Annotated in this window: 45 protein-coding genes and 1 pseudogene (2 of these 46 only partly in view); 22 read left to right on the top strand and 24 right to left on the bottom strand. The window is 70.1% G+C overall.

What is annotated here, in order from left to right:
- The 3 genes in view from metH to IB242_RS09490 are tightly spaced (at most 11 nt apart) and all read right to left on the bottom strand, a layout consistent with a single transcriptional unit that may run on beyond the window.
- Nucleotides 1–1647, bottom strand: the 5' portion of a protein-coding gene (metH, locus tag IB242_RS09480) for a methionine synthase (RefSeq protein WP_192278497.1). The gene continues 1038 nt to the left of window position 1, outside the view; only the first 1647 of its 2685 coding nucleotides appear in the window; its start codon is at nucleotides 1645–1647; its stop codon lies off the left edge, out of view.
- An 11-nt stretch (nucleotides 1648–1658) separates the two neighbouring features.
- Nucleotides 1659–2759 (bottom strand): homocysteine S-methyltransferase family protein, encoded by a 1101-nt coding sequence (locus IB242_RS09485; RefSeq protein WP_192278499.1) that lies wholly within the window; start codon nucleotides 2757–2759, stop codon nucleotides 1659–1661.
- A complete protein-coding gene (locus IB242_RS09490) occupies nucleotides 2756–3685 on the bottom strand; it encodes a metalloregulator ArsR/SmtB family transcription factor (RefSeq protein WP_192278501.1) in 930 nt (309 codons plus the stop codon). Before IB242_RS09490 ends, IB242_RS09485 begins: the two co-directional genes overlap by 4 nt.
- A 117-nt stretch (nucleotides 3686–3802) precedes the next feature.
- On the opposite strand from IB242_RS09490, the gene IB242_RS09495 reads away from it, so the two are divergent.
- Nucleotides 3803–4951, top strand: a complete 1149-nt coding sequence (locus IB242_RS09495) for an acyl-CoA dehydrogenase family protein (RefSeq protein ID WP_192278503.1) — start codon at nucleotides 3803–3805, stop codon at nucleotides 4949–4951.
- A 232-nt stretch (nucleotides 4952–5183) separates the two neighbouring features.
- Here IB242_RS09495 and IB242_RS20455 read toward each other — a convergent pair whose 3' ends face one another.
- Complete coding sequence (locus tag IB242_RS20455) at nucleotides 5184–5546, bottom strand: hypothetical protein (protein WP_225540371.1); 363 nt, start codon at nucleotides 5544–5546, stop codon at nucleotides 5184–5186.
- A gap of 22 nt (nucleotides 5547–5568) precedes the next feature.
- On the opposite strand from IB242_RS20455, the gene IB242_RS20660 reads away from it, so the two are divergent.
- Entirely contained in the window at nucleotides 5569–5700 is a 132-nt protein-coding gene (locus IB242_RS20660; RefSeq protein ID WP_255523460.1) for a hypothetical protein, read from the top strand.
- Nucleotides 5701–5735: 35 nt separating this feature from the next.
- On the opposite strand, the gene IB242_RS09505 is transcribed toward IB242_RS20660, so the two are convergent.
- Nucleotides 5736–6176 carry a DUF3293 domain-containing protein gene (locus tag IB242_RS09505; RefSeq protein WP_192278505.1) on the bottom strand — a complete coding sequence of 147 codons (441 nt, stop codon included), beginning with the start codon at nucleotides 6174–6176 and terminating at the stop codon, nucleotides 5736–5738.
- 66 nt (nucleotides 6177–6242) lie between these two features.
- On the opposite strand from IB242_RS09505, the gene IB242_RS09510 reads away from it, so the two are divergent.
- The 5 genes from IB242_RS09510 to IB242_RS09530 all read left to right on the top strand — a co-directional run bounded on the left by IB242_RS09510 (nucleotide 6243) and on the right by IB242_RS09530 (nucleotide 10027).
- Nucleotides 6243–7397, top strand: coding sequence for a pyridoxal phosphate-dependent aminotransferase (locus IB242_RS09510; RefSeq protein WP_192278507.1), 1155 nt, complete (start codon nucleotides 6243–6245; stop codon nucleotides 7395–7397).
- A 28-nt stretch (nucleotides 7398–7425) separates the two neighbouring features.
- A complete protein-coding gene (locus IB242_RS09515) occupies nucleotides 7426–7740 on the top strand; it encodes a hypothetical protein (RefSeq protein WP_192278509.1) in 315 nt (104 codons plus the stop codon).
- 32 nt (nucleotides 7741–7772) lie between these two features.
- On the top strand, nucleotides 7773–8570 hold the full coding sequence (locus IB242_RS09520) for an amidohydrolase (RefSeq protein ID WP_192278511.1): 798 nt from the start codon (nucleotides 7773–7775) through the stop codon (nucleotides 8568–8570).
- Nucleotides 8571–8893: 323 nt separating this feature from the next.
- Complete coding sequence (trxC, locus tag IB242_RS09525; protein ID WP_192278514.1) at nucleotides 8894–9331, top strand: thioredoxin TrxC; 438 nt, start codon at nucleotides 8894–8896, stop codon at nucleotides 9329–9331.
- A gap of 261 nt (nucleotides 9332–9592) precedes the next feature.
- Complete coding sequence (locus IB242_RS09530) at nucleotides 9593–10027, top strand: hypothetical protein (RefSeq protein WP_192278515.1); 435 nt, start codon at nucleotides 9593–9595, stop codon at nucleotides 10025–10027.
- A 19-nt stretch (nucleotides 10028–10046) separates the two neighbouring features.
- Here IB242_RS09530 and IB242_RS09535 read toward each other — a convergent pair whose 3' ends face one another.
- The 4 genes and pseudogenes from IB242_RS09535 to IB242_RS09550 form a co-directional block, all read right to left on the bottom strand.
- A complete protein-coding gene (locus IB242_RS09535; protein ID WP_192278517.1) occupies nucleotides 10047–11144 on the bottom strand; it encodes an NAD(P)/FAD-dependent oxidoreductase in 1098 nt (365 codons plus the stop codon).
- Between the two features lie 32 nt (nucleotides 11145–11176).
- Nucleotides 11177–12790: a pseudouridine synthase gene (locus IB242_RS09540; protein WP_192278519.1), complete on the bottom strand. Its 1614-nt coding sequence runs from the start codon at nucleotides 12788–12790 to the stop codon at nucleotides 11177–11179.
- A gap of 2 nt (nucleotides 12791–12792) precedes the next feature.
- A pseudogene (gene scpB / locus IB242_RS09545) lies at nucleotides 12793–13632 on the bottom strand (SMC-Scp complex subunit ScpB); the annotation flags it as partial.
- A 34-nt stretch (nucleotides 13633–13666) separates the two neighbouring features.
- Nucleotides 13667–14584 (bottom strand): ScpA family protein, encoded by a 918-nt coding sequence (locus IB242_RS09550; protein WP_192278523.1) that lies wholly within the window; start codon nucleotides 14582–14584, stop codon nucleotides 13667–13669.
- Nucleotides 14585–14975: 391 nt separating this feature from the next.
- Between IB242_RS09550 and IB242_RS09555 the strand changes: the two genes are divergently transcribed.
- The 10 genes from IB242_RS09555 to IB242_RS09600 all read left to right on the top strand — a co-directional run bounded on the left by IB242_RS09555 (nucleotide 14976) and on the right by IB242_RS09600 (nucleotide 29027).
- Nucleotides 14976–15278: a YciI family protein gene (locus tag IB242_RS09555; protein WP_192278525.1), complete on the top strand. Its 303-nt coding sequence runs from the start codon at nucleotides 14976–14978 to the stop codon at nucleotides 15276–15278.
- A 206-nt stretch (nucleotides 15279–15484) separates the two neighbouring features.
- Nucleotides 15485–16543, top strand: coding sequence for a LacI family DNA-binding transcriptional regulator (locus IB242_RS09560; protein WP_192278527.1), 1059 nt, complete (start codon nucleotides 15485–15487; stop codon nucleotides 16541–16543).
- 35 nt (nucleotides 16544–16578) lie between these two features.
- Nucleotides 16579–19614, top strand: a complete 3036-nt coding sequence (locus IB242_RS09565; protein ID WP_192278529.1) for a TonB-dependent receptor — start codon at nucleotides 16579–16581, stop codon at nucleotides 19612–19614.
- Nucleotides 19615–19690: 76 nt separating this feature from the next.
- Nucleotides 19691–21319, top strand: coding sequence for a glucoamylase family protein (locus IB242_RS09570; RefSeq protein ID WP_192278531.1), 1629 nt, complete (start codon nucleotides 19691–19693; stop codon nucleotides 21317–21319).
- A gap of 41 nt (nucleotides 21320–21360) precedes the next feature.
- Complete coding sequence (locus IB242_RS09575; RefSeq protein ID WP_225540467.1) at nucleotides 21361–22641, top strand: sugar ABC transporter substrate-binding protein; 1281 nt, start codon at nucleotides 21361–21363, stop codon at nucleotides 22639–22641.
- On the top strand, nucleotides 22638–23516 hold the full coding sequence (locus IB242_RS09580) for a sugar ABC transporter permease (RefSeq protein WP_192278535.1): 879 nt from the start codon (nucleotides 22638–22640) through the stop codon (nucleotides 23514–23516). Before IB242_RS09575 ends, IB242_RS09580 begins: the two co-directional genes overlap by 4 nt.
- A gap of 46 nt (nucleotides 23517–23562) precedes the next feature.
- On the top strand, nucleotides 23563–24399 hold the full coding sequence (locus IB242_RS09585) for a carbohydrate ABC transporter permease (RefSeq protein ID WP_192278537.1): 837 nt from the start codon (nucleotides 23563–23565) through the stop codon (nucleotides 24397–24399).
- A 209-nt stretch (nucleotides 24400–24608) separates the two neighbouring features.
- Nucleotides 24609–27857 carry a discoidin domain-containing protein gene (locus tag IB242_RS09590; protein ID WP_225540373.1) on the top strand — a complete coding sequence of 1083 codons (3249 nt, stop codon included), beginning with the start codon at nucleotides 24609–24611 and terminating at the stop codon, nucleotides 27855–27857.
- Between the two features lie 137 nt (nucleotides 27858–27994).
- The gene (locus IB242_RS09595) at nucleotides 27995–28441 is read left to right on the top strand and encodes a hypothetical protein (protein WP_192278539.1); all 447 of its coding nucleotides are present in this window, start codon (nucleotides 27995–27997) and stop codon (nucleotides 28439–28441) included.
- Between the two features lie 67 nt (nucleotides 28442–28508).
- Nucleotides 28509–29027, top strand: a complete 519-nt coding sequence (locus IB242_RS09600; RefSeq protein WP_192278541.1) for a GNAT family N-acetyltransferase — start codon at nucleotides 28509–28511, stop codon at nucleotides 29025–29027.
- Between the two features lie 253 nt (nucleotides 29028–29280).
- Here the strand turns inward: IB242_RS09600 and IB242_RS09605 are convergent, their stop codons facing one another.
- The 3 genes from IB242_RS09605 to IB242_RS09615 all read right to left on the bottom strand — a co-directional run bounded on the left by IB242_RS09605 (nucleotide 29281) and on the right by IB242_RS09615 (nucleotide 35427).
- On the bottom strand, nucleotides 29281–31287 hold the full coding sequence (locus tag IB242_RS09605) for a M13 family metallopeptidase (protein WP_192278543.1): 2007 nt from the start codon (nucleotides 31285–31287) through the stop codon (nucleotides 29281–29283).
- Nucleotides 31288–31472: 185 nt separating this feature from the next.
- Complete coding sequence (locus tag IB242_RS09610; RefSeq protein WP_343237116.1) at nucleotides 31473–33572, bottom strand: M13-type metalloendopeptidase; 2100 nt, start codon at nucleotides 33570–33572, stop codon at nucleotides 31473–31475.
- Nucleotides 33573–33978: 406 nt separating this feature from the next.
- Nucleotides 33979–35427 (bottom strand): CHASE2 domain-containing protein, encoded by a 1449-nt coding sequence (locus IB242_RS09615; RefSeq protein ID WP_192278547.1) that lies wholly within the window; start codon nucleotides 35425–35427, stop codon nucleotides 33979–33981.
- A gap of 123 nt (nucleotides 35428–35550) precedes the next feature.
- On the opposite strand from IB242_RS09615, the gene IB242_RS09620 reads away from it, so the two are divergent.
- Complete coding sequence (locus IB242_RS09620; protein ID WP_192278549.1) at nucleotides 35551–37149, top strand: NAD(P)/FAD-dependent oxidoreductase; 1599 nt, start codon at nucleotides 35551–35553, stop codon at nucleotides 37147–37149.
- 1104 nt (nucleotides 37150–38253) lie between these two features.
- Here IB242_RS09620 and IB242_RS09625 read toward each other — a convergent pair.
- The 5 genes from IB242_RS09625 to IB242_RS09645 form a co-directional block, all read right to left on the bottom strand.
- Nucleotides 38254–41847 carry a M1 family aminopeptidase gene (locus tag IB242_RS09625; protein WP_192278550.1) on the bottom strand — a complete coding sequence of 1198 codons (3594 nt, stop codon included), beginning with the start codon at nucleotides 41845–41847 and terminating at the stop codon, nucleotides 38254–38256.
- Nucleotides 41848–41849: 2 nt separating this feature from the next.
- Nucleotides 41850–42752 carry an ABC transporter ATP-binding protein gene (locus IB242_RS09630; RefSeq protein WP_192279257.1) on the bottom strand — a complete coding sequence of 301 codons (903 nt, stop codon included), beginning with the start codon at nucleotides 42750–42752 and terminating at the stop codon, nucleotides 41850–41852.
- Nucleotides 42753–43011: 259 nt separating this feature from the next.
- A complete protein-coding gene (locus tag IB242_RS09635) occupies nucleotides 43012–44835 on the bottom strand; it encodes a DUF885 family protein (protein WP_192278552.1) in 1824 nt (607 codons plus the stop codon).
- 93 nt (nucleotides 44836–44928) lie between these two features.
- The gene (locus tag IB242_RS09640; RefSeq protein WP_192278554.1) at nucleotides 44929–45711 is read right to left on the bottom strand and encodes a queuosine precursor transporter; all 783 of its coding nucleotides are present in this window, start codon (nucleotides 45709–45711) and stop codon (nucleotides 44929–44931) included.
- Entirely contained in the window at nucleotides 45708–46382 is a 675-nt protein-coding gene (locus IB242_RS09645; protein ID WP_192278556.1) for a DUF502 domain-containing protein, read from the bottom strand. The genes IB242_RS09640 and IB242_RS09645 overlap by 4 nt, the downstream gene beginning before the upstream one ends.
- Nucleotides 46383–46462: 80 nt before the next feature.
- On the opposite strand from IB242_RS09645, the gene IB242_RS09650 reads away from it, so the two are divergent.
- Nucleotides 46463–47824, top strand: coding sequence for a hypothetical protein (locus tag IB242_RS09650; RefSeq protein WP_192278558.1), 1362 nt, complete (start codon nucleotides 46463–46465; stop codon nucleotides 47822–47824).
- Here the strand turns inward: IB242_RS09650 and IB242_RS09655 are convergent.
- From IB242_RS09655 to IB242_RS09670, 4 genes are all read right to left on the bottom strand, one after another.
- Complete coding sequence (locus IB242_RS09655; protein ID WP_192278560.1) at nucleotides 47800–48279, bottom strand: DUF4442 domain-containing protein; 480 nt, start codon at nucleotides 48277–48279, stop codon at nucleotides 47800–47802. The two genes, IB242_RS09650 and IB242_RS09655, sit on opposite strands and share 25 nt — an antisense overlap.
- A gap of 89 nt (nucleotides 48280–48368) precedes the next feature.
- Nucleotides 48369–48899: a methylated-DNA--[protein]-cysteine S-methyltransferase gene (locus IB242_RS09660; RefSeq protein ID WP_192278562.1), complete on the bottom strand. Its 531-nt coding sequence runs from the start codon at nucleotides 48897–48899 to the stop codon at nucleotides 48369–48371.
- On the bottom strand, nucleotides 48896–50527 hold the full coding sequence (locus IB242_RS09665) for a DNA-3-methyladenine glycosylase 2 (protein ID WP_192278564.1): 1632 nt from the start codon (nucleotides 50525–50527) through the stop codon (nucleotides 48896–48898). Before IB242_RS09665 ends, IB242_RS09660 begins: the two co-directional genes overlap by 4 nt.
- A gap of 77 nt (nucleotides 50528–50604) precedes the next feature.
- Nucleotides 50605–51852: an ectonucleotide pyrophosphatase/phosphodiesterase gene (locus tag IB242_RS09670; RefSeq protein WP_192278566.1), complete on the bottom strand. Its 1248-nt coding sequence runs from the start codon at nucleotides 51850–51852 to the stop codon at nucleotides 50605–50607.
- Between the two features lie 207 nt (nucleotides 51853–52059).
- Here IB242_RS09670 and IB242_RS09675 point away from each other — a divergent pair, with 207 nt between their 5' ends.
- Nucleotides 52060–52575, top strand: coding sequence for a hypothetical protein (locus IB242_RS09675; protein WP_192278568.1), 516 nt, complete (start codon nucleotides 52060–52062; stop codon nucleotides 52573–52575).
- 24 nt (nucleotides 52576–52599) lie between these two features.
- Here IB242_RS09675 and hutC read toward each other — a convergent pair whose 3' ends face one another.
- Nucleotides 52600–53355, bottom strand: coding sequence for a histidine utilization repressor (gene hutC, locus IB242_RS09680; RefSeq protein WP_192278570.1), 756 nt, complete (start codon nucleotides 53353–53355; stop codon nucleotides 52600–52602).
- A gap of 123 nt (nucleotides 53356–53478) precedes the next feature.
- On the opposite strand from hutC, the gene hutH reads away from it, so the two are divergent.
- Both hutH and hutU read left to right on the top strand, forming a co-directional pair.
- Entirely contained in the window at nucleotides 53479–55014 is a 1536-nt protein-coding gene (hutH, locus tag IB242_RS09685; RefSeq protein ID WP_192278571.1) for a histidine ammonia-lyase, read from the top strand.
- A 156-nt stretch (nucleotides 55015–55170) separates the two neighbouring features.
- On the top strand, nucleotides 55171–56838 hold the full coding sequence (hutU, locus tag IB242_RS09690; protein ID WP_192278573.1) for a urocanate hydratase: 1668 nt from the start codon (nucleotides 55171–55173) through the stop codon (nucleotides 56836–56838).
- A 45-nt stretch (nucleotides 56839–56883) separates the two neighbouring features.
- Here hutU and IB242_RS09695 read toward each other — a convergent pair whose 3' ends face one another.
- Both IB242_RS09695 and IB242_RS09700 read right to left on the bottom strand, forming a co-directional pair.
- Complete coding sequence (locus IB242_RS09695) at nucleotides 56884–57444, bottom strand: PH domain-containing protein (protein ID WP_192278575.1); 561 nt, start codon at nucleotides 57442–57444, stop codon at nucleotides 56884–56886.
- Nucleotides 57445–57515: 71 nt separating this feature from the next.
- On the bottom strand, nucleotides 57516–57671 hold the 3' portion of the coding sequence (locus tag IB242_RS09700; protein ID WP_192278577.1) for a ThuA domain-containing protein. The gene runs 594 nt beyond the window's last position; 156 of the gene's 750 nt are visible here — the last part of the coding sequence; its start codon lies beyond the right edge, outside the window; it ends in the stop codon at nucleotides 57516–57518.

Here is a 57671-nt window from a genome sequence, read left to right on the forward strand (position 1 = left end):
GACGAACGGGCCGCGCAGGTCGCGTGAGATCAGCGACTGGGCCACGCCGACCGCGCGCGAGGCGTCCTTCACCCAGACGGTGGGCGCGGTGTAGTGCGGATGGATCTTCAAGGCGGTGTGCGCGCGCGAGGTGGTGGCGCCGCCGATCAGCAGCGGCGTCTCGAAGCCCTGCCGCTGCAGTTCGCGCGCGACGTGGCTCATCTCCTCCAGCGACGGCGTGATCAGGCCGGACAGGCCGATGATGTCGGCGTTCTCGGCGCGGGCGGTGTCGAGGATCTTCTGCGCCGGCACCATCACGCCCAGGTCGATCACCTCGAAGTTGTTGCAGGCCAGGACCACGCCGACGATGTTCTTGCCGATGTCGTGCACATCGCCCTTGACCGTGGCCATCACGATCTTCCCGTTGGACTTGCCGGCATCGCCGGTCCGCGCCTTTTCCTCTTCGATGAAGGGCAGCAGGTAGGCCACGGCCTTCTTCATCACCCGCGCCGACTTCACCACCTGCGGCAGGAACATCTTGCCGGCGCCGAACAGGTCGCCGACCACGTTCATGCCGTCCATCAGCGGGCCTTCGATCACATCCAGCGGGCGGCTGGCCTGCTGGCGCGCTTCCTCGGTATCGCCTTCGACGTACTGGTCGATGCCGTGCACCAGCGCATGCGCCAGCCGCTCGCGCACCGGCTTGCCACGCCAGGCCAGGTCCTCGACCTTCTTCTCGCCCTTCTTTCCCTTGAACTTCTCGGCGATCTCCAGCAGCCGCTCGGTCGAATCGGAACGCCGGTTGAGGATCACGTCCTCGACCCGCTCGCGCAGCTCGGGATCCAGGTCGTCGTAGACCGGCAGGCCGCCGGCGTTGACGATGCCCATGTCCATGCCGGCGGCGATCGCGTGGTACAGGAACACCGAGTGGATCGCCGCACGCACCGGCTCGTTGCCGCGGAACGAGAAGCTGACGTTGGAGACGCCGCCGGACACGTGGCAGTGCGGCAGCGTGTTTTTGATGATCCGGGTGGCCTCGATGAAATCGACCGCGTAGTTGTCGTGTTCCTCGATGCCGGTGGCGACCGCGAAGATGTTCGGGTCGAAGATGATGTCCTCGGGCGGGAAGCCGACCTGTTCGGTCAGGATCCGGTAGGCGCGGGTGCAGATCTCGACCTTGCGCGCGCAGGTGTCGGCCTGGCCGACCTCGTCGAAGGCCATCACCACCGCCGCGGCACCGTAGCGCAGCACCTTGCGGGCGTGCTCGACGAACAGCGCCTCGCCTTCTTTCAGCGAGATCGAGTTGACCACGCCCTTGCCCTGCAGGCACTGCAGGCCGGCCTCGATCACCGTCCACTTCGACGAGTCGACCATCACCGGGATGCGGGCGATGTCGGGCTCGGAGGCGATCAGGTTGAGGAAGCGCACCATCGCCTTCTCGGAGTCGATCAGGCCCTCGTCCATGTTGACGTCGAGGATCTGCGCACCGCTGTCGACCTGCTGGCGCGCGACTTCCACCGCCTCGGCGTAGCGCTCTTCCTTGATCAGCTTGCGGAACTGCGCGCTGCCGGTGACGTTGGTGCGCTCGCCGACGTTGACGAACAGCAGGTCGGGCGTGATGACCAGCGGTTCGAGGCCGGACAGGCGTGTATGGCGTGGTGCGGACATCGAGGACGGGCTCAGGCAGCGATGGCGGTGGAGGACGGTGCAAGGCCCGGAGGCAGGGCGCGCGGCGGCAGCTGCGCGACCGCGTCGGCGATCGCGCGGATATGCGGTGGTGTGGTGCCGCAGCAGCCGCCGACGATGTTGAGCAGGCCGGACTGCGCGAACTCCTGCAGCACCCCGGCCATCTCCTCGGGCGTTTCGTCGTAGCCGCCGAAGGCGTTGGGCAGGCCGGCGTTCGGATGCGCCGACACGTAGCAGCCTGCCACGCGCGCCAGCGTCTCGACGTGCTCGCGCAGATCCTTCGCGCCCAGCGCGCAGTTCAGCCCGATCGCCAGCGGCCGCGCATGCATCAGCGAGGTGTAGAACGCCTCGGCGGTCTGTCCGGACAGGGTGCGGCCGGAGGCATCGGTGATCGTGCCGGAGATCATGATCGGCAGGCGCGCACCGCGTGCGTCGAAGCATTCCTCGACCGCGAACAGCGCGGCCTTGGCGTTGAGCGTGTCGAAGATGGTCTCGACCATGATCACGTCGGCGCCGCCGTCGATCAGGCCTTCGGTGGCCTCGCGATAGGTCAGGCGCAGTTCGTCGAAGCTGGTGTTGCGGTAGCCGGGGTCGTTGACGTCCGGGCTGATCGAGGCGGTGCGGCTGGTCGGGCCGAGCACGCCGATGACGAAGCGCGGCTTGTCCGGCGTCAGCGCCTCGGCGCGGTCGCAGCAGGCACGGGCGATGCGCGCACCCTCACGATTGAGCTCGTAGACCAGATGCTCGAGGTGGTAGTCGGCCTGGCTGACCGAGGTGGCATTGAAGGTGTTGGTCTCGACCAGATCGGCACCGGCGTCCAGATAGCCGTCGTGGACCGCGGCGATGATCTCCGGACGGGTCAGCAGCAGCAGGTCGTTGTTGCCCTTCAGGTCGTGGTCGCAGCCGGGGCCGTGTGCGTGCGCATGGGTGACGTCGCAGCCGTCGGCGAAACGCTGGCCGCGGTAGTCGGGCTCCTCCAGTCCGTACTGCTGGATCATCGTGCCCATCGCGCCGTCGAGGATCAGGATCCGCGCGGCGAGCGCGTCCAGCAGCGCCTGCGCGCGCTGCGGATGCAGCCAGGGCAGGGCGCTCACGCCTTGCTCCCCAGCAGCGAGACCACCTCGAAATGCGGCGGGCGCCGCTCGCGGGTCACCGTCTCCAGGCTCTGCACCTCCAGCCCGGCCTTCTCGACGAACTTCTTCAGGTCCTTCGCGGAGAATCCGAGATTGACGTGGCCATAGGTCTCGACCACGGCGCGGTGTTCGTGCCGGCCCAGGCTGGTGACCAGCAGGCGGCCACCGGGGCGCAGCACGCGCGCGGCCTCGGCGACGGCTTGGGCCGGCTTGGCGGCGTAGGTGAGCGCATGCATCAGCACGACCAGATCGAAGCTGGCATCGCCGAACGGCAGCGCGTGCATGTCGCCCTCGCGCACTTCCACGTTCGCCAGGCGGCGCAGGCGTTCGCTGGCCGCGGCGACCACGCGCGCGCTGGTGTCCACGCAGACGTAGCGGTGCGAGTGCGGGGCCAGCAGTTCGGCCAGCACGCCGTCGCCGGAGGCGATGTCGAGCACGTCGCCGGTGTGCAGCAGCGGCAGCGCGCTGCGGGCCAGCGCTTCCCAGGTGCGGCCGGGGGAGTAGTGGCGTTCCATGTCGCCGGCCACGCTGTCGGCCCAGTTCTGGTCGGCGGCGCGTGCGGCCAGTACGGCGGGCAGGCGTTCGGCGTCCTGGCGCAGCAGCGGGTCGTCGCTGCCGGTGCTCAGCGCCTGCCACAATGCGCGCTGGGCCGGGTCCAGCGCGGCCTCGTCGAAGCGGTAGTAGGCCGACACGCCGGCGCGGCGGTCGCGCACCAGTCCGGCTTCCTTCAGCTTGGCAAGGTGGGTGGACACGCGCGGCTGGGCCAGGCGGGTGATGGCCGAGAGCTCGGCCACGGTCAGCTCCTCGAGCTCCAGCAGCGCCAGCAGGCGCACGCGGGTGGCGTCGGCGAAGACCTTGAGCCGGGTCGACCAGTCTTCCAGATCCATAAATATCTTCCTATCGCGATATAGAGATATTCTGGCGGGGCGTGACGGGCGGGTCAACCGCATACGCATGCGAATGGTGGGTACAATCCGGTCAAACACTGACCGGAGGGGTCATCCGTGGATTTCAGCTTCACCGAAGAGCAGTTGATGTTGCAGGACGTCGCGCGACGCATCGCGCAGGACGTGATCGCACCGAGCGCCGAGCACCATGACCGGACCGGCGAGTTCCCGCTGGAGAACATCCGCCTGCTGGGCGAGAACGGGCTGATGGGCATCGAGGTGCCGGACGAGTACGGCGGCGCGGGCATGGACCCGGTCGCCTATGCACTGGCGATGATCGAGATCGCCGCCGGCGACGCGGCCCATTCGACGATCATGTCGGTCAACAATTCGCTGTTCTGCGCCGGCATCCTCAAGCATGGCAGCGAGGAACAGAAGCAGGCCTACGTGCGGGCGATCGCGGAAGGCCGCGAGATCGGCGCCTTCGCCCTGACCGAGCCGCAGTCCGGTTCCGACGCCACCGCGATGCGCTGCCGCGCCGTGAAGCAGGCCGATGGCAGCTTCGTCATCAACGGCAAGAAGAGCTGGATCACGTCCGGCCCGGTGGCCCGTTACATCGTGCTGTTCGCGGTGACGGAGCCGGACAAGGGCGCGCGCGGCATCACCGCCTTCGTCATCGACACCACCCGCGACGGCTTCCACCGCGGCAAGACCGAGCCCAAGCTCGGCATCCGCGCCTCGGCCACCTGCGAGATCGAGTTCCAGGACTACGTGGCCCAGGCCGCCGACGTGCTCGGCAACGAGGGCGAGGGTTTCAAGATCGCGATGGGCGTGCTGGATTCGGGCCGGATCGGCATCGCCTCGCAGGCGATCGGCATCGCCCGGGCCGCCTACGAGGCGACGCTGGCGTACGTGAAGGAGCGCAAGGCCTTCGGTGCGGCCATCGGCACCTTCCAGATGACCCAGGCCAAGATCGCCGACATGAAGTGCCGGCTGGACGCGTCGCTGCTGCTGACGCTGCGCGCGGCCTGGCTGAAGTCGCAGGGCAGGCCGTTCTCGGCCGAGGCGGCGATCGCCAAGCTGACCGCCTCGGAGGCGGCGATGTGGATCACCCACCAGGCGGTGCAGATCCATGGCGGCATGGGCTATTCGAAGGAAATGCCGCTGGAGCGCTACTTCCGCGATGCCAAGATCACCGAGATCTACGAAGGCACTTCGGAGATCCAGCGGCTGGTCATCGCCCGCGCCGAAACCGGGCTGCGCTGACGCTGCACGCGCTCCAGTCCGCCGCTGTCGCGGCGATGCTGGAGCGCTTCCGGCGGCGCAGGTCGAAAGCCCGCGATTGGCCCGGAGATCGATGGCGCGATGTGCGCGTGGCGCCGTGCTCGCGTGAGATCGCCGCAGATGGGCTCGATGCCCATGCCGCATGTCGTGCTCCCCGGCCTGCACCGCATCGGGCGGCCGATGCGGATCACCGCTTCTCCGTGCGTACGGCATCTCACCGGCTGGCAAGCGGCTCCAGCGGGGCATGCGTCGACGCGACCAATGACGTGTGCCGACGAATGTAGACGAGGATGCGCGCATGACGATCCGACCGTTCGAGACAGGCGACCTCCCCGGCGTGCTCGCCGTGTACGCCGCCTCCAAGCTCGACGAACTCCGCAACGAGGGCCGCGTGCCCGCGCTGGTTGCGCTCGACCATGACGCCGAGCGGTTCGCGACGTTCCAGCGCTCGACGGTGTTCGTCTGCGGCGACACCTCGCTGCAGGGCTACGGTGCGTGCCACGGGCGCGAGATCACCGGCCTGTTCGTGCATCCGGAGGCGCGTGGGCAGGGCCTGGGCGGCCGGCTGCTCGCGCATCCCCCGGATCGACCGCCTGAGCGTGGTTGCCTCGAACGCGGCGGCGCAGACGCTGTATCGCCGGTTCGGTTTCGAGGTGGTCGATACCTGGATGGGGCGCTATCACGACCAGCCGGTCCGGGTCGCGACGATGGCGCGTTCCATCGCCGGCTGAACCCAGGAGGATGCAGCGGGCTCACCCCGGCACCGTCATGCCGACCGGGACAGATCCGGCATCCGCAGCAGCACCGGGCCCGCCGGCGACCGGTACAGCAGCCCGGCCTGGCCGAAGCGGCGGGCGAGGGCATCGGCGTCATGCATGTCGATGCCCACGATCAGCCAGCCAGGCTCCGGCCAGCTGCCATCGACGGCATCGGCCAGGCTCGGCAGCCGTCGGCAGCCACCCGCATCGATCGCCGAGCGCAGCGCGGTGTCGGCCAGCCGGTTGCGCGAAGCATCCACCGGGACCGAGCCCGGATTGAATGCGGTCAGCAGCGCGCATGGCGCGCCGGCGACATCGCGGTCCAGCACGGCCGGCAGCGGCGCGTCGATCGCCAGCGGCACCCATGCGCCGTCGAGCAGCACCCGGTAGCGCGCGGCCCGCCAGGCCTGCATCAGCGCTTGCGGATCGGGAATGCCGGTAGCGGTCATGCCGCATGATCGCGCGACACCGGCATTGCGTACACTTCGCCGTTCACGCCGCTGCACGGATTCCCGATGTACCAGACCCCGCCGACCAAGCTGCCCCGCGTGGGCACCACCATCTTCACCGTGATGTCGCAGCTGGCGGCCGAACACGGCGCGGTCAACCTGGGCCAGGGCTTCCCCGATTTCGCGGTGCCGCAGCGGCTGGTCGACGAACTGGACAGGGCGATGCGCGCGGGCCACAACCAGTACGCGGCGATGACCGGCGTCGCGCCGCTGCGCGAGGCCATCGCGTCCAAGGCGCTGCGCTGCTACGGCCGCACCGTCGATCCGGACACCGAGGTCACCGTCACCAGCGGCGCAACCGAGGCGCTGTTCAACGCGATCCACGCGGTGGTGCGCCCCGGCGAGGAGGTGATCGTGCTCGACCCGGCCTACGACAGCTACGACCCGGCGATCGAACTGGCCGGCGCGCGCGCGGTGCACGTGCCGCTGGATCCGCAGACCTTCGCCGTGGACTGGGAGCGGGTCCGCGCCGCGGTATCGCCGCGCACCCGCGCGCTGATCGTCAACACCCCGCACAACCCATCCGGTGCGATGTTCGATGAGGCCGACATGCGCGCGCTGTCGGCGCTGCTGGACGGCACCGACATCACCCTGATCTCCGACGAGGTCTACGAGCACATCGTGTTCGACGGGCGCCGCCACGAGTCGGTGCTGCGCTGGCCGGAATTGGCCGCGCGCGCGTTCGTGATCTCCAGCTTCGGCAAGACCTACCACTGCACCGGCTGGAAGATCGGCTACGCGATCGCGCCACCGGCGCTGAGCGCCGAGTTCCGCAAGGTGCACCAGTACAACGTGTTCTGCACCTTCGCGCCGGCCCAGCATGCGTTCGCCGCGATGATCCGCGACGAGCCCGAACACGACGAGCAGCTGGGCGCGTTCTACCAGGCCAAGCGCGACCGCTTCCGCGAGCAGCTGCTGGGCACGCGGTTGAAGCCGCTGCCGGTGCCGGGCGGCTACTTCCAGCTGGTCGACTACTCGGCCGTCAGCGACCTGCCGGACCATGAGTTCGTGCGCTGGCTGACGATCGAGCATGGCGTCACCGCGATTCCGCTGTCGCCGTTCTACGAAGCACCGCCGGCCGGCCAGCGCCTGGCCCGGCTGTGCTTCGCCAAGAACGAGGCGACGCTGGACGCGGCGATCGAGCGGTTGCGCAGGCTCTGAATCAAACCGCGTGCATGGAGGCACGGACATGGCGGATGGAATCTTCGGGGTGCTCGATCTTCTGGTGCTGGTGGCCGCAGGCCTGGGGCTGGTGTGGGCGTCGGCGCGGCTGGTCGTGCTGGCGTTCGCGCCGCAGCTGCGCGGACGACGGCCGTTCCGGATCCGGCAAGGCTATTCAGTGCGTGGCGGCGTGTGGGAGTCGGTGTTCTGGCTAGCTTGGAGCGTCGGCATGCTGGGCAATGGGCTGGGACCCAGGTCCGGCTGGTTCACGCTGCTGACATTGGCGGCGCTGGTCGGCATCCTGGTGCTGGCGTTCTCGCGCCGAAGCACCCGGGCCGGTTAGCCTTCGCATCCCGAACCCACGAAGTCCCACGCATGCAGGACCTCCGCATTTCGCTCGTCCAGGGCGACACCCGCTGGCACGACCCGGCCGCCAATCGCGATTACTACGGTGCGCTGCTGGCACCGCTTGCCGGCACGACCGATCTGGTGATCCTGCCGGAGACCTTCACCAGTGGCTTCTCCAACGACGCGATCGACCGCGCCGAAGGCATGGACGGCCCGACCGTGGCGTGGATCCAGCAGCAGGCCGCACGGCTCGGCGCCGCGGTCACAGGCAGTGCGCAGCTGCGCACGGACGAGGGTGTGTTCAATCGTATGTTGTGGGCCACGCCCGATGGCGGCCTGCAGTGGTACGACAAGCGCCACCTGTTCCGTTATGCCGGCGAGCACAAGCGCTATGCCGCCGGGCGCGAGCGGCTGACCGTGGAGTGGAAGGGCTGGCGGATCAATCCGCAGGTCTGCTACGACCTGCGCTTCCCGGTGTTCTGCCGCAACCGCTACGACGTGGAACGGCCGGGCGCGATGGATTTCGACCTGCAGCTGTTCGTCGCCAACTGGCCGTCGGCACGCGCCTACCCGTGGAAGACGCTGCTGCGCGCGCGCGCGATCGAGAACCTGTGCTACGTGGCCGCGGTCAACCGCGTCGGCGTCGACGGCAACGAGCTGCATTACAGCGGCGACAGCGCGGTGATCGATTTCCTCGGCCAGCCACAGGTCGAGATCCGCGAGCGCGAGCAGGTGGTGACCACGACGATCTCGGCCGCGGCGCTGGCCGCGCACCGCGAGCGCTTCCCGGCGATGCTGGACGCGGACGCGTTCGAGCTGCGCTGAGCGCGACACCTGTCGCCACGCATCGCGCATGCCGCCGCAACGGCATGCCCGGAATGATCCGCCCGCCACCGATGCAGCAGGGTTTCCCGCACATCGGGACCGAATCCGGCACGCGCTGTTTCTGCCGCCATCGCCGGCGCATGCAGTCGGTGGACAGTTGTCGGTGGATCCGGCGTCCGGTCATCCAGGCAAGGTCTGGCGCAGGTGCCGGATGGCGCGCGCGGCAGGATATCGGGCAGGTTCCGTCGCGTTTCCCCGGACGGGGGATGTTCCCGTCACGCCGGCTGCGCGATGCTGCCGCTCCTGAGAAGCAGGTCCCCCCGATGAGCACCGATCCGATCCAGCTTGCCTGTCCACAGTGCCACGCACTGAACCGCGTGCCTGCGGCCCGGATCGCCGATGGACCGGTCTGCGGCCGCTGCCGCCAGCCGCTGTTTCCGGGCGCGCCGTTCGCGCTGACCGCGCCGGGCTTCGACGCGCACGCATTGCGCTCGGACTGGCCGCTGCTGGTCGACTTCTGGGCGCCCTGGTGCGGACCGTGCCGGGCGATGGCGCCGGCCTATGCGCAGGCCGCGCCGTTGCTCGAGCCACGCATGCGGCTGGCCAAGGTCGACACCGAGGCCGAGCCGGGGCTGGGCACGCGCCTGGGCATCCGCAGCATCCCGACGCTGGTGCTGTTCCGGAATGGGCGTGAACTGGCCCGGCAGTCGGGGGCGATGCCGTTGCAGGCGCTGTTGCAGTGGGCACGCCAGCACGTGTGACGTTGGCGCACGGTCGTGCGCGGCGATCCTCACGCACCAGACCGTGGGTCTCCTGGCAGGGCAGGGCTGCCATGCTGCCGGATCATGGGCGGTGCCCTGTTGATCGGTTCGCGACGTCGCTTGAAGCGGCAGACGACAAGGGACTCAGGAATCTGAACGGATGCCCGGCGGCCGCTCTGCGCGGCGCCTGAATCCACGGAGGCGTGACGAAACCCGCTGCTATGCTCGGCCGCGTTTCCCACACCGGATCGGAGCGTTTCCATGTCGAACAAGAAGCATGCACTGCTCGCTGCGCTGGTCCTGCTTGCCGCCGCGCCGCTGGCGCAGGCGCGCGAAGTGGACTGCAAGCTCAGCTTCAACCTGTCCGGCTGGTCGGCGTTCTACAAGACCGCATCGGGCACCGGCACGATCACCTGCGACAACGGCAGCAGCCTGCCGGTGAAGATCAGCGCCAAGGGCGGCGGCATCACCTTCGGCAAGTCCACCATCGAGAACGGCACCGGCGAGTTCTCCGGGGTGAAGAGCATCAACGAGACCCTGGGCACCTACGCCGCAGCCGAGGCGCATGCGGGCGCGGTCAAGTCGAGCAAGGCGCAGGTGGTGACCAAGGGCGAGGTGTCGCTGGCACTGGCCGGTACCGGTCGCGGCTGGGACCTGGGTGTCGGCTTCGGCAATTTCGTGATCGAACCGCGCTGAGCCGGTGGGCCGCCCGGGCTCAGTGCCCGGGCGTGCCGCGTCGATGGAAATAGACCTGCTCGGCGGCCCAGCGCAATGGCGCGGAGTGCAGCAGCAGGTCGAACGGCCAGTCCATCTGGAAATGGTCGAACGCCCAGCGCAGCAGGCGCTTGCGCCGGAAGCGCGGTGCGGCCGCGTCGGCCACCGCCTCCGGCGAGGGTCCCACGCCCCGCGCATGCGCGGCCGCGGCCTCGCCGATCGCCCAGCCATGCGCCCAGGCCGAATGGATCCCGCCGGCGGTGACCGGAGACACGATGCCGGCCGCGTCGCCGGTCAGCATCACACCGGCCCGCGCCAGCGGCGAGACCGGGCCGCCGCAGGGGATCAGGCCGGCACGGATCGCATCGGGCCTGCGCCCGACCGGCAGCCCGACCTTCGGTGCGATGCGTTCGAGGAAGCCGGCGATGTCCGGCAGCCGCGCACGCGAGGCGTCGTGCCGCAGTGCCAGCCCGGCCTGCACGCCGGCAGGATTCTGCGCGACCCAGCCGATGTAGCCCGGCGCGAAACGACGGCTGACGAAGCAGTGCAACGCATCGGGTTCGGGCAGGGATGCGCCGGCGTACTCGTATTCGACCCCGTAGAGGAAGTCGCGCACCGGTGCGAGCCCGGTGCGCTCGGCGACGCGTGAGCGGGCACCGTCGGCGCCGACCAGCCAGCGGACGCGGCCGATGCCGGGCACCTGCCAGCCGTCGCCGTCGCGCTGCGCCGTGGTGAACGACGTGCCCAGCCGCAGTTCCGCGCCATGGGCCGGGATCTGCCCGGCCAGCCAGCGCATCAGCACCGGTGTGTCGGTGGTCAGGAAGTAGTAGCCCGGCGCCGCCAGCGCGATGTCGCGCAGCGACGGCGCGTACAGGCGGACCCGTTCGACGCGTTGCAGGCACTCGGCCGGTGCCTGGCCGAGCAGCGTGTGCTCGGCGGCCTCGCGCACGATGATGCCGGTGGTGTGCAGCCGCGCACCCGGATCGTCCTTGCGCTCGACCACGCAGACGCGCAGCCCGGCCGAGGCGGCGGCGATCGCGCAGGCGGCGCCACCGAAGCTGGCACCGACGACCAGCAGGTCATGATCGAAACTCGACATCGATTCGGCGGTGTCCCGGACGCGTCGTGCGATCAGCCCTGGCCGCGCGGGCCACGGTTGCCGCCGCGCGGGGCGCCACCGGGGCGACCGCCGGGACGGGGGCCGCCACCAGGCCGGCCACCACCCGGGCGCCCGGCGCCCGGACCGCCGCCACCAGGACGGCCTGCACCGTGGCCTCCGCCCGGACGGCCAGCGCCAGGGCCGCCGCCGGGACGCCCACCGCCCGGACCGCCGCCACCGGGGCGACCGCCGCCGGCAGGACGCGGGCCGCGGCCACGCTCGTTGCCCGGGAACGCGCCCGGGGTGGCATGGTCGGACGGGAAATGCGGCGCATTGCCGGGATGGCCGTACGGCCGCGGCTTGCGCTGCTGGCCCTGGCCGCCGCCGCCGGGGCCGCCTGCACCAGCGCCTGCACCGGACTTGCCGTAGTACGGCTTCTTCGGACCGGCGTTGCGGTGGCCGCTGGGGCCGGTGCCGACGCCGTCCGGCACGTACCACGTGCGGAACGCGGCGGGATTGCCTTCGGGCAGCGGCTTCAGGCCCTTGTCCTTGCGCTGCTTGAACGGCTTCTGCGACTGCTTGGCCGCCATCTCGCCGCTGACGGTCAGGCCGCCGTGCGGCTTCTTGTTGCCGCCGCGACCGCCGCGGCGGTCCTCGCGGACGTGATCGAAGCGGCGCAGCTCGCGGCCTTCGTCGGCGGTGTTGTTGCCGTTGACGTAGGCCTGGCCACGGCCGCCATCGCGCCCGATGTGCACGGTGGCCTTGGCTGCGCGGCGCTGGCCGATCACCGGCTGCAGGGTCAGCGCCGAGGCGACGCCTTCCTCCAGCGCCAGCTCCTTGCGCAGTGCGGCCACCTGGGTGGCGGCCGCTTCCTGCGACTGGCCGCGCAGCAGTTCGCGCGGCAGCGCGATCTTGCCGTAGCGCACGCGCTTGAGGCGGCTGACCTGGCAGCCCTGCGATTCCCACAGGCGGCGCACCTCGCGGTTGCGGCCCTCCTTGACCACGACCTTGAACCAGTCGTGCGAATCGGTGCCTCCGATGCGTTCGATCTGGTCGAACTTGGCCGGGCCGTCCTCCAGCGCGACGCCGCGGGCAAGGCGGTCGACGATGGCGTCGGCGACCTTCTCCTCGCCTTCCGGTGCACGCACGCGGCAGACGTATTCGCGCTCGACCTCGTAGGACGGGTGCATCATCGCGTTCGCCAGCTCGCCGTCGGTGGTGAGCAGCAGCAGGCCGGTGGTGTTGATGTCCAGGCGGCCGATCGCGATCCAGCGTGCGCCCTTGAGCGGCGGCAGCGCCTCGAAGATGGTCGGGCGGCCTTCGGGATCCTCGCGGGTGGTGACCTCGCCCTCGGGCTTGTTGTAGATCAGCACGCGTGCGGGTTCGGTCAGGGCCGAGGCCACGAAGGCCTTGCCGTCGAGCTCGACGCGGTCGCCGCTGCGGACGCTCTGGCCGATCTGGGCGGTCTCGCCGTTGACCTTGACCAGGCCGTCGGCGATGCGCTGTTCCAGCGCACGGCGCGAGCCGAGTCCGGCCTGGGCCAGGACCTTGTGCAGGCGCTCCTCGAGCTTGGCGGTGGCGGCGGCGTCTTCGCCGCGCTTCAGCGACAGTTTGCCGAGGGGCTTGCGTGGGGTTGAATCAGTCATCAGTGGGTGCTCCGGCCGTCGGTGTCTTCCGGGGCCTGGGTGTCGTGGGTCGCGTCGGACGCATCGGCGTCCGCGGTGGTTTCGGGTGCATTCGCGCCGGCATCCGCCTGCGCGTGGGTGGTGCCGGAAGCGGCCTCGGCCGCCTCCGCGGGAACGGCATCCGGCGTGTCCTGCCCGTCGCCGGGGTCGGCGTCCGCACCGGGTGCGTCGGCGCCGGCATCGCCGGAAGCGTCCGGCCCGGCCGCGTCGCCGGCGGCGATGCCGGCCGCGGCGGGCGCCGCATCCGGATCCAGCGGCAGCTGCGGCTCCAGCTCGCCGATGTCCTTGAGTTCGGACAATGGCGGCAGTTCGTCCAGGCGCTTGAGGCCGAAGTAGTCGAGGAAGGTGCGGGTGGTGCCGAACAGCGCCGGCCGGCCCGGCACGTCGCGGTGGCCGACCACGCGGATCCATTCGCGTTCTTCCAGTGCCTGGATGATGTTGCTGCTGACCGCCACGCCGCGGACCTGCTCGATCTCGCCGCGGGTGATCGGCTGGCGGTAGGCGATCAGCGCCAGGGTTTCCAGCGTGGCGCGGGTGTAGCGGGTCTTGCGCTCCGTCCACAGGCGGGCGACCCACGCGTGGACGTCGGCCTTGACCTGGAAGCGGAAGCCGGAGGCGACCTCGACCAGTTCCACGCCACGGTCGGCGCAGCCTTCGCGCAGCAGGTCGAGCGCGCGCTCGACGCTGCCCGGCGGCGCCGGCTCGTCCTCCGGGAACAGCCCGTGCAGCTGGGCCAGCGCCAGCGGCTGGTTGGCCGCGAGCAGGGCGGCCTCGACGATGCGGGTGATCAGCGCTTGGTCCATTGCAGCGGCGTTGATTCTCGGGAAAGGAAGGGCATCAGCGGACGGCGGCTTCGCCGTCGTCGTCGTGTTCGTCGAACTCGCTGTGGAACTGCAGCGGCTCGTTGGTGTTGCCGATCGCCAGCGACTTGACGTAGATCGGCGCCAGCGGTGCGTCCTGGACGATGTCCAGCAGCTGTTCCTTGGCCAGTTCCAGCAGCGACAGGAAGGTGACCAGGACGCCGAGCTTGCCTTCCTCGGCGGTGAACAGCGATTCGAAACGGTGGAACCGGCCATCGTTCAACCGCGACAGCACCTCGCCCATCCGCTGCCGCACGCTCAGCGCCTCGCGCTTGATCGCGTGGCCGGTGAACAGCTCGGCGCGCTTGAGCACGTCGTGCAGCGCCATCAGCATCTCGCGCAGGTCCACCGGCGGCGGCAGCCGGATCGCCTGGCGGTCCGGGACGTGCGCCTGCACCGGCGTGGTGTCGCGGTCCTGCCGGGGCAGGGCGTCGATGTCCTCGGCGGCCTGCTTGAAACGCTCGTACTCCTGCAGCCGGCGGACCAGCTCGGCGCGCGGATCGGCCTCGTCGCCGTCCTCGCTGACCGGCCGCGGCAGCAGCATCCGCGACTTGATCTCGGCCAGCATCGCGGCCATCACCAGGTACTCGGCCGCCAGCTCGAACCGCAGTTCCTGCATCACGTTGATGTAGTCCACGTACTGCCTGGTGATCTCGGCGACGGGGATGTCCAGGATGTCCAGGTTCTGCCGGCGGATCAGGTACAGCAGCAGGTCCAGCGGCCCTTCGAAGGCGTCGAGGATGACTTCCAGCGCATCCGGCGGGATGTAGAGGTCCTGCGGGATCTGCAGCACCGGCTGCCCATGCACCACCGCCAGCGGCATTTCGTGCTGGTGCGGAACCGAGGACGTCGCCTGCGTTGTCGGGATCGCGTCTTGCGCGGTTTCGGAACTCATCTACTCGGAAGCCATGCCCGGGAGGGGCGCGCGCAGCTGCCAGACTGCCGCCACCTGCGGAGACGGACGCCCACGGAAGTCGTCGGGCGTACGCCGCATCTACATGCACATCAAAACAGGCCCGGAGCACCGCAGGGGGAGGCGGTGGCCGACAGCCGGGGGAGGTCGTCTGCTGCGGAGAGCGGGTCAGCGGATCGGTCGTCGGGAGATGGGCGTTCCCCGCTTCGGGAAGAGGCCGTGGCGCCGACGGGCCGCTGCTTCCGGCCGCATGTGGTGCCAAGCGTAAGGCCTGCGCCGGCGGCTGTCCAGCGGGCAGGCGCAGGCCGGTGGGCATCGGTCAAGCCGGCGCGGAACAGAATGCCCGCGGACCGACCGGACGGGAAGCAGGCGCATGCGCTGGTACGTGATAGAGGGATACGACGGGGACGATGTGCTGGAGCGCCGGCTGGCCGTGCGCGCGCGCCACCTGGCGCGGCTGCAGGCGCTGCACGATGCCGGTCGCCTGCTGGTGGCGGGGCCGTGTCCGGCGATCGACGCCGACGATCCGGGGCCGGCGGGATACAGCGGCAGCGTCGTGATCGCCCGCTTTCGCTCGCTCGACGAGGCGCGGGCCTGGGCGGCTGCGGATCCCTATGTGGCGGCGGGCGTGTATGCCCGTGTCGAGGTGCGCCCGTTCCGGGTCGTGCTGGCCTGAGCCGGGAGTGCGGCAAGGCGCGTTGCCCCGCTTGTCCAGCGGCTGGCAACAGCGCGACAATCCGCCTATTCAGTGTTGCGGCGCGGCAATTTGCGTGCGCCGCAGGTCACTGATCGGAAAGGGGATTCCTGCCTGGAAGTGGTGGGTTCGCCATGGCGCTTGAAAACGGTTACATTGCGGCCGCCGAGCCGGGAAGAGGACGCAGGATGGGACGTCAGGCGGTCACGATCCGCGATGTCGCGCGTGAAGCGCGGGTCTCCGTTGCTACCGTGTCGCGTGCGCTCAATGGCCACAGCAATGTCGCCGAGCCGGTGCGCCAGCAGGTGCTCGAGGTCGCCCGCCGTCTGCGCTACAGCCCGCACGCCGCCGCCCGCAGCCTGTCCAGCCGCAGCACCCAGACCATCGGCGTGGTCCTGCCGGACCTGCATGGCGAGTTCTTCTCCGAACTGATCCGCGGCATCGACGCGGTGGCCCGGTCCCGCGGGCGCCACCTGCTGCTGTCCAGCTATCACGGTGACCCGGAAGAGCAGGGCGCGGCGCTGCGCGCGATGCGTGGCCGGGTCGATGGGCTGCTGGTGATGTCGCCCTATGCCGACCAGCCGGGTTTTCTCGCCGACAACCTGCCCGACACCCTGCCGGCGGTGCTGATCAACACCCGCCAGCCCGAGCAGGTCTGGCCCTCGCTGGGCATCGACAACCACGCCGGCGCGCTGGCGATGACCGGCCACCTGCTGGGTCTGGGCCATCGCCGCATCGCCTTCATCGGCGGCCCCGACGGCAACCACGACGCCGACGAGCGGCTGCGGGGGTTCCGCGAGGCGATCGCCGCGCAGCCGGGCGCGCTGGGCATCGAGTATCCGGGCCGGTTCGACGAAGCTTCGGGCCACGAGGCCGGGGCGCGGATCCTCGAAGGCGGCGCGCTGCCGGACGCGGTGTTCGCCGCCAACGACATGATGGCGCTCGGCTGCCTGTACGCATTCGCCCAGGCCGGAGTGCGCGTGCCCGAGCAGATCGCGCTGGCCGGCTTCGACGACATCCCGCTGGCGCGCTTCGTTCACCCGTCTTTGACAACGATGCAGGTGAGTATCGCCGCACTCGGCGGAAAAGCCTTGATGCGCCTGCTCTCGCAGATGGATTCGGACGAATCCCTCGTTCCTGGACACCAGATGCTGGTGCCTGAACTGGTCGTGCGCCAGTCCAGCGTCAGTCGTCGTGCATCGCATCCGCCGGCCCATTCCGAACGGCTGGACGAACAAGCCTCATGACCAAGCAGCACCATCTCCTGGGAGGGAGCACCGCGATGAACCCGAACCACCAAGCGCCGCACCGCAAGCTGCTGACCGTCGCGCTCGCCAGTTGTCTGGCGCTGGGCGTCACCCCGGCGTTCGCGCAGAGCACCAGCGCGACCATCCGTGGCCAGGTGATGGCCGATTCGGCGCCGGCCAGCGACGCCACCATCACCGTGACCAACACCGCAACCGGCCTGAGCCGCACCGCGCGCTCCTCGGCCGGTGGCGGATACTCGGTCGGCGGCCTGCCGCCGGGCCGCTACCGCATCCAGGTCGAGTCCGGCGGGCAGACCAACGTGCAGGAGCTGACGGTGCAGGTCGGCCAGACCGCGACCCTCAATCTCGGCGTCGGCGGCGTGGCCGAAACCGCCAGCGCGGGCGACGCGACCACGCTCGACGCGGTCGAGGTCACCGCGACCGCGGCGGTGGAAACCAAGACCTCGGAAGTGGCCACCTACGTGACCCAGCGCCAGATCGAGGCGCTGCCGCAGGCCTCGCGCAACTTCCTGGCCTTCGCCGACACCGTGCCGGGCATGGTCTTCGAGACCCGCTCCAACAACACCACCCAGCTCAAGAGCGGCGCGCAGAGCGCCAACGGCGTCAACGTCTTCATCGACGGCGTCGGCCAGAAGAGCTACACCCTGGCCGGCGGCATCAGCGGCCAGACCCAGAGCCAGGGCAATCCGTTCCCGCAGCTGGCGATCGGCGAATACAAGGTCATCACCTCCAACTACAAGGCCGAGTACGACCAGATCAGCAGCGCGGCGGTCACCGCGGTGACCAAGTCGGGCACCAACGAGTTCAGCGGCGATTTCTTCTGGGACAAGACCGGCACGCCGGACTGGCGCGAGTCCACGCCGATCGAGGAAGCCCAGGGCTTCAAGAATCCCTCGGGCGAAACCCAGTACGGCGCTGCGCTGGGCGGCCCGATCATCAAGGACAAGCTGTTCTTCTTCGTCACCTACGAGGCCAAGGAGTTCGACCGGCCGCGCACCGTGCGCGCCGACAACCAGCTCAACGCCGGCGACCTGACCCCGGAACTGGCGCAGTACCTCAACACGGTCACCGTGCCGTTCAACCAGGACCTGTGGTTCGGCAAGCTGACCTGGCAGGCCGGCGAGAACCACCTGATCGAGCTGTCGACCAAGCAGCGCGAGGAAAGCGAGATCACCGACATCGGCAACGGCCCCAACAGCGAGTCGTTCGGCAAGACCAACAACAACGAGAGCTCGCGTTACGACCTGCGCTGGCAGTTCAGTTCGGCCGACTGGCTGAACGACATGCACCTGACCTACGAGGACGACACCTTCAACCCGCGCGCGATCAACCTGGTCAACGGCCAGCAGATCGTCGGCTGGAGCCAGGGCCCGACCGCGACCCGTCGCGGCGTGTTCCTCAACCTGGGCGGCGGCGCCGACTACCAGGACAAGGGCCAGAAGGGCTGGGGCTTCCAGAACGACCTGACCTTCACCGGCTGGGACCGCCACACGATCAAGGTGGGCGTGAAGTACAAGGACGTCGAGCTCAACGCGTTCGAGCAGCAGCCCTACAACCCGCAGTTCCGTTACGACTACTACGCGAACCTGCTGGCCGGCAATTCCGCGCTGGCCTCGATGATTCCGTACGAGGTCCAGTTCGCCCCCGACTATTCGGGAAGCCGCAACATCTCCTCGGACAACAAGCAGTTCGGCATCTACATCCAGGACGACTGGGATGTCACCGACAAGCTGCAGCTGAACATCGGCCTGCGCTGGGACTACGAGACCTCCTCGAGCTGGGAGGACTTCGTGACCCCGCAGGGCGTGGTCGACGCGCTGCGCGGCTGGGCCAACGTCAACAACCCGGGCGTGGACTACGACTACAACGACTACATCAGCACCGGCAGCAACCGCAAGCCGTTCAAGGACGCCTGGCAGCCGCGCCTGGGCTTCTCCTACGACCTGTTCGGCGACCAGCGCCACGTGATCTTCGGCGGTGCCGGCCGTGCCTACGACCGCAACGTGTTCGACTACCTGGCGCTGGAGCGCTCGAAGGGCGCGTTCCCGAGCTTCACCTACCAGTTCAACTCGCCGAACCATGCCTGCACCGTCGGCACCGGCAACTGCATCGCCTGGGATCCGGCGTACTACGACCGGCAGAACCTGTATGCGCTGATCTCCGGCCCCAGCCGCTCCGGCGCCGAGGTCGACCTGATCAACAACGAGCTCAAGGTGCCGTACTCGGACCAGCTGAGCCTGGGCATGCGCAACATCGTCACCGTCGGCGGCCACGACTGGAACACCTCGGCCGCTGTGGCCTACATCGAGAGCCACGACGGCATCCTGTTCACGCTGGGCAACCGCAATCCGGACGGCAGCTACCACGCGCCGGGTGCGACCTTCGGCAGTGCGCCGTGGGGGCAGCCGCTGCCCGGTTACGGCTCGCTGATCCTGGCCGACAACGCGGTGGAGACGCGCATCACCCAGCTGCTGCTGTCGGTGGACAAGCCGTTCACCGAGGAATCGCCGTGGGGCTTCACCATGGCCTACACCTACAGCGACGCCAAGGAGAACCGCGGCAACGCCGCCAACAGCGACGAGCACTACTCGTTCGACTACCCGAACCTGGACAACGTCCAGTTCGTGCGTTCGGTCGGCATCTCCAAGCACCGCTTCGTGGCCACCGGCATCGCCGAGTACTGGGGCCTGCAGTTCTCGGCCAAGCTGACCGTCGCCTCGCCGCCGGGCAAGGACGCGCTGAACTGCTACTTCGTGGACGGCTGCGCCAACGGCTACTTCGAGACGCTGTACTTCAGCCCCTCGCGCCAGCGCCAGCTCGACCTGGCGGTGCAGAAGGAATGGGATACCGGCACCGACCTGAAGCTGCGCATCCGCGGCGACGTGTTCAACGTCACCAACGACCGCAGCTACGTCAACTTCAACACCAACCGTGGTGACGTGCAGAACGGCACGCTGGTGCCGAACCCGGCCTTCGGCGAGCGGTCCAACCAGGAAATCCTGGCCAACCTGCCCAGGACCTTCAAGCTGTCCTTCGGTCTGCACTGGTAACGACGCAAGGCCCCGGCCGGATCCTCCGGCCGGGGTGGCATGAAACGATCCTGGTATCGGGGAGGAGACACACGGCATGGGTGGAAAGGTCCGACTGCTTCTGGCGACGACGGCGATGGCGCTGCTGCTTGCGTCCTGTGGACGCGAGCCCCCGCAACCGCCGGCAGAGTCGTTGCCGCCTCCACCGCCCAAGCCCGACGTGATCCTGATCGAGCCGGTGCTGCCCGAGCGCCCGCCGCGCCCGGAACTGCCGCCGCTGTTCCGCGACATCGAGAAGCGCACGTTCCAGTTCTTCTGGGACACCACCAACGAGGTCAACGGGCTGACCCCGGACCGTTATCCGTCGCGTCCGTTCGCCAGCATCGCCTCGGTGGGCTACGCGCTGACGGCCTATCCGATCGGCATCGAGAACGGCTGGGTCAGCCGCACCCAGGCAGTGGACCGTACGCTGACCACGCTGCGCTTCTTCCGCGACATTCCCTCGGGCCCGCAGGCCACCGGCAAGGGCGCCTACAAGGGCTTCTACTACCATTTCATCGACATGCAGAACGGCCATCGCTACGACAGCTGGGTGGAGCTGTCGAGCGTGGACACCGCGCTGCTGATGATGGGCGTGCTGTTCGCCCAGGCGTATTACGACGGCGACGACCCGCGCGAGAAGGAGATCCGCCAGCTGGCCGACGTGCTGTACAAGCGCGTGGACTGGAACTGGCTGCAGATCCGCGACCCGCTGGTGTCGATGGGCTGGTTCCCCGAGAGCGGTTTCATCGTCCACGACTGGATGGGCTACAACGAGGCCATGCTGCTTTACATCCTGGCGCTGGGCTCGCCGACCCATCCGGTCAGCCCGGACGCCTGGACGGTGTGGGCACGCACCTACAACCACGACTGGGGCGTGTACTACGGGCAGGAATACCTGAGCTTCGGCCCGCTGTTCGGCCACCAGTACAGCCATGTCTGGATCGATTTCCGCGACATCCAGGACCAGTACATGCGCGAGCGCGGCATCGACTACTTCCTCAACAGCCGGCGCGCGGCACTGGCGCAGCGCGAGTACGCGATCGCCAACCCGATGAAGTGGAAGGAGTACGGCGAGAACGTGTGGGGCCTGACCGCCGGCGACGGCCCGCAGAACACGCGCCAGATCTACGAGGGCGAGGAACGCGAGTTCCGCCATTACTCCTCGCGCGGCGCGGGCCTGCGCGAGAACTTCGACGACGGCACCATCGCCCCGACCGCGGCGATCTCCTCGATCGTGTTCGCGCCGGAGGTGGTGATCCCGGCCACCGAGGAGATGCACCGCCGCTTCGGCGACTACCTGTACTCGAGCTACGGCTTCCTGGATTCGTTCAATCCCAGCTTCGACTACGACATCCCGCTCAAGACCGGCCGGCGCGTGCCGGGACGGGGCTGGGTGGCCAGCGACTACATCGGCATCGACCAGGGCCCGATCCTGACGATGATCGCCAACTACCGGAACGAGTTCGTCTGGGAAGTGATGAAGAAGAGCCCGTACGTGCGGCTCGGTCTGGAGCGTGCGGGTTTCCGGGGCGGCTGGCTGACTCCCGAGGACGAGGCCGGCGAGCCGTACCAGGCCAACCCGAACGCCGCCGCCGCCCGCGCGCTGGGCATGGCCGAGTCGCGCGCGGCGGCCGCCGAGGCGCAGAAGCAGCAGGCGACCAGCGAGCGGTCGCAGGGCCAGTGAAGCAGCGCTGGCGGCGTGGCCTGTCCTGCATCGGCGCCGGCCTGCTCGCGCTGGTGCTGGGCGGCTGCGCGCGCGACGAGGGCGACACCGAGGTCGTGCGCTTCTGGGCGATGGGGCGCGAAGCCGAGGTGGTGGCCGAGCTGATCCCCGAGTTCGAGCGCGCCAATCCCGGCATCCGTGTCGACATCCAGCAGATTCCCTGGACGGCCGCGCACGAGAAGCTGCTGACCGCCTTCGCCGCCGACGCGCTGCCGGATGTCTGCCAGTTGGGCAATACCTGGATCCCCGAGTTCGCCGCGCTGGACACGCTGGAGCCGCTGCAGCCCTACGTCGACGCCTCCACGGTGGTCGAGGCCGACGACTACTTCCCGGGCATCTGGGACACCAGCGTGATCGACGGCCAGCTGCTGGGCGTGCCGTGGTACGTCGACACGCGCCTTCTGTACTACCGCAAGGACCTGCTGCGCCAAGCCGGCTTCGACACGCCGCCTGCCACCTGGGCCGAGTGGGAGCGGGCGATGGCCGCGATCAAGGCGCAGGGCGGGCCGCGCCGCTACGCCATCCTGATGCCGCTCAACGAGTTCGAGCAGCAGCTGTCGTTCGCGCTGCAGCAGGACGATCCGCTGCTGCGCGACGACGACGGCTACGGCAACTTCGAGAGCGAAGGCTTCCGCCGTGCGCTGGGCTTCTACGCCAACATGTTCGAGCAGGGCTGGGCGCCGAAGATGTCCGAGACCCAGATTTCCAACGTCTGGGACGAATTCTTCAACGGCTTCTACGCGTTCTACCTGTCCGGGCCCTGGAACATCCGCGAATTCCGCAAGCGGCAGCCGCCCGAGCTTGCCGATCAATGGGGCACGATGCCGCTGCCCGGCCCGGATGGTCCCGGTGCCGGCATCGCCGGCGGCACCAGCCTGGTGCTGTTCCGCGGCTCGCAGCGCAAGGACGCGGCCTGGAAGCTGGTCGAGTTCCTGTCACAGCCGGACATCCAGCAGCGCTTCCACGGCATGATCGGCAACCTGCCGCCGCGGCGCAGCACCTGGGAGCACCCGGCGCTGGCGCAGGACGAGCTGGCGCGCGCATTCCGCGACCAGCTCGAGCGGGTCAAGCCGGCGCCGAAGGTGCTGGAGTGGGAGCGGATCGTGCAGGAGATGCGCATCGTCACCGAGCAGGTGGTACGTGGCGGCCAGTCGCAGGACGCGGCCGTGCGCGAACTCGACGACCGGGTCGACGCGATCCTGGCCAAGCGCCGCTGGATCCAGCAGCGCGAGCGCACGCTGGCGGCCGAGGCCCAGAGCGGAGCAGCGGAGGGCGCGCCATGAACCGCTCGCTCGCCGGCTGGCTGTTCGCCGGCCCCGCACTGCTGGTCATCGGCCTGTTCTTCGGCGTGCCGGTGCTGTCGGCGCTGGCGTTGAGCCTGACCGACTTCGACCTGTACGCGCTGGCCGACAGCGACAACCTGCGCTTCGTCGCGTTCGACAACTACATCGACCTGCTGCGCACGCCGATGTTCTGGAAGTCGCTGTGGAACACCACCTACTTCGTGATCGTCGGCGTGCCGCTGTCGATCGCGGTGTCGCTGGGCGCCGCGCTGCTGCTGAACGCACCGGTGGCGCGCTTCAAGGCGCTGTTCCGCACCGCGCTGTTCGCGCCGGTGGTGACCACGCTGGTGGCCGTGGCGGTGATCTGGCGCTACCTGTTCCACACCAGCTACGGCCTGGTGAACTGGACCCTGGGCCACATCGGCATCGCGCCGGTGGACTGGCTGGGCGACCCGCGCTGGGCGATGCCGACCATCATGCTGTTCGCGGTGTGGAAGAACTTCGGCTACAACATGGTGATCTTCCTGGCCGGCCTGCAGGCGATTCCGCAGGACCTGTACGAAGCGGCGCGCATCGACGGCGCCAACCGCTGGAAGCAGTTCCTGCACATCACCCTGCCGATGCTCGGCCCGGTGCTGCTGGTGGTCGGCGTGATCACCGTCTCCGGCTATTTCCAGCTGTTCGCCGAGCCCTACGTGATGACCCGCGGCGATCCGCTGCAGAGCACGGTGAGCGTGCTGTACTTCATGTTCGAGGAAGGCTTCAAGTGGTGGAACCTGGGCCGTGCCTCGGCCGTGGCCTTCCTGCTGTTCCTGATCATCCTCGGCGTGACCACGCTGATGCTGCGCATCGGCCGCAGGAAGGAGCTGGTGTGAGCGCTTCACGCATGCAGCGCACCTCCGGGTGCGCGGGTGTTTCCCGATGAACGCCGAGGTCGGTCAGTCGCGCTGGCACGCGGCGCTGGTCAACGGTGCGCTGCTGGCGCTGGCGCTGGTCAGCCTGGCGCCGCTGCTGTGGATGCTGTCGGTCTCGTTCATGCCGACCGGGCAGGCCAGCAGCTTTCCGCCGCCGCTGCTGCCCTCGCACGCCACGCTGGACAACTACCATGCGCTGTTCGGCCGCACCGGCATGGGCCGCAACTTCGCCAACAGCCTGCTGGTTTCGGCGGCGATCACGCTGGGGTCGCTGCTGGTCAACACGCTGGCCGGCTACGCCTTCGCCAAGCTGCGTTTTGCCGGGCGCGAGCGCGTGTTCCAGATGCTGCTGGCGGCGCTGGTGATCCCGGCGCAGGTGGCGATGCTGCCGCTGTTCCTGATGATGAAGCAGCTCGGCCTGGTCAACAGCTTCGGTGGGGTGATCCTGCCGGCGCTGGCAGGCGTGTTCGGCATCTTCCTGGTCCGCCAGTACGCGCGTTCGATCCCGGACGAACTGCTGGAGGCCGCGCGCATCGACGGTGCCGGCGAGTGGCGGATCTTCTTCCAGATCGTGCTGCCGATGCTCAAGCCGGTGCTGGTGACGCTGGCGATCTTCACCTTCATGGCCGCGTGGAACGACTTCATGTGGCCGCTGATCGTGCTGACCGACCAGGAGCACTACACGCTGCCGGTCGCGCTGGCCTCGCTGTCGCGCGAGCACATCATGGACGTGGAAATGATGATGGCCGGCGCGGTGGTCACGGTGATCCCGGTACTGGCGCTGTTCCTGCTGCTGCAGCGCTACTACATCCAGGGCCTGCTGCTGGGCAGCGTGAAGGGGTGAGGACATCCGCTGGCGCGGCACTGCCGTGCGGATGTCCGAACGCCCGGCAGATGACGGACCCGTTGCGCCCGTATCAGGCGAACACGCCGCGAGGCAGCATCAGGCTGCGACGATCATCGAGCCGGTAGCCGCCATCGCACGACCCGCCTGCAACTTCCGCTTCAACGCATCACGCACGTCACGTCCCGACTTCCGGAACCACGAACGCCATGAAGATCCTCGACATCCGCACGCCGCACGCGCCTGCCGACACCGACATGCGCCCGCGCGCTTCCCGGGCCGTATCGCATCGCCGCCCGCTGCTGACGTTCGGCGTTCTGGCCATCGCCGCTGCGCTGGCCGGCTGCAATGGCGACACAACGGCAACGGGCACCGACGCAGGGCAGGGCATCCGCGTACTCGACGATTTCGAGGACATCACGCCCTGGCGGGTGGTCACCTCCAACCAGGTCAGCGGCACGCTGCGCCAGGTCGACGGCGCGGAAGGCAAGGCGTTGTGCCTGGACTACGACTACAACGGCGTGTCCGGCCATGTCGGCATCCAGCGCGACCTGCCGCTGGAGTATCCGGACAACTATCGCTTCGGCTTCCAGCTGCGTGGCGACTCGCCGGCCAACGATCTGCAGTTCAAGCTGATCGATGCCAGCGGCGACAACGTGTGGTGGGTCAACCGGCCGCGCTACGACTACCCGGAGGCCTGGCAGGAGGTTCGTTACCGCAAGCGGCATATCGACAAGGCTTGGGGCCCGGATCCGGACAGGACCCTGCGCAGCAGCCAGAAGGTCGAGTTCACGATCTACAACAATGCCGGCGGCAAGGGCTCGGTCTGCTTCGACCAGCTCACCCTCGAGCCGCTGCCCGCCGATGACGGCGCTCCGCTGGCATCCACGGCGACCACCTCCGACAGCACGCCGGACAACGCCGCGCTGGCGGCCGATGGCGACCGCGCCACGGCATGGGAGGCGGGGGCCGGCGCACAGACCCTGCAGCTCGATCTGGGCCGCACGCGCGAGTTCGGCGGTCTGCGCCTGGCCTGGCAGGACGGGCGCAGACCGCCAGGCTATACGGTGTCGGTCTCGGACGACGGTGCGCAGTGGCGGCAGCTGCGCGAGGTCTCGGGCGCGCAGGGCCGCAGCGGCGATCTGGACTGGCTGTCGCTGCCGGAATCGGAGGCGCGCTACATCCGCCTCGATCTTGCTGCCGCCGACGCGGGCTTCGCGCTGGGCGAGGTCGAGGTGCAGCCGCTGGCGTTCTCCAGCCACCCGAACGAATTCCTGAAGGCGGTCGCCGCGGATCTGCCGAAAGGCCGGCTGCCGCGCGGCTTCAGCGGCGAGCAGCCGTACTGGACGATCCTCGGCCTCGATGGCGGCAGCGAACAGGGCCTGATCGGCGAGGACGGTGCGATCGAGGTCGCCAAGGGCGGCTTCTCGATCGAGCCGTTCGTGCAGGTCGACGGGGCACTGCTGGGCTGGGCCGACGTGGAGACGCGGCAGTCGCTGCAGGACGACTACCTGCCGATCCCCAGCGTTGACTGGTCGCACCAGGCGCTGGCGCTGAAGGTCACCGGCTTCGCCCGCGGCACGCCGGAGCAGTCTCAGCTGGTCGCGCGCTACCGGCTCAGCAACACCGGCACGCAGCCGCGCGACTACCGGCTGGCGCTGGCGGTGCGGCCGTTGCAGGTCAATCCGCCGGCGCAGTTCCTCAACACGATCGGCGGCTACAGCCCGCTGCGCACGCTCGCCCTGACTCCGAACCAGATCAGCGTCGACGGGCGGCCGCGCGTGTTCGCACGGCAGCCGGCGCAGCAGGTGTTCGCCTCGACCTTCGATGGCGGGCTCGACGTCGAGCATCTGGCCGCCGACGCGCTGCCGGCGACGACCAGCGTCGACGACCCGCAGGCGCTGGCCTCCGGTGCGCTGGTCTACGCGATGCGGCTGGCGCCGGGCGAGTCGCGCGAGGTCGACCTGCTGATTCCGATGACCGGCGACATGCCGCTGAAGTCCGGCGACTGGAACGCACAGGCCTGGCAGGAGGCGGTCGCGCGCGACTGGCACGCGAAGCTGGACGAGGTCGGCATCGGCGTGCCGGAAGCGGGCAAGCCGCTCGCCGACACGCTGCGCACGGCGCTGGCGCACATGCTGATTTCCCGGATCGGCCCGCGCCTGCAGCCGGGCACGCGCTCCTACGCGCGCAGCTGGATCCGCGATGGCGCGATGATCTCCGAAGGCCTGCTGCGGCTGGGCCGCCCCGAGGTCGTGCGCGACTACGTGGAGTGGTATGCGCCGTACCAGTTCCAGAACGGCATGGTGCCGTGCTGCGTCGACGACCGCGGCAGCGATCCGGTGCCGGAGAACGACAGCCACGGCGAGCTGATCTTCAACATCGCCGAGTACTGGCGCTACACCGGCGACGGTGTGTTCCTCGCGTCGATGTGGCCGCACGTGCTCGGCGCGTTCGAGTACATGGAGCAGCTGCGCGCCAGCGAGCGCACCGAGGGGAACCGCGCCCGCAATCCGGCCTTTTACGGAATGATGCCGGTGTCGATCAGCCACGAAGGCTATTCGGCCAAGCCGATGCACTCGTACTGGGACAACTTCTGGGCGCTGCGCGGCTACAAGGACGCGGTCGAGGTGGCCGAGGCGCTGGGCAAGACCGACGAGGCCGTGCGCATGCGTGCGGCGCGCGATCAGTTCCGCGACGACCTGCATGCCTCGCTGCTGGCGGCGACGCAGCAGCACGGCATCGACTACCTGCCAGGCGCGGCCGAGCTGGGCGATTTCGACCCGACCTCGACCACGATCGCGCTGGCGCCGGGCGGCGAGCAGGACTGGCTGCCGCGCGAGCTGCTGCATGGCACCTTCGAGCGTTACTGGAGCCAGTTCGAGCAGCGTCGTGCCGGCACCCGCGAATGGAAGGACTACACGCCGTACGAGTGGCGCAACGTGGCCGCGTTCGTGCGCCTGGGCTGGCGCGAACGGGCCTGGAGCGCGACCGAATACTTCTTCGCCGACCGCGTGCCGCAGGCCTGGAACCAGTGGGCCGAAGTGGTGTCGCGTACGCCGCGCACCCCGTTCTTCGTCGGCGACCTGCCGCATGCCTGGGTGGCCTCGGACTTCGTGCGTTCGGCGCTGGACATGTTCGCCTACACCCGCGAACGCGACGACAGCCTGGTGCTGGCCGCGGGCGTGCCGGCCGACTGGCTGGATGGCGAGGGCATCGCGATCTCCGGGCTGCGCACGCCGCATGGCGAACTGTCGTACACGCTGCGTCGCCGCGACGGTGTGCTGCAGCTGGATGTGCCGGCCGGCACCGCGCTGCCGCCCGGTGGCCTGGTGCTGCCGTGGCCGTACGACACCGAAGCCGGCGCCGTCAGCATCGATGGCCAGCCGGCGGCGCTGGACGATGGCGCGGTCCGGGTGACGAAGGCGCCGGCACGGGTCCGGATCGAAGCGCGCTGAGGCGGCCCTCGGCCGGTGATGCCTGCGGTCGGCGTGAGCGCAGGCATCGCGCCGCCGCGGGCTGTCACCGTGCCGCGATGGTGGGCTGCGCCGCAGATCGGCGACACTCGCGCGAACGCATCGAAGGAGTGGGCTGGATGACACGGATGTCGATGATGGGCTGCCTGCTGGCAGTGGGAATCGCCGGCTGCGGCAGCGTGCCGGAACGGCGCAGCGGCTGGATCCAGCCGGTCGAGGCGGTGCAGGCGGCCAACGATGATCCGGTGTTCGGCATCCGCGGCCGTTTCGCGCTGACGGTGCGCGCGATCGGGACGCAGGACGACAGGACCTACCTCAACTCAGAACGCGATTACCGGCACCAGACCAATCTGACGATCGCGATGCCGACCACGGTCGCCGACCAGGTGGCCGCACGCCTGCAACTGCCGTTGGCCGACCTGCGCAACCGCCGGCTGCTGGTCGACGGGCAGGCGCGCCGGGTCAGGATCGCCTTCGTCGAATCCGATGGCCGGCGCAGCGGCGGGTACTACTACCAGACCCACGTCACCGTGCGCGATCCGGCGCAGATCATGTTCGCCGACTGAGGCTGTCGCAGGGTTTGCGCCGGGTGGCGCCGGTTGCAGAATGGGGGGCCGTCCACAGGTCTTCGACATGCCCGCCACGATCCGCCGCATCCACGATATCGACGATGACCTGCGCGCCGGACTGGTCGCGCTGCTGCGCGACGTGATCGACGGCAACGGCTCGGTCGGCTTCGGTGGGCACGACGACGATGCCGCACTGGCCGCGTACTGGGCCGGTGTCGGCGACGCGCTCGGCGACGCGCTGCAGCTGTGGGTCGCCGAGCAGGACGGGCGGGTGGTCGGCAGCGTGCAGCTGGCGCCTTGCCAGCGCAGCAACGGCAGGCATCGTGGCGACCTGCAGAAGATGATGGTGGCGCGTGCGGCGCGCGGGCAGGGCCTGGGTTCGCGTCTGCTCGTGGTCGCCGAGAGCCACGCGCAGGAGCGCGGACTGCGCCTGCTGGTGCTCGATACGGTGGTCGACTCGCCGGCCGACGCGATGTACCGGCGCGGCGGCTGGGTCGAGGTCGGCACCATTCCCGGCTACGCGAGCGATCCGGCCGGCATCCTCCAGGCCACGCGCTACTTCTACCGTCAGCTTCCGGCGTGAGGGCCGCATCTGCGCGCGGAAGCGTCAGGCGTGGCTGCTGCCGCGTCCGCAGCACCGTCGCCTGCCGCCTCGCAGGCAAGTAGGCCGCTGACGCGGGACGATCGCCGCGCCGGTGCGGTGTGCGGCGATCGCATCCGTGGTGCCGATGCGGGCGCGCTCCAGCCACCACAACGTGCATGCGACGGGGCCATCAAACGACAACGGCCCGGAGCGCATCGCGCCCCGGGCCGCTGGCGGGATCAGCCGTTGGCGCTCAGCGCCAGACGCGGATCTGGTCGGTCTCGGCGCGCTGCAGCGGCTGGCCGGCGGCGCAGCCGAAGGCCTTGCCGAACGCCGGCAGGTTGCTCAGCGGCACATCGCTGCGCAGCGGGCCCGGTGCGTGGATCGAGGCGGTCAGACGCTCGGTGGCCACGTTCGGCGAGACCTGCTGCGCCCACAGCCGCGACCAGGCGCGGAAGAAGCTCTGCTGCTCGGCAGGCTTGGCGTCCGGCTGCGCCTTGGCATACGCGGCCCAGGCCAGTTCCAGGCCGGCCAGGTCGGCCAGGGCTTCTTCCTGCACCAGCGCGCCGTTGACCTTCGCCGCCGACAGGCCCGGATAGGCCAGCGCGCCGTACTGGGCGGCGACGCGGTTGCCCAGCTGCCCCCAGGCGGCCTTGTCGGCCGGCGTCCACCAGCCGCGCAGTTCGCCGCGTGCATCGACCAGCGAACCCTTGGCGTCGACCGCGCGGGTCAGCTGGTTGCCGACCAGCGCGCCGAAGCCGCCGTACAGCGCGGCGGTGTCGTTGGTGTCGAGCACCGGCGGCTGCAGCACGGCGGCGGTGGCGATCAGGCGGTTCTGGGCGATGTCGTAGGCGAGGGCCGGCTGCTGCGGCAGCACGTCCCAGCGGCGGTCGGCGTTGCCCTTGCCGATCCGCTTCATCTCCTGCCCATGACGCCAGGTGGAGGCGATCAGGATGTTGCCGCCGAAGCTGCCACGACCCATCGGCTGCACGCTGTAGTCCAGGTCGCGGCGCGGTGTGCCGACCTCGATCTTCAGTTCCTGCAGCTTGGTGCGGGCCTCGGCCTTGGCTTCGGCGCTGAGCCAGGTGCTGGCCTCGATCGCGGCGATCTGCGCGTCGCGGATCTCGTCGATCGTCGCGGCGGCACGGCGGCGGGTATCGGCGCCCAGGTAGCGCTCGGCGTACTCGCGGCCGAGCATCGGGCCGGCGGCGGTGTTGATCGCCTCGATCACCTGCTGCCAGCGCGGCGCCTGCGCGGTCTGCCCGGCCAGGACCTGGCCGCGGAAACCGAAGCTGGCGTCGCGGAAGCTCCTGGACAGGTACGGCGCCATCGCATCGCCGACGCGCCAGCGCAGGTAGGCCTTCCACTGTTCCGGCTTGACCCGGGTGACCATCGCATCGAGTTCGGCGAACAGCGCCGCGTCCGGCAGCGACACCAGGTCGTCCTTGACGCCCTGGGCCTCGAGGAAGGCGCCCAGCTGCAGGTTGCGGTAGCGCTTGACCACGTCGGTCACGGCCACCGGCGTGTAGGTGCGGAAGGGATTGTTGAGGTCGGCCAGCGACTGCGCCTTGCGCGCCAGCGCGGTCTCGATATCGAGCACCGCCTGGGTGTCGGCATCCAGTTTGGCCGGCGTGCTGCCGGTCAGGGTCAGCACCTGCCTGACGTACTCGCGGTAGCGGACGAGCAGGGCCTGGGTGTCGGCGTCGTTGCGGGTGTAGAAGGCCGGGTCGGGCAGGCCCATGCCGCCCTGCATGAAGTAGCCGATGTGGCGGTCCAGCGCCTTCAGGTCCACGTCCGGCGCGAAGTTGAACGCCACCGGGATGCCGACCTGGTGCAGCGCGGCGATCGCGGCCGGTACGTCCTTGGCCCGCTTGATCGCGTCGATGCGCGCCAGCAGTGGCGCGATCGGCTTGCTGCCGTCGGCCTCGACCGCGGCTTCGTCCAGGCCGCTGGCCCAGAAGTCGCCGAGGCGGGTCTGCACTTCGTTCTTCGGCGCGTTCATCGCATCGTTGAGCAGGTCGCGCTGCTGCAGCAGGCTGCGCTCGCTCAGCTGGGCCAGCGCGCTGCTGGCCTGCACGCCATCGGCCAGCGGATTGGTCTTGAGCCAGTCGGCGTTGGCCTGGGCGTAGAAATCGGTGCACTGCGGCGGCACCGCCGGCGCACGGGCGGCGCGCTTGCGCTGGGCATCGGCCACCGGGGCGGTCAGCAGAGCGGCCAGACCGAGGCCAAGGGCGAGCACGAGCGGGCGGGGCGTGGACATCATCGTGGGCGGGCCATGCGAAAGGTGGCGCAAAGTGTAGCAAGCGCATCCGCGGCCGCAGCGCCCGGCGTTCACGGCCGTGCGGTGTCCAGCAGGGGGCAGTGCTGGCCGCGGATCGACGGCCGCCGCAACGCATGAGGCCCGGACAAGCCGGGCCCCATGCATCGCTCATGACGGCTGCGCGATTACCAGATCACCACCTGGGCGTCGCCCTGGCGCGCCATCGGCGTTCCCGGCGAGCACGAGAAAGCGGCGGCGAAGGCCGGCAGGTTCGACGGCGCGCCCGACGCGCGGAACTGCGCCGGTGCGTGCGGGTCGGTGGCCAGGCGGATCTTGGCGTTCTCCGGGGTGTACTTGGTGCGCCACACCGTGGCCCAGTTGGCGAAGAAACGCTGGTCGCGGGTCAGGCCGTCGATCTTCGGATCGTCCTTGCCGGCGCTGGCCTTCTGCAGCGCGTCGTAGGCCGTGGCCAGACCGCCCAGGTCGGCGATGTTCTCGCCCAGGGTCAGGTGGCCGTCGACCGCCTGCTCACCGACCTTGTACTGGTTGAACTGCTTGACCAGCTTGTCGGTGAGGCCGGCGAAGTTCTTCGAATCACCCTCGGTCCACCAGTTCTCGAAGTTGCCGGTCGGTCCGAAGCGCGCGCCCTGGTCGTCGTAGCCGTGGGTCATCTCGTGGCCGATCACCGCGCCGATGCCGCCGTAGTTGAGCGCGTCGTCGGCGTTGGGGTCGAAGAACGGCGGCTGCAGGATCGCGGCCGGGAACACGATCTCGTTCTGCAGCGGGTTGTAGTAGGCGTTGACCGTCTGCGGGGTCATGCCCCACTCGGTCTTGTCCACCGGCTGCCCGATCTTGGACAGGTTCCACCGGTAGTTGAACTCGGTGGCGGCGCGCACGTTGGCCAGGTAGCTGTCGCGGCTGGTCTTCAGGCCGTTCCAGTCACGCCACTTGTCCGGGTAGCCGATCTTCGGGGTGAAGGTCTCCCACTTGGCGATGGCCTTGGCCTTGGTTTCCTCGCTCATCCACGGCAGGCCCTCGATGCGCTCCTTGAGCGCGGCGGCGAGGTTGCCGACCAGGGTTTCCATCTTGGCCTTGGCTTCCGGCGAGAAGGCGACCTTGACGTAGAGCTGGCCGAAGGCCTCGCCCGCGTCTTCCTCGATGGTGCCCAGCACGCGCTTCCAGCGCGGCTTGATCTCGGCCTGGCCGTTGAGGGTCTTGCCGTAGAACGCGTAGTTCTCCTGCACGAACGCATCGCTCAGGTACGGCGAGGCGCCGTCGACGGTGTGGAAGCGCAGGTAGGCGCGCCAGATCGCCGGATCGGTGTCGGCCAGGGCCTTGCTCACTTCCTCGTGGAAGGACGGCATCGCCAGCGAGAAGGTCTGCGGAACGGCCACGCCCTGCGCCTTGAAGAACTCGGTCCAGCTGAAGTTCGGGGTCAGGGCGTCGGCATCGGCCAGGCTGACCGGGTTGTAGTACAGCGAGACGTCGCGCGAGAGCTCCACGCTGGACTTCGATGCCTTGGCCAGGCGGGTCTCGAAGGCGACCACGTCGGCGGCCTGTTTGGCGGCGTCGGCGGCCGGCACGCCGGACAGCTCCAGCACCTTGGCCACGTGCGCCTCGTAGGCCTTGAGCTTGTCGGCCTTGTCGGCATCGATGTAGAAGGTCTTGTCGGGCAGGCCCAGGCCGCCCTGCATCGCATAGGCCATGTTCATGGCCGAGTTCTTGAAGTCGGCTTCGGCGCCGAAACCGAACAGCATGTTCTCGCCCTTGGACGCGCTGGTGCGCAGCCAGGCGGCGATGGTGTCCTTGTCGGCGAGCGCGTCGATCACGGCCAGGTCGGCCTTCAGCGGCTCGATGCCCTGGGCGTTGATCGTGGCCTCGTCCATGCCGGTGGCCCAGAAATCGCCGACGATCTTCTCGATGTGGTTGGGGTTCTTGATCGCCGCGGTCTGCTCGACCAGCTGGTGCTGCACGGCGACCGAGCGCTCGTCGAGGATGGTGAACGCGCCCCAGCTGGTGCGGTCGCTCGGGATCTCGTTGGCGGCAAGCCACTTGCCGTTGACGTGCGCGCCGAAGTCGGTGCAGGCGTCGACCGTGGTGTCCAGATCGGACGCGTGGAAGGCGTTGTAGGCCGGCAGCTTGCTCTCGTCCAGATGGAACGTGGTCTCGGTCGGCGCGGACTCTGCGGCGGCGGCCGGCGCCTTGTCTTCCGGCTTGGAGCAGGCGGCCAGGGTCGCGGCGATGGCCAGCGGCAGCAGCAGAGCGTGTGGGGTGCGGATCTTCACGAACGGTCTCCGGCCCGCGGTCGCGGGCGATGTGGAAGCGCCCCGGGACGGGACGGTGGCCGCGACTGTACGCCCGTGTCCGGGGGGCAGGGAATGCCGGACGTCATGGGAGCCGCGGGATGGTGCCGCCATCGGCACCGGCATGGCTGCCCGGCGCCGGCCATGCGACGCAGGGACGATGCGGATGGCATCCCCTTGGAGGCCGGCCGGGGGCATGTGCATCACCGGCATCGGCGACCCGTTCCCGCGTGCCGGCCGGCCCGGGCGCCTGGTGCGCGGGCCTCGCCAACGTGCCGCGCCACCCCGGGTGCTGGACTCGGCCGGGTCCGCACCTGCGCGGTGATGGCGGGCGGGACTGGCGGCACCGCAGGCCGCCGCCGGTGCATCCGGCGATGGTGCTGGTGGCCTAGCCGGGGCCGCGCGGGACCGCATCGCCGGACCGGCCGCGCTGGCGTGGGCCGGCACCCTGCGTCTGCAACCGGGCGATGCAGCCGCAGCCGCCACCGTCGCAGACCCAGAGCCGGCCGTGCAGTTGCAGCGGTGGATCGCGGTGCGCGGGGCCGGCGAAGGCCGCCTCGCCGCGGATGGCGTCCAGGATCGACTGCGCCGCGTCGTGCGACGTCGCCGGTAACAGCAGGGCCACCTGCCGTGGGCCGAGGCGGGCGACCAGGTCCGCGGGCCGGCGCGCATGCGCTGGCAACAGCCGGACGAGGCAGTGCCAGCGTCGCCGCGTGCGCCTGCCGTCGTCGGCCGGTTCGATCGTCAGCAGCGCATGCGCGCCCTCGCCGCCGACAGGCAGCCGGCGCAGCCTGGCCAGCAGGTGGCGACGTGCGGCCAACCCACTCCACGCTGGATGCTGCAGGACGAGGCAGGCGACGAGGCCCAGCGACTGCAGCACCAGCGTCGCGGCCGGCGCGAACCACAGGCCCGGCCCGCGCGGCAGCCACCAGGCCAGCGCCAGCGTGGCGAGGATGCCGGCGGCGGGCGGCAGCCAGCGCCGGCCGGGCGGGGCGGGCAGCAGCACCAGCAGCACCAGCACGATCGACAGCAGGGCCTGCATCGGCGCCGACAGCGGCACCAGCATCGCGTCGTCCAGCAAGGCCTGCAGGGCAAGTGCCTGGTACTGGACCGGATGCCGCGGCGCGCTGCCGGCCGGACCCGGCAGCACGGCGGCGCCGCCCGGCTGGATCGGCCCGACCACGATCCAGCGTCCGCGCAGGGGCGGCAGCGGCGCACGGCGGTCGAGCAGGGCGCGTGCGGAGTACACCGGGACCTCGGCTGCCCTGGCCGGCAGCCGCCAGCGCGCCGGTGGCATGCCCGTGGTCGGCGGCGCCGCGTCGGCGGTCGCGGCGACGGCGAGTGCCGGCCACGCGGTGCCGGTGTCGTCGTACAGCAGCGGCAGGTAGTGGCGCACGCGCCCATCGGCATCGCGCGGAAGCAGGCCATGGCCCGGCCGCGCGACCGCGGCCAGTGCAGGCGGCAGCGGCGTGGCCGCGTCGGGAAGCGTCGGTATCACTGCCGGCGGCCCGGACAGCAGCGCGGCGAGCCGGCTGTCGGCAGCGGCGTCGCCGTGTCCGGACAGCGGGGCGTCAACCACCAGCGCGTTCGGCTGCTGCGCCAGCAGCCGTTCGATCAGCATGGCCAGCTCCGACCGCGGCCAGGTCCGCGCGGGGTCCGGCAGCGCGGAATCGAGCGCGACGATCACCACGTCGGCGCGCGCGACCGGACGCTGCAGCAGGCCGGCAGCCCGGTCGTCGACCGTGGCCGGCCATGCGGCCATGCCCGCCAGTGCGGCGCAGACCGCCAGCACCAGCATGCACAGCGCGCGCGCGGGCGGCCGTCGTCCGCCGGTCATGCGCGTGCCGGCCCCGTCTGCACCGGACCGGATGAAACCCCGCCACGCCCGCTGGCCATGCGTCGTCCCCTGCGCCGGCCCCCTGTGGCGGCAGTATAGGCACGCCGGTGGTATACCTGCGCGATGCGCAACGATGCCTCGCAACGCGATGTGATTCTGGTCGGTGGCGGCCACAACGGCCTGGTCTGTGCTGCCTATCTGGCCCGGGCTGGACGCAGCGTCACCGTACTCGAGCGCCGGCCGGTGGTCGGCGGTGCGGCGGTGACCGAGGAGTTCCATCCGGGTTTCCGCAACTCGGTGGCGTCCTACACGGTGTCGTTGCTGCAGCCGAAAGTGATCGCCGACCTCGACCTGCACGGCCACCGCCTGCGCATCGTCCAGCGCCGGCGCAACAACTTCCTGCCGCTGCCCGACGGCCGCTACCTGTTGACCGGCGCCGGCCGTACCGCCGAGGAGGTCGCGAAGTTCTCCCTGCGCGATGCGCAGGCGTTGCCGGCCTACGAGGCACGGCTGGAGGCGATCGCCGACGTGCTGCGCGCGCTGGCCCTGCAGCCACCGCCGAACGTCACCGATGGCGGCTGGCTGAAGGCCTTGCCGGAACTGCTGCGCGGCGCGCGTCTGGGCCAGCGCCTGCACGGGCTGGACGCCACGCTGCGGCAGGACCTGCTGGACCTGTTCACGATCTCGGCGGCCGAGTATCTGGACCGCTGGTTCGAGAGCGCGCCGCTCAAGGCGCTGTTCGGATTCGATGGCGTGGTCGGCAACTACGCCAGCCCGTACGCGCCGGGCAGTGCCTACGTGCTGCTTCACCACGTGTTCGGCGAGGTCGACGGAGTGAAGGGCGCCTGGGGCCACGCGATCGGCGGCATGGGCGCGATCACCCAGGCGATGGCGGCCTCGGCGACGGCGGCGGGTGCGCAGATCCGCACCGGCTGCGGCGTGCGCCGGCTGCTGGTCGAGCGCGGGCGCGTGGTCGGCGTGGAAACCAGCGAGGGCGAGCAGCTGCGTGCCCGCGCGGTGGTCGCCAACGTCAATCCGAAACTGCTGTACGAGCGCCTGCTGGCGCCGGACGAGGTGCCCGAGCCCACGCGCGAGCGGATGCGCCACTGGCGCTGCGGCTCGGGCACGTTCCGGATGAATGTGGCGCTGTCGCGGCTGCCGGACTTCAGCGCACTGCCGGGCCCCGGTGAGCACCTGACCGCCGGCATCATCCTGGCGCCGGACCTGGACTACATGGATCGCGCCTGGCGCGATGCGCGCACGCATGGCTGGTCGCGCGAGCCGATCGTGGAGATGCTGATCCCCTCGACGCTGGACGACTCGCTGGCGCCGCCGGGGCGGCATGTCGCCAGCCTGTTCTGCCAGCACGTCGCGCCGACGCTGCCTGACGGTCGCAGCTGGGATGCGCACCGCGACGAGGTCGCCGACCTGATGATCGCCACCGTCGAGCGCTACGCGCCGGGGTTCGCCGATTCGGTGCTGGGCCGTCAGGCCTTGAGCCCGCTCGACCTGGAGCGCGAGTTCGGTCTGGTCGGCGGCGACATCTTCCACGGCGCGCTGAGCCTGAACCAGCTGTTCTCGGCCCGGCCGATGCTTGGCCAGGCCGGCTATCGCGGCGCCTTGCCTGGCCTGTATCTGTGCGGCTCGGGCACCCATCCCGGCGGCGGCGTCACCGGCGCACCGGGACACAACGCCGCACAGGTGGTGCTCGGCGACCTGTAGGCGCGGCCCCGGCCGCGACCGATGCATCTGGATCCGCAGCCGTGCTGCGACGCTGCGATGACGGTCGCGCTCCAGCGCGCTCCTACGGAACGACAGGTCTGCGATCGCCGCCGGATCCTGCCAACGCTCCCGTAGGAGCGGCCCCAGCCGCGACCGCCATGTCCGAAGCGAGATGGTGCCGCGGCGGTGCGATGACGGTCGCGCTCCAGCGCGCTCCTACGGAACGACAGACCTGCGATCGCCGTCGGATCCTGCCAACGATTCCGTAGGAGCGGCCCCAGCCGCGACTGCCACGCCGGAATCCGCAGCGACGTGCAGCGGTGCGATGGTGGTCAGTCCGCGCGCGCGCCCACGAAAGATCCGGCCTTCGATCACCGCAGGGGCCACGCGGGGTGCTTCCATCGGAGCGCCGCAATGCTCGAGCCGCGGTAGCGCTGCAGCGGTGCGATGGCGGTCGCGCTCCAGCGCGCTCCTACGAGACGACAGGCCTGCGACCGCCGCCGGATCCTGCCAACGATTCCGTAGGAGCGGCCCCGGCCGCGACCGCCACGCCGGAATCCGCAGCGGCGTGCGGCGGTGCGATGGTGGTCAGTCCGCGCGCGCGCCCACGAAAGATCCGGCCTTCGATCACCGCGGGGCCACGCGGGGTGCTTCCATCTAAGCGACCGCAATGCCCGAGCCGCGGTAGCGCTGCGGCGTTGCGATGACGGTCGCGCTCCAGCGCGCTTCTACGGGACGACAGGCCTGGACCCTGCCAACGATCCCGTCGGAGCGGCCCCGGCCGCGACTGCCACGCCGGAATCCGCAGCGGCGTGCGGCGGTGCGATGGTGGTCAGTCCGCGCGCGCGCCCACGAAAGATCCGGCCTTCGATCACCGCGGGGCCACGCGGGGTGCTTCCATCTAAGCGACCGCAATGCCCGAGCCGCGGTAGCGCTGCGGCGGTGCGATGACGGTCGCGCTCCAGCGCGCTCCTACGGAACGGCAGGCTTGCTATCGCCGTCAGGATCCTGCCAACGCTCCCGTAGGAGCGGCCCCAGCCGCGACCGCCATGTCCGAAGCGAGATGGTGCCGCGGCGGTGCGATGACGGTCGCGCGCGGATGCGTTACAGCACCGTGACCTTCTTCCGGTTGTCCTCGGAGTTGCGGTCGATCAGCTTGTTGTAGGGATCGATGCCGGCCTCGTACGGCAGGGCGTCGACCACCAGCTCCAGCGTGGTGTCGGCGGCGGTGATCCGGTGCTTCTGCAGGTACAGCACGGTCTCGTCGGACTCCTTGCCGCCGTCCGGGCGCGCGAACACGCCGATGTCGACCTCCACGTCCACCGGCTCCTGGGTCTCCTTGCCCTTGCCGTCGGTGGACAGCTTGTCGGCGTGCACCTTCAGCGTCACCGCGTACCTGCCGTCGTCGCGTTTGCGCACCTCGGCGGTGGTGACGCGGTGATCCCAGAACACGATCCGCTCGAACAGGTCGCGGATCAGCGGATGGTGCTTTTCCTCGGTGCCGGCATACAGCGCGGCCATGAAGTCGCGGGTGGTCGGGTAGGGCGGTCCCTTGAAGCCCCAGTCGCGCAGGAACTGGGCCAGGATGCGGTTCAAGGTGTCCTCGCCGACCGCGTCGCGCAGCGCGTAGAACACCACCGAGCCCTTGTTGTAGTGCACGTACTGCTGGTTCTCGTTCAGCGCCAGTGGCAGTTCCTCGACGCGTTCGGAAATGCGGCTGGCCAGGTAGCGGTCCAGTTCGTACTTCAGGAAGCGCCGCATCTTGTCGCGGCCGTACTCGCGCTCCATCACCATCAGCGCCGAGTACTGGGCCAGCGACTCGGACAGCATCGTCGCGCCCTGCACGTCGGCGCCGACCACCTGGTGCGCCCACCACTGGTGCGCGGCTTCGTGCGCGGTGACGTAGAACACGTAGTCGATGTCCTCGGCATCGCGCAGGTCGGCGACGAAACCGATCGACTCCGAGTACGGGATCGTGCCGGCGAACGCCTGCGCGAACGAGCTGTAGCCCGGGAACTCCAGGATCCGGAACTGGCTGAACTGGTACGGCGAGAAATGCTGGCTGAAGTAGTCCAGCGACTTCTTCGACGCATCGATCATCCGCGGCACGTTCCAGGCATGCGCCGGGTGGTGGTAGACGTCGATCTTCACGTCGTTCCAGCGGTCGCTGGCCACGGCCCAGTCCGCCGACAGCCAGGAGAAGAACGGCAGCAGCTTCGCGTCGGACCGGTAGTGATAGTAGCGGCGGCCGTTCTCTTCCCATTCCCGCTGCAGGTCGCCTGGCGCCAGCGCGATCTGGCCGGCACTGGTGGAGACCGTGGTCTCGAATTCGACCCAGTTGCCGTTGTCGGTGATGTAGTTGGCCTGGCGACCACGCGGATCGTCGATCGGGTTCATCCGCGGCAGCACCGGCAGATCGAACTTGCGCCGGTCGTTGCGGTCGCTGAGCTGCCGGTTCTCGTCGTAGCCGAACTGCGGCAGGGCGGCGTAGTTGTTGAAGAACGTGCCGTTGTAGACCACGGACGTGCCGCCGCCGTTGGCGGGGAAGCCATGCGGACGGCTGGTCAGCGCGTAGTCGAAGTCCATCGATGCGCCAGGAGCCAGCGGCGTGTCGAGGCGATAGATCGTATAGCCGTAGACATCGTCGGTTTTGACCACCGTATGCGGTCCGAACTCCAGCCTGGTGACCTCGATCTCCGGGTTGAGGCTGACGTGCAGTTCCTCGATCGGCGTGCCGGTCCGGTTCTCCAGCCGGTAGTGGCCGCGCAGCTGCACCTCGCGGCGCTCGGGGAAGATGTCGACGTCGACCCGGATCGCGGCGATGCGCGGCTTGGGCATGTCGCGGTACTGGCGGTAGGTCTTCTCGTACTCGGCGGCGCGCTCCTTGGCGACATCGCCCGGCACGTAGTCGTTGAGCACGTTGGTGTTGTAGAAGATCCAGCCGCCCAGGCCGGCGAAGGCCAGCATGCCGATGCACAGCGTCGCGACGACCGGCGCACGCAGGCGGGCGCGCGCCTGGCGCAGGCGGTCGCCTAGGCTGAGCGAGGTGCCTCGCGGCCATGCCAGCAGGGCCACGATCAGCAGCATCACCGCGAACACGCCCCAGTACGCACGGAACCATAGGTGTGGCCCGATGAAGTGGCCGTAGCCATTCATGTCCGAATACGGAATCTGCGACGAACTACGGTAGCGGTACAGGGGATGGTCGAAGTCCAGCATCGCCATGCCGGCAGCTGCGACGAGATACACGATCATCAGCAGGTAGCCAATGAACTTGTTTCCGCTGATCACCTGCAGGAACACCGCCAGTACCGCGACGAGCAGGAACGACAGTGTCGTTAGGGTGACTCCCTTCATGTAAAGCAACGGTTCCAGCGATGTGTATCCGGAGGCTAACTGCCAGAACACGCTGAACGCCACGCCTGCCAGCAGGAAAGCCACGATGACACCGAGCAACGATGTCAGCTTGGACGCCAGCGGAATCCAGTCCGGGAGCGCATAGGCGTCGGTGGCCTCGGCCACGCGCAGACTACGCTCCCGCCAGACCAGTTCGCCGGCGTAGAAGGTCACGATGATCAGCAGGAACAGATTCATGCCACCGTTCAGCGTGGTCAGCATCAGGCGCGTGACCGGATACAGCTCGGTGCCGTACATGCTGGCGCCGAACTTCAGCCCGGCGAAGATCATCAGCAGGCCGAGGATCAGCATCACCAGGAACGGTGCGCCGCCCAGTGCGCCACGCATGTCGAACCAGGCCAGGTGGCGGTACTGCGTCCAGCGCGCGGCCGGGCCCTCGCGCAGCGCCACCTGGGGCAGCGACAGGTCGGCGCCCGGTGCGACGATCGGCGAGACCGGTGCGGGCTGGACCGCGACGGCCTTGCGCCGGCGCAGCACCAGGCCCTCGCGGTCGGCGCGGAACAGGCGGAACGCCACCGCCAGCAGCGCCACCGTGACGCCCAGCCACAGCGCCCGGTTGCCAAGCAGCAGGCCGGTCAGTTCGGGCAGCTGGGTGTTGTACTGGGTGCTGGACCAGTAGCGGGTCTGCTCGTTGACCGCGGTGGTGCCCAGCGGGTCGAGCAGGGCGCCGATCCAGCGGCTGTCCAGGTCACTCAGACTGTAGTCGGCCACCGTCGCCAGCACGAAATAGCCGATCACGCCGATGTAGGTGTAGAGCATCGACCGGGTCAGGGTGGCCAGCAGGAACAGCAGAGCCGACATGAACAGCAGGTTGGGAATCACCAGCACGCCGAACGACCAGGCATAGGCGCTCCACGGCGTCGGCCCCAGCCGCTCGGCATCCAGCCACGGCATCAGAGTGCCCAGCCACAGGCCCAGCGCCGCGGCCAGCATCACCAGCAGGCTGGCGGTGAGACCACCGCCGAAGCGGCCGAGCAGGTAGTCGCGCTTGCGCATCGGCGTGGCGAAGAACAGCTCGGCGCTGCGCTGTTCGAAATCGCGCAGCGCGATGCCGGCGACGAAGATCGTCGTCAGCAGCACGCTGAACATGCTCAGCGCGGCCAGCAGGTTGATCATCACCACCGGCGCGTTGCGCAGCACATTGCCGACGCCGCCGCCGTAGCTGATGTCGTCGGAGGCCATCATCCCGAAGCCCAGCAGGGCATACACCGAGGCGACGATCCAGAACACGCCGTTGCGCAGCAGCAGCCGGCGTTCGAAGGAAAGAATGTGGCGCAGCATGGTCAGGCCACCTGCGCCGGCGCCGGAGCCGCGGCCAGCGCGACCTTGCGCAGCTCGCCGAAGTACACGTCCTCCAGGTTGGCCGGTACCGCGGTGAAGCCCTCGCCGGGCGCGCTGTCGGCCAGCACGTGGACCACCGGCAGGCCGCCGACCAGGCGCGTCGACAGCACCGCGTGCTGCTGGATCAGGTCGGACAGCGCGGCCTTGTCGACGGTCTTGCGCCAGATCCGGCCTTCCAGCGAGCGGATCGCCTCGCGCGGCTCGCCGCTCAGGCGGACCTGGCCGGAGGCGATGATCGCCATCCGCGGGCACAGGTCGGTGACGTCCTCGACGATGTGCGTGGACAGGATCACCACCGTGTTCTCGCCGATCTCGGCCAGCAGGTTGAGGAAGCGGTTGCGCTCCTCGGGATCGAGGCCGGCGGTGGGTTCGTCGACGATGATCAGAGAAGGCTGGCCGATCAGCGCCTGGGCGATGCCGAAGCGCTGGCGCATGCCGCCGGAGAAGGTGCCCAGCTTGCGCTTGCGCACGTTCCACAGATTGACCTGGCGCAGCAGCGCCTCGACCAGCTCCCTGCGCTCCTTGCGCGTGGTCACGCCCTTGAGCACGGCGAAGTGGTCGAGCATCGCCTCGGCCGAGACCTTCGGATAGATGCCGAACTCCTGCGGCAGATAGCCCAGCCGGCGGCGCGCGGCGGTCTTGTCCGCCAGCACGTCCAGGTCGTCGAGCCGGATGCTGCCGCTGTCGGCCTCCTGCAGCGTCGCGATCGTCCGCATCAGGCTCGACTTGCCGGCGCCGTTCGGGCCGAGCAGGCCGAACATGCCGCGGGGGATGTCGAGGGTGACGCCCTTCAGCGCCTGCACGCCGTTGGCATAGGTCTTGGACAGATCGCGGATCGCCAGCATGGTCGTCATCGCTCCTTGGGGAAGATCCCAAGCATGCACGAAGATGAATGGCGATTCAGCCTGGCGGAAGTCACGGTGCCCGTGGATCTGGGCATCGGCTGTGAGGCCGCGTCGTCGTCGGCGCAGGGGTGTTCGACGATTCATGGCGCCGCGGGTCGCGGCGTGTCGGAAAGTCCCCATCGTCGCGCACGGCACGCACCGACATCCGGATCGGACGCCGGCGCGGCGACATGGGGAACCGGTGGGCCCGGAGGTCGGGTCAGGGCGTCGCCGGCGGGCTGGCGATCCAGGCGTCGATCTTGTCCTCGAGCACGTCCAGCGGCACCGAGCCGTCCTTCAGCACCTCGGCATGGAAGGCGCGGACGTCGAAGCCGGGCCCGCGCGCGCTGCGGGCGCGCTCGCGCAGCTCGGCGATCTTCAGCTCGCCGACCTTGTAGGCCAGCGGCTGGCCGGGCAGGGCCATCGAGCGCTCGACCTCGGCAACCGCATCGGCCTGGCTGGCGGCCGAGTTCTTCTGGATGTAGTCGATCGCCTGCTCGCGGCTCCAGCCCTGGTCGTGCAGGCCGGTATCGACCACCAGCCGCACCGCGCGCAACAGGGCGCTGTGCAGGTAGCCGAAGCGCGCGTAGGGATCCTGGTAGAGCCCCAGCTCGCTGCCCAGCGATTCGGCATACAGGCCCCAGCCCTCGGTGAAGGCGGTCTCTGCGCCGAGCCGGCGGAAGCGCGGCAGTCCGCCCAGTTCCTGCTGCAGCGCCAGCTGCAGGTGGTGCCCTGCCAGGCCCTCGTGCAGGAACAGGTCCTCGGCCTCCCAGCTGCGGCGCGTGGCCGGCGCGCTGGTGTTGACCTGCAGCACGCCGGGCCCGTCGCCGACAGGAGGCGCGTAGGCCGCCGCCGGCGCGGCGGCCGCGCGCCAGGCCTCGACCGGGCGGATCTCGAAACCGGCGCCCGGGAAATGCATGAACTGCCCGCCCATGCGGGACTGCACCGTGGCCTGCAGCTGGGCGTACTTGGCCAGCACGGCGGCCTCGTCGGCGTAGCGGAAGCGCTTGTCCTCCTGCATGAAGCGGAAGAACTTCGCGCGGTTGCCGCGGAAGCGGGTCTGCTTCATCAGCGCGGCGATCTCGTCGTGGATCCGCGCGACCTCGTCCAGGCCGGTCTGGTGCAGCTGCGCCGGCGCCGCATCGGTGGTCGTGGCCTGGCGGATCTGCCAGGCGTACCACTGCGCGCCGCCGGGCAGTGCGCCCAGTCCGGCACTGGTGCGGGCCGCGGGCAGGTATTCGGTGGCGATGAAACCGCGCAGCCGCCGGTACGACGGCATCAGCCGGTTCTCGATCATGCGCCTGTATTCGGCGGTGAGCCGCTCGCGGTCGGCCGGCGCGAAACTCTCGGGCATGTTGCGCACCGGCGCCCAGAACACGGTGTCCTCCGCGGCGGAACGGATCACCGCATCCAGCTGCGGCAGCAGCTTCTCGGCCAGTGGCCGCGGCAGCACCACGCCGGCGGTGATGCCCTCGCGCATGTTGGCGATGGCCTGGTCGAACAGGGCCGGCACGCCGATCACCCGCTGCGACCAGCGTTCGTAGTCCTGCACCGTCTCGAACGGCTGCGCGCTGGTGCCCGAGCCGAGCATCGCCACCAGCGTGGCCGGGCTGTTGTAGGGGGTCACCGGCTGCATCCAGCCGGGGAAGCGCTCGCCATCGAGCGCGTTGCGTGCCTGGCGCACGAAGATGCGGTAGCTCAGCAGATCCTGGCCGCCCAGCCCGTCCTCGCCGATCGCCTCGACGCGGGCCAGCCAGTCGCTGGTGAACTCGTGGACCTGCTGGCGGTAGGCCGCCGACAGGAAGTTCGGCAGGTAGGCGCCGTGGCGCGGGTCGCCCTGGAAGGTGGCCTGCAGCGGATTGAGCTGCAGCGAGGCGTCCCAGTACTCCTCGTAGAGCAGGTTGAGCCGGGCCGCCTTGTCCTGCAGCGGGGCGGTGCGTGCCTGCGTGGACTGCCTGCGTGGGGCCGCCTCGGCGGGCGGATGCGGAAGCAGCAGGGCGACGGCGATCGCCGCCGACAGCCAGCGGAGGGGACGTGCAGGCATGCGGTGTTCCTGTGAAGCCGGGCGCCGAGCTTGCCGGATCGTGGCGGTGCAGGCCAGCCCCGGCGGCGGCATCGGTTCACCTGCGGACGCCGCTCAGCCGGCGGCCGCTTCCCCGCGCAGCTGGCGCGCGCGGTCTGCGCCCAGGTACAGCGTGATCGCACGCCGCATCAGGTAGAGCAGCGGAATCAGCGCGATCGCGAACAGCATCTTGTAGCCGTAGTTGAGCGTGCTGACGGCCAGGAACAGCGAGGTGGGCCATTGCTGCGGGCCGAGCACGAAGGCGATCCAGATCACCACGAAGCTGTCGACCAGCTGCGAGACCGCGGTCGAGCCGGTGGCGCGCAGCCAGACGTGGCGTTCGCCGGTGGCCCGCCGGATCCGGTGGAACACCGACACGTCGATCAGCTGGCCGACCAGGAAGGCCACGATCGAGCCGGCGATGGTCCACAGGCCCTGGCCGAACACCGCGGCGAACGCCGCCTGGTAATCCGGCACGCCCTGCGCCTGCGCCGCGCCGACCCACCAGCCGGCCGGGGCCAGCGCCATCGCGGCGAACGCGAACACGAAGCCGTACGAGATCAGCGCGACCGCCACCCAGGAGATGAAACGCACGCCGCGTCTGCCGAAGAACTCGTTGATGGTGTCGGTCATCACGAACACCACCGGCCACAGCAGGGTGCCGGCGGTGAAGCTCAGCGAGCCGGTCTGGCCGAACAGGTTCCATTCCAGCGGCGCGATGCCGAGGGTGTCCTCCAGGGCGAAGATCTTGACCCCGATGAACTCGGCCAGCACCGCATTGACGCAGAAGAACGCCGCCAGCGCGATGAACAGGCGGACCGCGCGGTCGTCCAGCGTGCGCGCGGCCGGGGCGCTCACACCCGGTCGCCGGCCCGGGTGAAGGGCATCGTCTCGGGGGCGACCGCGCCACCGGAGATGATGAAGCTCATCGCCTGGTCGACCGTCCAGTCGGTCGGCGTCAGCAGCTCGACCGGCACGATCTCCAGGTAGCCCGAGGTCGGATTGGGCGTGGTCGGCACGTAGACCGCGGCCAGCTCGCGGCCGCTGCCTTCCTCGCGCAGCACGCGGGTGACCAGGCCGATCGATTTCATGTCGCGGTGGGGGAAATCGATCAGGACCACGCGCTGGGTGCTGCCCGGCTTGGTCTGCAGGATGTCCAGCAGCTTGCGCGCGCTGGTGTAGATGATGTTGGCCAGCGGCACCCGCGCGATCACCGCCTCGAACCAGCCGAGCAGCCGCTGGCCGATCACGCGCCGGGTCAGCAGGCCCACGCCGACGATGACCAGCACCGTGGCCAGCATCGCGATGGTGTTCTGCACCCACAGCGCGCTGACCCAGCCGAGCGCGTCGGGAAAGCCCTGCGCGATGCGCTCGGACAGCGGCCCTACCCACGGCGTGCTGATGCTGGAGAGCATCACGAAGACGAACTTCACCACCACCCAGGTCAGCCAGATGGGCAGCAGGGTCAACAGGCCGGTGAAGAAGAGTTTCTGCAGCGAGGCCCGCTGCTGGGCGTGGTCGGGGGACATGGCGCGCGCATTGTAGCGCCCGCCGAAGCTATGCTGGGGCACGCAAGGAGGCGGTGTTCACCGGAGGGATCGGGAGAATGATGCGGGCGGTTCTGAAGAGTCTGGTGATCGTGGCAGCCAGCGTTCTGCTGCTGGGGCTGGGGGTGTATCTGGCGTCGCGTGCGGTTGGCCCGAGCGCGGAGGAGGCCAGCGCGCTGGCGCTGCTCGACCGGCCTCAGCATGTCGGCGACCGGGATGGATCGGCGGCGCTGTACACGCTGGATCTGGACATGCCGGATGCGGAGCGCGAGCCCTTGCTGGCCGCTGATGTCGCACTGTTTGCGGCTGCGCAGCCGGATGGACAGGGCCGCAGGCGTTGGCGAAGCGGGCGGGAGCACTGGCCTGTCCTGGGGCGGAGCGGGCGCGATGATCCGAAGTGGTGTCACTCACGTGACTCGGACTGCCTGCAGCAGGTCCGTGCCGCACCGGAGGACTATGCGGCCCTGCTGGATCGCGACCGCGAACTGGTGGACCGGGTAGAGGCGCTGCTGGTCTACGACCATTTCCAGAACCGGTTTCCCTTCCGCCCGGACATGCCGTTACCGTCCTATCAGTGGTCGTTGCGGCCATTGACTCGCAATGCCCTGCGTTTTGCCACGGGTGAAGTCGATTTGGCATTGGCAGGGACGTGCAAGGGGATCACGCAGGGGCGCGTGCTGATCGACGCAGGCGACAATCTGATCGGCAGCATGCTCGGCGTCGCTCTGGTCCGGGGGCATGGTGAACTGCTGGCGTCGATGCTGGCCGAGCTGCCCCGGACATACCCGCTTCCCGACGCGTGTGCAGCTGCGCTGTCCCGGCCACTGCAGACCCAGCAGGCGACCTGCCGGGCGATGACCGCGGAGGGGCGCTGGTCGGTGAGCGGCATGAGGCAGATCGTGGCCGACACGCGTGATGCATCTGCCGGTATCGAGGGCATGTTTGGCTGGGTCGTTCTGGACGGCGAGCGCAGCGCTGCGCGTATTGCCCCCCGATTCACCTGGTTCTGCGGCGATCACGCCGCCGCGCTGGTCGAGTCCGATGCGCCGCTGGTGGACCCGTCCGGGCCACCGTCGCGCTGGTCGCTGGCCTGTGCATCGAACATTGCCGGCTGCATCCTGGCCGACATCGCTGCACCGGCCTACGTGGATTACGGACTTCGGTTCCAGGACAGTGAGGCACAGTTGCGGACGTTGTCGGCACTGTTGTGGCTGCGCGCGCGCCCGGGGCCGATCGATGCCGATGCCCTTGCCGCGCTGCCCGTCGACATGACCAGCGCGGCACGGCCGCTCCGCGTGGATGCAGAGGGCGCAACGCTGGGAACGCCGCTGTACTCACACCGTGAGAAACAGTCGGTAGCCGACGACGTCTGGCGCATCCCGCTCCCCGGCAGCCGCCTTCAGCCGGCGCCCGCGGCGCCCTGAGCCGGACGCCGATCCGGCTTGCGCCGCACGTAGACCTGCTTGCGGACCCGGGCGACGACCTCGCCGGAGGCGTCGGTCACCGCGTTCTCGAACCAGTGCAGGTATTTGGCGCCGCCGTCGGTGGCGGCCCGGATCTGCGCGAGCAGCGTGTCGTCCACGTCGAATGCGGTGGCGACCGTGCCGCGCCCGGGTTTGACGAACTCGATCTCGGCCGCCTTGTCCCAGACGTAGTAGTCGCGCCCGAGCTGGTGCATCAGCAGCAGCATCCAGAACGGGTCGGTCATCGCGAACAGGCTGCCGCCGAAGTGGGTGCCGACGTAGTTGCGGTTCCACGGCCGCATCCGCAGTTCGACGCGTGCGTGCCGGTAGTCGGGCGTGATCCGGGCGACGTGGATGCCGGTGAACAGGAACGGCGGCCACAGGTTCAGGCCGAGGCGGAACGTCGAGGCTTTCATCGAAGGGGGGCGGCGTGGCGAGGGGATCCGGAAGGCTAGCATACGCATGCGTATGCGAAGCCGGCCGCTCTTGCCACCCGCCCTTGCCCTCATCCGGTGCGCGTCGCCGCCGCGAACAGATCCTCCGCCGGTACCGGCGGCAGCGCGCCTTCCAGGGCCAGCAGGAAACGCTTGGTCGGCAGGCCGCCACCGAAGCCGGTCAGTGCGCCATCGGCGCCGATCACCCGATGGCAGGGCAGCACGATGGGAAGCGGGTTGCGTCCGTTCGCGGCGCCGACCGCACGGCTCGCCCCCGGCCGGGCGACGCGGCTGGCCAGGTCGCGGTAGCTGACCGTCGTGCCGAACGGGATCGTCGCCAGCGCATGCCAGACCTGGCGCTGGAAGTCGGTGCCCTGTGGGTCCAGCGGCAGGTCGAAGCCCTGCCGCTCACCGGCGAAGTAGGCGTCGAGCTGGCGGCGCGCCTCGTCCAGCAGCCGATGCCCGCCCTCGCGCCAGGCCGCGCTGCGGCGCACCGGATGCCGGTTCTCGGGGAACTCGATCGCGTGCAGGCCAGCGTCGGACGCGGCGACCAGCAGCGGTCCCACCGGGCTGGCGATGCGGGTATGGAAGATGGGGGTCATGCGGGCTTCCTCGGGGAGCGCGTGCGCGTGGCGCCGGTGCGACGTGCGCGTGGTGTCGTCGCGGCGGGGATGTTGCTGGCCGCCGGCCGTGCCTGCGGTGGCGATGCCGGGGTGGCGGAGGGCGCCGGCGCCGCGGCCGGCCTCATCGCCTCGCGCCACAGATGGATCACCGCGTAGCCGCGCCAGGGCCGCCAGCGTTCCGCCTCCAGCCGCAGTTGTCTGGCGCTCAGGCGACTGCCGTCGCCCGGCAAGGCCTTCTGCAGGACCAGGTCCTCGGCCGGGAACGCATCCGGATGCCCGAGTGCGCGCAGTGCGATGTACTGCGCGGTCCACGGGCCGATGCCGGGCAGGGCGGTCCATCGCGCGGTGATGTCGTCCAGCGTGCGGTCGGCGCGCAGGTCCACGCGTCCGTCGAGCAGGGCGCGGGCGATGCCGCGCACGGTGTCGGCACGCGCACGGGTCAGGCCGATCGCGGACAGGTCCGCGTCGGCCAGCGCGCCCGGCTCGGGAAACAGATGCTCCAGCCCAGGCCCCGGCGGGGCCGGCAACGGCGTGCCGAAGCGCTGCGCCAGGCGTGCGGTGACGGTCCGTGCGGCGGCCACGCTGACCTGCTGGCCGATGACCGCGCGCACCGCGATCTCGAAGCCGTCCCAGCCGCTGGGCAGGCGCAGGCCGGGGCGTCGGGCCAGCAGTGGCGCGAGCCGCGGATCGGCCGACAGCGTGGTGGCGATCGCATGCGGGTCGGCATCCAGATCGAACATCCGACGCAGGCGGGCGACCACGTCCAGCAGCGTGTCCGCGCGCGCGCCGTGCAGCTCCAGCCGCAGGGCGTGCTGGCCGCCGGGCCAGGCGGTGACGCGCAGGACGCCCGGCGCGGCACGGCTGCCGATCACCCGCGCGTAGCTGGTGTCGTCGACCGCCTCGACCCCGGGCAGCGCGCGACCGCGCAGGAAATCCAGCATCGCGGCGAGGTCGTACGGAGGGCGATAGCCCAGGCGCAGGACCAGCGGGCGCGCGGGATCGTGGCGCATGGCGCCGTCGGCCTCGTCGCGGCGCAGCGCCCGGGGCGCCATCCTGTAGGCCTCGAGGAAGGCGGCGTTGAACCGGCGCAGGCTGCCGAAGCCCGAAGCCAGCGCGACTTCGGTGACCGGCAGCGTGGTCTCGGTCAACAGCTGCTTGGCGAACAGCAGGCGACGGGTGCCATGCACGCCGATCGGCGGCGCGCCCAGGCGCTCGACGAACAGCCGTCGCAGCTGGCGCTCGCCCAGGTGCAGGCGCTCGGCCAGGGCCGGCAGCGGCTGGTCGGCCAGAAAGCCCTGGTCGATCAGCTTCAACGCCCGCGCCACGGTCTCGTCGCCGCGGCGCCAGGCGCCGTCCTCGGGCGCCAGTTCCGGCCGGCAGCGCAGACAGGGCCGGAAGCCGGCGCCTTCGGCCGCGGCCGCGCTGGGGTAGTAGTCGACGTTGGACGGCTTCGGCGGCGGTGCCGGGCAGACCGGCCGGCAGTAGATGCCGGTGCTGCGCACGGCGGTGAAGAACAGGCCGTCGAAGCGGGCGTCCCGGCTCAGCCGGGCCTGCTCGCAGACCCGGGCATCGGGGAGGGGGCTGGCGGTGGCGTCGGTGCGGGACATGCACGCAGGCTAGCACCGCCCCCCGCCGTGGACTGGCCGCTTTCGGACATCAATGCAGGCCGGCCGCCGGGTGCGGTTCAGCGCGCGCGCAGGGCGGGCTGCAGCACGGCCGGATCGCCGTCGCTGGGTGCGGCCCGGATGCCGAGCAGGCGCGCGAGCAACGGGTAGACGTGCACGTTGTCGAACGCCGGCAGTACCTTGCCTTCCGCGAAGGCCGGACCATGCGCGATGAACACCGCGCCCATCGACGGCAGTGCCGGGTCGTAGCCGTGCGAGCCGCGGTCGCGCACCGGCCGCCGCGCGATCGTCTCCGCACCCAGCGCGTCCCAGCCCTCGTCCATCTGGCACACGATCGGCGGCACCCGCGGGTGGCTGCCGTACGCCCAGCGCGCCGGCAGCTCCTGCCTGCGCCAGCAGGTGTACGGCGGATGCCTTCCCAGCAGCTGCCGCTCGACCGCGGCGGTCCGCCCCGGCTTCGGTGCGATGCCGATCACCTGGCCGACGCTGACCACGTCGGCATCGTCCGGCGCCACCATGTCCTCGACCGCGATCACCTGGCCGGCCGGCACCGACGCCATGCCGTGGTCGGAGACGATGACCAGGTTCACCTGGTCGTACTGGCCGCGCGCGCGCAGCGTGTCCACCAGGCGCCCGATCGCCGCGTCGGTGACGCGGATCGCCTCGTGCATCTGCGCCGAGTCCGGGCCATGGTCGTGGCCGGCCTTGTCGACCTTGTCGAAGTACAGCGTCATCAGCGCGGGGCGTTCGGCGTCGGGCAGCGCGAACCAGGCCAGGACCTGGTCGACGCGCGCCTGCTCGGTCATGTCGACGTCGAACGGGAACCAGGCATCGGGGTGCAGGCCTTGGATCGGCGCCTCGGTGCCGGGCCAGAACATCGCCGCGGTGCGCAGGCCGGCGCGGTGCGCGCCGATCCAGATCGGTTCGCCGCCCCACCAGCGGCCATCGCCGACGGCATCGCGGTCGCTGAGCCGGAAATCGCCCAGGCCCTCGTCGCGCATGCTGTTGTGGATGATGCCGTGGTGGTTCGGGCGCAGGCCGGTGACCAGGGTGTAGTGGTTGGGAAAGGTCAGCGACGGGTAGGAGGGATTCATCCGCTCCGCCCGCACGCCCGCGGCCGCGATCGCGTCCAGGTGCGGGGTTTCGCCGCGTCCGAGCAGGCGGGCAGGCAGGCCGTCCACGGAGACCAGCAGCAGCGTGGTCGGGGCGGGGTCGGCCACGGTGGCCGGACGGGAAAGAGGGCTGGTACAGGCGGCCAGCAGGAGCAGCGCGGCCAGCCAGGGCAGGCGTGCGGACAGAACGGTCATCAGGTCATGAACATGAAGCGGAACACATCCGCGACAGCTTGGCAGAGTTGCACGACCCCGTCATGACACCGATGCGCCCGCCAGATCATCCCGGTGAGTGCGCGCTGAAGCAGGGATGAGGCGGGGCTGAAGCGGCAAGATCCGCGTCCGGACGCTGCACCGTGCAGGCGCTATAACAGAGGCCTGCCCGTTGCCCGGAGCTTCTCCATGCACATGCCCGCCCGACCCCGTTTCGTGAGTGCACGCCTGGCCCTGGCCGTTGCGGCGTCGCTGGCCGCAGTACCGGTGCTGGCGCAGTCGGTGGTTCCATCGGTACAGCCGAACCGCTACACCACGCCGCCCCGGCAGGCCACGCAGGATGCACGCAGCAACCAGGACGCGCTGCGCCAGGCCAACCAGGAGGCCCAGCGTCGCCAGGGCGAGGCGAGCCGGCGGGCCGCGAACGACCAGGCACGCAACCAGATCGACGCGAACCGGCAGCGGATGGAGGCCGACCGCGCCCGTACCGAACGGCAGCGTGCCGCCGTGGCCGACGATCCGGTCGAATCCGAGCGCCTGCGCCAGGCGTTCGAGGCGCGCAGGCAGGCCTACGAACGCGAGCGCGAGGCGATCGAGCGGCAACGTGCCGCGGACGAGGCCCGCAATGCGGACCGCTCGCGTGACGGGGCCGACGTTCCCGCATCCACGCGCAGCCCCAGGCCGGCCGGCGGTGGCCGTCGCTGACGGAACGCCGTCCGCGACCCGCCTTCAGCCACGGCGCCGGCGTCCGTCTGTCGCAGGCTGTGGTGCCTGGCCGGCCACCAGCTCGTAGTGCGTGCCCAGGAACAACTGGCGCACGAAGGTGACGCAGTCGCCGCCGCGCCAGGTCTGGCGCTCGATGGTCAGGCAGGCGCTGCCGGCGGCGACCTGCAGGTGGCCTGCCTGGGTCGCATCGGCGGCGACCGCGCCGATCCGGTGCGTGGCGGTGGTCCAGGGAATCGTGTGCAGCAGCCAGCTGCCCGGCGAGGTGTCGGCGAAATCGCGCGTCAGCGCTTCCGGCAGCAGTTGCGGGTTGAGCAGGCGCGTTTCCAGCGCGAACGGCCGGCCGTTGGCCAGGTGCAGGCCGCGTAGTTCCAGCACCCGGCCGTCGTCGGCGCGCAGGTCCTGCTCCGGCGCCAGCGCGGGGCGAGCCGCGCGCCGCCGCCGCGACAGCAGTTCGAAGCGGTAGGCCATGCCGCGCTGGCTCACCTCCACCGCGATGTCCGGGATCTGCAGCGCCACCGATTCGATCTGCGGGTCGGGCGCGCGGACGTGGCTGCCCGAGCGCTTGCGGCGTATCACCAGGCGTTGCTCGACCAGCGCGCCCAGCGCCTTGTTCACCGTCATCCGCGAACAGCCGTACTCGGCCATCAGCGCGTGTTCGGGCGGGATCCGGTGGCCGGGCGGCCACGCGCCGCTGCGGATCCGCTGCTCGATGTCGTCGCGGATGCGCTGGTGCAGCGGGACGGGCTTCGTGTCGGGCATGGCGGGCCTGGAAGGAGCGGGCGGACGGGCGACGTCCCGGCCTGCTGCGCTGCGTCTGGACGCGGCGCGGCAGGGGTCCGTAATGTATATACATTACTGCCACGCCGTCTGCCGGAGACCCCGATGACCGTTCCGATCCTTCTCGTCCCCGGCCAGGTCGCGCTGGCGCAATGGCGTGCGGTGCTGCAGGGCGCACCGGTCGCCTTCGACGGCTCCAGCGCCGAGGCGGTGCGCCGCAGCGCGGCCACCATCGACGCGATCATCGCCAAGGGCGAGCCGGTCTACGGGGTCAACACCGGCTTCGGCAAGCTGGCCAGCGTGCGCATCGGCCGCGAGGACCTGGCCACGCTGCAGCGGAACATCGTGCTGTCGCATGCGGCCGGCGTCGGCGAGCCGATGCCGCTGCCGGTGGCGCGGCTGATGCTGGCGCTGAAGGCGACCAGCCTGGCCCAGGGCGCCTCCGGCATCCATCCGGAAACGCTGGCCCTGCTGCAGGCGATGATCGAGCGCGACGTGATTCCGCTGGTGCCGGCGCAGGGCTCGGTCGGTGCGTCCGGCGACCTGGCGCCGCTGTCGCACATGGCCTGCGCGATGCTCGGCATCGGCGAGGCCTTCCTGGCCGGCGAACGCATGCCGGCCGACGACGCGCTGCGGCGGGCCGGGCTGGCGCCGGTCGAACTGGGCGCGAAGGAAGGCCTGGCCCTGCTCAACGGCACCCAGTTCTCCACCGCCAATGCGCTGGCCGGGTTGTTCGCGGTCGAGGACGTGTTCCGCGCGGCGCTGGTCACCGGTGCGCTGTCGGTCGAGGCCGCGCGCGGCTCCGATACCCCGTTCGACCCGCGCATCCACACGCTGCGCCGGCACCGCGGCCAGATCGACGTCGCCGCCGCACTGCGCGGCCTGCTGCAGGGTTCGGCGATCCGCGCCTCGCACCTTGAGAACGACGAACGCGTGCAGGACCCGTACTGCCTGCGCTGCCAGCCGCAGGTGATGGGCGCCGCGCTGGACGTGATGCGCCAGGCCGCGGCCACGCTGGCCGACGAGGCCAATGGCGTGTCCGACAATCCGCTGGTGTTCGCCGACAGCGGCGAGGTGCTGTCTGGCGGCAACTTCCATGCCGAACCGGTGGCCTTCGCCGCCGACATGCTGGCGATGGCCGTCTGCGAGATCGGCTCGCTGTCCGAGCGACGCCTGGCGATGCTGGTCGACCCGGCGCTGTCCGGCCTGCCGGCCTTCCTGACCCCGCGGCCGGGCCTGAATTCGGGCTTCATGATTCCGCAGGTCACCGCCGCGGCGCTGGTCTCGGAAAACAAGCAGCGCGCGTATCCGGCCAGCGTCGACTCGATCCCGACCTCGGCCAACCAGGAGGACCACGTGTCGATGGCCGCGCATGGCGCGCGCCGGCTGGGCGAGATGGCGCGCAACGCCGCGCACGTGGTCGGCATCGAACTGCTGGCCGCGGTGCAGGGCTGCGACTTCCATGCGCCGCTGCGCTCCAGCGACACGCTCGAAGCCGCGCGCGCCGCGCTGCGCGCGCAGGTACCGACGCTGGACGATGACCGCCACATGCATCCGGACCTGCTGGCCGCGACCGCGCTGGTGCTCGACGGCGGCCTGGTCGCCGCCACCGGCCACGTGCTGCCCGGTATCGACGCCTGAGCACCTGTTCGACGTCCTGCCGCGCCTGTCTGCTGGCGCGCGTGCGGGCCTCGGAATGCGCTCGTATCACCGATACGCTGCGCGTCCCGGGCTCCGCCACACGACAGACGTCGAGCAGGCACTGATCCACACGCCATCCCGTTCCAGGAGACCGCCGTGACCCGCCACGATCCGTCCCGCACCATCCGCGCCCCGCGCGGCGCCACGCTGACCTGCCGCAGCTGGCTGACCGAAGCCCCGTTCCGCATGCTGCAGAACAACCTCGACCCGGACGTGGCCGAGCGCCCGGAAGATCTGGTCGTTTACGGCGGCATCGGCCGCGCCGCGCGCGACTGGCCGAGCTTCGATGCGATCCTCGACACGCTGAAGACGCTGGAGGACGACCAGACCCTGCTGGTGCAGTCCGGCAAGCCGGTCGGCGTGTTCCGCACCCATGCCGATGCGCCGCGCGTGCTGATCGCCAATTCCAACCTGGTGCCGCACTGGGCGACCTGGGAGCACTTCAACGAACTGGACCGCAAGGGCCTGGCGATGTACGGCCAGATGACCGCCGGTTCGTGGATCTACATCGGCAGCCAGGGCATCGTCCAGGGCACCTACGAGACCTTCGTCGAGATGGGGCGCCAGCACTACGGCGGCGACCTGACCGGGAAGTGGATCCTCACCGCCGGCCTCGGCGGCATGGGCGGCGCGCAGCCGCTGGCAGCGTCGCTGGCCGGCGCCAGCAGCCTGACCATCGAATGCCAGCAGAAGTGCATCGACTTCCGCCTGCGCACCCGCTACGTCGACGAGCAGGCCAGCGACCTCGACGACGCGCTGGCGCGGATCGCCAGGTACACCGCCGCCGGCGAAGCGAAGTCGATCGCGCTGCTTGGCAACGCTGCCGAGATCCTGCCCGAGCTGGTGCGCCGCGGCGTGCGCCCGGACTGCGTCACCGACCAGACCAGCGCGCACGACCCGGTGCACGGCTACCTGCCGGCCGGCTGGAGCGTCGAGCAGTGGCTGGCGGAGCAGACCGCGAATCCGGATGCCGTGCGCGACGCGGCCAAGGCCTCGATGCGCACCCATGTCGAGGCGATGCTGGCCTTCCACGCGCAGGGCATCCCGACCGTCGACTACGGCAACAACATCCGCCAGATGGCCCACGACGAAGGCCTGGCCAATGCCTTCGACTTCCCCGGTTTCGTGCCGGCCTACGTGCGCCCGCTGTTCTGCCGCGGCGTCGGCCCGTTCCGCTGGGTCGCGCTGAGCGGCGATCCGGAGGACATCGCCAAGACCGATGCCAAGGTCAAGGAACTGATCCCCGACGACCCGCACCTGCACCGCTGGCTGGACATGGCCGCCGAGCGCATCGCCTTCCAGGGCCTGCCGGCGCGGATCTGCTGGGTCGGCCTGGGCCTGCGCGACAAGCTCGGCCTGGCCTTCAACGAAATGGTCCGCAACGGCGAGCTGAAGGCGCCGGTGGTGATCGGCCGCGACCACCTGGACAGCGGCAGCGTGGCCTCGCCCAACCGCGAGACCGAGGCGATGGCCGACGGCTCGGATGCGGTCTCCGACTGGCCGCTGCTCAACGCGATGCTCAACGTCGCCGGTGGCGCGACCTGGGTCTCGCTGCACCACGGCGGTGGCGTCGGCATGGGCTACAGCCAGCACAGCGGCGTGGTCATCGTCTGCGACGGCAGCGAGGCGGCCGATGCGCGCATCGCGCGCGTGCTTTGGAACGACCCGGCCACCGGCGTGATGCGTCACGCCGATGCGGGCTATGCCATCGCGAAGGATTGCGCGCGCGAGCAGGGGCTGGACCTGCCGGGCATCCTCGGCTGAGGGCAGACGTCCGGCTTCGCGTCGCTGGGCGCGTCGCGTCCGGCCTCAGTCGCGCTGCTGCGCCCTGGCGCGCAGCAGCGCGGCGATCTCGTCCAGGCGTACCCGGATCGCGTCGAGCGCCACCAGCTGGCGCTCGTCCACCGAGGCCGGTGCCGGCAGCGCGGCGCGCTGGCGCAGTGCCTCGCGACGACGCAGGATGTCGTCGCGCAGCGCGTGCGCATCGACGATGCCCGCCAGCGACATGCTGTGCGCCTGGCCGGGGCTGCTGCCCGCGGTTTCGATGCGCAGCACGCTCAGATGGAACATGCGCAGCAGCGGACCTTCGATGAAGGTCACGTCCTGGATGTTCTCCAGCGGCACGGTCTTCTCGACCCGCAGCACGATGCCCTTGCGGAACTGCAGCGCGGTGTCGCTCAGCGTGCAGCCGAGCCGGTCGAAGTAATGCCGCGACCACCATTGGCCCACGCCCAGCAGCCACACGATGATCAGCGGCGAGAACACGATGGTCATCAGCAGGTAGAGCACCCCCATCAGCAGCAGGTAGCTGCGGATCAGCGGGTTGAAGCGCGCCTGCAGCGGCGCTGTGGTGGGGGAGGCTGGGTCCATGTCGGTGCCCTGGCGGAGAGCGGCGATTCTGCCACGACATCCCGCCCGCACCGTGCGGTCGCGACGGCCGCTCAGCAGTCCGGCGACAGTCCAGTGGCATAGCGCAGTCCCTGGCGCAGTTGCGCGAGGAAGTGCGGATCGGCATAGACCGACGCGTCGTGGCCGAGCCCGGTGTACCAGGTACGGCCGCCGTCGAACGCACGGCACCAGGCGATCGGGTGGTCCTC

It is taken from the genome of Xanthomonas sp. XNM01, assembly GCF_014851915.1.
Taxonomy (GTDB): domain Bacteria; phylum Pseudomonadota; class Gammaproteobacteria; order Xanthomonadales; family Xanthomonadaceae; genus Pseudoxanthomonas.

Excerpts from the sequence above, each read along its gene's own strand:
- IB242_RS09490 (WP_192278501.1), bottom strand. The coding sequence starts at position 3,685 with ATGGATCTGGAAGACTGGTCGACCCGGCTCAAGGTCTTCGCCGACGCC.
- IB242_RS20455 (WP_225540371.1), bottom strand. The coding sequence starts at position 5,546 with ATGCGCGAGCAGCCGGCCGCCCAGGCCCTGCCCACGCGCCTCCGGATG.
- IB242_RS09505 (WP_192278505.1), bottom strand. The coding sequence starts at position 6,176 with ATGACCGCTACCGGCATTCCCGATCCGCAAGCGCTGATGCAGGCCTGG.
- IB242_RS09510 (WP_192278507.1), top strand. The coding sequence starts at position 6,243 with ATGTACCAGACCCCGCCGACCAAGCTGCCCCGCGTGGGCACCACCATC.
- IB242_RS09515 (WP_192278509.1), top strand. The coding sequence starts at position 7,426 with ATGGCGGATGGAATCTTCGGGGTGCTCGATCTTCTGGTGCTGGTGGCC.
- IB242_RS09520 (WP_192278511.1), top strand. The coding sequence starts at position 7,773 with ATGCAGGACCTCCGCATTTCGCTCGTCCAGGGCGACACCCGCTGGCAC.
- trxC (WP_192278514.1), top strand. The coding sequence starts at position 8,894 with ATGAGCACCGATCCGATCCAGCTTGCCTGTCCACAGTGCCACGCACTG.
- IB242_RS09530 (WP_192278515.1), top strand. The coding sequence starts at position 9,593 with ATGTCGAACAAGAAGCATGCACTGCTCGCTGCGCTGGTCCTGCTTGCC.
- IB242_RS09535 (WP_192278517.1), bottom strand. The coding sequence starts at position 11,144 with ATGTCGAGTTTCGATCATGACCTGCTGGTCGTCGGTGCCAGCTTCGGT.
- IB242_RS09540 (WP_192278519.1), bottom strand. The coding sequence starts at position 12,790 with ATGACTGATTCAACCCCACGCAAGCCCCTCGGCAAACTGTCGCTGAAG.
- IB242_RS09550 (WP_192278523.1), bottom strand. The coding sequence starts at position 14,584 with ATGAGTTCCGAAACCGCGCAAGACGCGATCCCGACAACGCAGGCGACG.
- IB242_RS09555 (WP_192278525.1), top strand. The coding sequence starts at position 14,976 with ATGCGCTGGTACGTGATAGAGGGATACGACGGGGACGATGTGCTGGAG.
- IB242_RS09560 (WP_192278527.1), top strand. The coding sequence starts at position 15,485 with ATGGGACGTCAGGCGGTCACGATCCGCGATGTCGCGCGTGAAGCGCGG.
- IB242_RS09565 (WP_192278529.1), top strand. The coding sequence starts at position 16,579 with ATGAACCCGAACCACCAAGCGCCGCACCGCAAGCTGCTGACCGTCGCG.
- IB242_RS09570 (WP_192278531.1), top strand. The coding sequence starts at position 19,691 with ATGGGTGGAAAGGTCCGACTGCTTCTGGCGACGACGGCGATGGCGCTG.
- IB242_RS09580 (WP_192278535.1), top strand. The coding sequence starts at position 22,638 with ATGAACCGCTCGCTCGCCGGCTGGCTGTTCGCCGGCCCCGCACTGCTG.
- IB242_RS09585 (WP_192278537.1), top strand. The coding sequence starts at position 23,563 with ATGAACGCCGAGGTCGGTCAGTCGCGCTGGCACGCGGCGCTGGTCAAC.
- IB242_RS09590 (WP_225540373.1), top strand. The coding sequence starts at position 24,609 with ATGAAGATCCTCGACATCCGCACGCCGCACGCGCCTGCCGACACCGAC.
- IB242_RS09595 (WP_192278539.1), top strand. The coding sequence starts at position 27,995 with ATGACACGGATGTCGATGATGGGCTGCCTGCTGGCAGTGGGAATCGCC.
- IB242_RS09600 (WP_192278541.1), top strand. The coding sequence starts at position 28,509 with ATGCCCGCCACGATCCGCCGCATCCACGATATCGACGATGACCTGCGC.
- IB242_RS09605 (WP_192278543.1), bottom strand. The coding sequence starts at position 31,287 with ATGTCCACGCCCCGCCCGCTCGTGCTCGCCCTTGGCCTCGGTCTGGCC.
- IB242_RS09615 (WP_192278547.1), bottom strand. The coding sequence starts at position 35,427 with ATGACCGGCGGACGACGGCCGCCCGCGCGCGCGCTGTGCATGCTGGTG.
- IB242_RS09620 (WP_192278549.1), top strand. The coding sequence starts at position 35,551 with ATGCGCAACGATGCCTCGCAACGCGATGTGATTCTGGTCGGTGGCGGC.
- IB242_RS09625 (WP_192278550.1), bottom strand. The coding sequence starts at position 41,847 with ATGCTGCGCCACATTCTTTCCTTCGAACGCCGGCTGCTGCTGCGCAAC.
- IB242_RS09630 (WP_192279257.1), bottom strand. The coding sequence starts at position 42,752 with ATGCTGGCGATCCGCGATCTGTCCAAGACCTATGCCAACGGCGTGCAG.
- IB242_RS09635 (WP_192278552.1), bottom strand. The coding sequence starts at position 44,835 with ATGCCTGCACGTCCCCTCCGCTGGCTGTCGGCGGCGATCGCCGTCGCC.
- IB242_RS09645 (WP_192278556.1), bottom strand. The coding sequence starts at position 46,382 with ATGTCCCCCGACCACGCCCAGCAGCGGGCCTCGCTGCAGAAACTCTTC.
- IB242_RS09650 (WP_192278558.1), top strand. The coding sequence starts at position 46,463 with ATGCGGGCGGTTCTGAAGAGTCTGGTGATCGTGGCAGCCAGCGTTCTG.
- IB242_RS09655 (WP_192278560.1), bottom strand. The coding sequence starts at position 48,279 with ATGAAAGCCTCGACGTTCCGCCTCGGCCTGAACCTGTGGCCGCCGTTC.
- IB242_RS09660 (WP_192278562.1), bottom strand. The coding sequence starts at position 48,899 with ATGACCCCCATCTTCCATACCCGCATCGCCAGCCCGGTGGGACCGCTG.
- IB242_RS09665 (WP_192278564.1), bottom strand. The coding sequence starts at position 50,527 with ATGTCCCGCACCGACGCCACCGCCAGCCCCCTCCCCGATGCCCGGGTC.
- IB242_RS09670 (WP_192278566.1), bottom strand. The coding sequence starts at position 51,852 with ATGACCGTTCTGTCCGCACGCCTGCCCTGGCTGGCCGCGCTGCTCCTG.
- IB242_RS09675 (WP_192278568.1), top strand. The coding sequence starts at position 52,060 with ATGCACATGCCCGCCCGACCCCGTTTCGTGAGTGCACGCCTGGCCCTG.
- hutC (WP_192278570.1), bottom strand. The coding sequence starts at position 53,355 with ATGCCCGACACGAAGCCCGTCCCGCTGCACCAGCGCATCCGCGACGAC.
- hutH (WP_192278571.1), top strand. The coding sequence starts at position 53,479 with ATGACCGTTCCGATCCTTCTCGTCCCCGGCCAGGTCGCGCTGGCGCAA.
- IB242_RS09695 (WP_192278575.1), bottom strand. The coding sequence starts at position 57,444 with ATGGACCCAGCCTCCCCCACCACAGCGCCGCTGCAGGCGCGCTTCAAC.